The following is a 55,560-nucleotide window of genomic DNA, read 5'->3' as shown; positions in this document are numbered from 1 at the left end:
GCATCGCCCTGCTCGACGGGGCGCCCGTCGCCGGAATCGGTGTACTCGACACCGCCTTGCAGGCCCCTGTCACCTGGACGCCCTACTTCGCCGTCTCCAGCGTGGACGAGACCGCGAGCCGAATCCGGGAGCGAAGCGCCACCGTCGCCGTGGGGCCTCTGCGGTTCGCCACCGGCCGCGGAGCCATCGCGGCGGACCGGGACGGCGCCGTCTTCGGCATCTGGGAAGGAGAGCTCTTCTCCGACTGGCACGTGTGGCGCAAGAACGCACCCGTCTGGCTCCGCCTGCGGACCCGGAACGCGTTCGACGCGGCGATCTTCTACGGACAAGTCCTCGAATGGGCGAGCGGTCGCCCCGGCTGCTGCGAGGTCGAGTACCAGGAGGACGAAGTCGTACTGCTCCAGGACGGGCACATCCTGGCGCGGCTGAGTTCCGGTGCGGTCGACACGGCGCCCGATCCGCTGATCCAGCCCCGGTGGCACGCCCACTTCCCCGTTCCCGACGTGGAGGCCACCGTGCGGGCGGCGCTGCGGCACGGCGGCTCCGTCCTCGGGCACGGCCCCACCCCCTATGGCACGGAAACGACGCTGCGCGATCCGAACGGTGCGCTCTTCACCGTCACCAGCGCAGCGCCCGGATAACCGGACAAGGCGACGAGGAAGGTGCACCCGTGCGCGGTTACTCACAAGACGCCTCTCCGCCCGGTGACCGGACCGGGCCGACCGGTCTGGAGCCGGCCGCTCTGGGACTGACCACGGGAGGCCCTGTGAACAGCGGTCGCGCCGGGGCGCACGACGGCACCTGGCCGTACGGCGATGCCCGGCCCCTGCCGCCGGACCGCAGCCAGGCCATTCTGGAGGCCACCAAGCACGTGGCAGCCAGGCTCAAGGGCGGTGGGTACCCGTTCGCGCTGGTCGGGAGCGTCGCCGCCTACGCGCACGGCGTGCCGGTCAGCCTCCAGCACGACGCCGACTTCTGCATCCTGCGTGAGGACGCGGAAGCCGTGACCGTGTCACTCCAGGCCGCCGGGATCGAGGTGCGTGTCCCGCCGGAGGACTGGCTGGTCAAAGCACGGAGTCACGGCGAGGAGATCGACTTGATCTTCGAACTGGCTCAGCAACCGGTGACCAGAGAGCTGCTGAGCCGGGCGCAGACCCTTCCGGTGGACTCGGTGCACATGCCGGTGCTGTCGCCCACCGATCTCATGGGCAGCCTGCTCGATGCCTTCTCGGAGCACCACTGCGACTTCGGGGCCGTACTCCCCATCGCGCGGACACTGCGGGAGAAGATCGACTGGAGCCGCCTGCGCCGCGAGCATCAGGACTCGCCGATGCCGGACGCGTTTCTCTACCTTCTCGAACGTCTGGACGTCATCGAACCACGGGAGGCAGCACCGTGAACGACACATGCGCCGCCGAGTACCGCATCGCCCATCTGCGGGAGCATCTGGCAGGCGGTGATTTCGCCGAAATGGGCGTACGGATCGAGCTGCGCGGAAACAGTGTCCTGATCACCGGCACCGTCTCCAGTGCCGCCTGCCGGGACGAGATCCTCCGCATGGCCGAGGACGAGCTGGCCGGACTTCCGCTGCACGAGGACCTGGTCGTGGTCTCCGCCACCGCCCCCGACCGTCCGGAGGAGCTCGCGTGATCCGGATCGCGGCCGTCGGCGACATCCATCTGGGGCCGGACAGTGCGGGGGTGCTCCGGCCCGCTTTCGAAACCGTGAGCGACCACGCGGACCTTCTGCTGCTCGCCGGAGACCTGACGCGGCACGGCACGGCCGAGGAGGCGGCCGTGGTCGCCCGGGAAGTGGCCGGACTCGGTGTGCCGGTGGTGGCCGTCCTGGGCAACCACGACTACCACAGTGACCAGGAGGCCGAGGTGGCCGCGGTGCTCGGTGAGGCGGGCGTGACCGTGCTGGAGGGCCGGGGCACCGTGCTGGACATCGGCGGGGTGCCGGTCGGCGTCGCCGGAACCAAGGGCTTCGGCGGCGGATTCGCGGGCCGCAGCGGTGGCGAGTTCGGCGAACCGGAGATGAAGGAGTTCATCCGGTACACCCGGCGGTGTGCGGAGGGTCTGCGCCGCTCCCTGGACGAGCTGAAGGAGCGCGGTTGCGCCGTACGCATCGCGTTGACGCACTTCGCTCCCGTCCCGGACACCCTGGCGGGCGAACCCCCGGAGATCTTTCCCTTTCTGGGCAGCTATCTGCTGGCCGAGGCGATGGACGAGTCGGGGGCCGACCTCGCGGTCCACGGCCACGCGCACCTGGGCACCGAACACGGGATGACCAGCGGCGGGGTGCGTGTGCGCAATGTCGCCCAGCCGGTGATCGGCCGCGCCTTCGCCGTCTACCACCTGCCGGTCCGCGCCGCGACGGACCGGGCGACGAACAGCGTTCCTGTCGCGGCCGAATGACCCTGCTCCCGGGGCTCCGGAAAAGGCGCCCCGCGGCTCGCGCGGCTCGGCGGCCCGCGCGTCCGGCGCCTGGCCACCCGCGCCGGGACGAGCCCTCCGCGAGGAGCCGGGGCGCCTCGCGGACACGGGCCTGCCCGTACATGCCCTGGGGAGCGGCGGAGGCTGGTGGTGCGGCCCCGGCCGCGCGTGCGAGGACGAGCGCCGCGCTCTCGTCGAGGTGACGGCCAAAGGCACCTGCGGCTGGATCCTGCCGGGCACCGGGGACCTGGACACCGCTTTCGAGAAGGTGCGGGCCGGTGACGCCGACGTCGCCCAGGAACCGGCTGAGCAGCCGTACGGCATCCGCGACTGCGCCTTCCGCGACCCCGCGGGCGACCTGACCCGGGAACCCCGGCCGGCAGTTCCGGCCGGCGTACGGCGAGTCGCCGTACACGCACCTGACGAAGCGTCATATCGAGCGTACGACGGCGCTGCCGCGGCGTGACGACCTCGGCGTCACCGGGGCCTGCTTCGCGGTCGGCTGCTCATCGCCGGGAGGCTTCCAATTCCGCAGCGGCTGCCGCGCCTTCGGTGCCCCGGGCGAAGAACCGCACCGGACGCTCCTTCGCCCGGTCCCAGGACTCCGAGACCATCGGTCCGCGACCACTGTCGTCGCCCCCGACGCAGCCGTCGTGGCCGACACCGCCGACGCCGAGGTCCCCGGCGCCCGGCGACCAGGTCGAGTGGGCTGGTTCCCCTCCCCGGCTGGCCCCGGAAACGATCGAGGGCCGGTTCCAGATTCCTCTGAAACCGACCCTGACCTGCGACTCTTTCGAGTCGGGACGACAGGATTTGAACCTGCGACCCCTTGACCCCCAGTCAAGTGCGCTACCAAGCTGCGCCACGTCCCGGTGCCCGTCTGGCCTGGGGTTTCCCCTGGCTGAACGCGCTTGAGAACAATACCGCACTTCGGCCGGTGATCACGAACCCCATTTCGCGCCCCGGGCGGGAAGCGACGCGAAGCGCACGTCAGACGTGCTGGTCGAGCCAGGCGGTCAGGTCGTCCTGGACCTCGTCCCGGTTGGTCTCGTTGAGGATCTCGTGGCGGGCGCCCTCGTACCCCTTCCAGGTGAGGTCCTCGGTGCCGAGATAGCGGAAGTCCTCCAGGAGCTCGTACACGAGGGTCATCTTCTGGTTGCAGGGGTCCTCCGTGCCCACGGCGATGTGGACGGGCAGATCGGCGGGGACGCGGGCGAGGTTGCGCGGGTCGCTGATCTTGCGGACCGCGCGCAACCAGTCCAGGGCGAGGCCCGCGCTGAAGGCGAAGCCGCAGCGCTCGTCCGCCACGTACGCGTCGACCTCGGCCTCGTCGCGCGAGAGCCACTCGAAGCCCGTGCGGCGCGGATACGCGTCGTTGAAGGAGGAGAAGAGGGTGGGGATGTACGAGGAGAGGGCCGTGCGGCCGCGTTCCGCGACCTCCGCCTCCAGGCCGGCGATCGACTCCTGGAGTTCGGCCCCCGGGAGCGTGCGGAAAGTGCCGGACAGGATGATGCCGGCCAGGCCGTCCGGGTACTCCTGGGCGTAGTCGCGGGCCAGCATCGAACCGAGGCTGTGGCCGAGCAGTGCGACGGGCAGGCCCGGGTGCAGCGCCCTGGCCTGGTCGCCGACCGCCTTGAGATCGGCGACCATCGCGCGCCAGCCGTTCTCTCCCGCCACTCCGTAGCCGCCGGTGGCGGCGGCGGTCGCGCCGTGGCCGCGGTGGTCGGAGGCGATCACGCCGTAGCCGTGGGAGACCAGGTGCTGGGCGAACCGGTCGTAGCGCAGGGCGTGCTCGGCCGCGCCGTGCGCGATCTGGACGAGGGCACGGGGCCGGCCGCTGTCCGGCAGCCAGGTGTACGCGGCGATCTGTGCGCCGTCGGCGGCGGTCGCCGTTCCCGTGCGGTACGGAGTGCTCATCGGGGCACGCCTCCTGGTGTCTGTGGTCCGGGTGGTGAGTGTGCTGAGGCTGACTCTCCCCAGGGCCGAACGCCTCACACCGGGCCTCCGCCGGCCCATTGACCCCTTTGTGGGCGGGAACCTACTCTGAGCGACGCACTCCGGAAAGCGCTTTCTAGCCCCGTTAGCCGCCTCACCAGCACCGGGAGCGCCCATGAGTCATCCCGCGCGAAGATTCCTTCTGCCCTTCACCGCCGTCGGAGCCCTGCTGGCGCTGATGCTCGGACTCGGGGTGGCCTCGCCTCCCCGCGCCGAGGCAGCGCCTTTCCGCGTTCTGGTCTTCTCCAAGGTCACGAACTTCGCTCACGACTCGATTCCGGCGGGGATCGAAGCGGTCGAAAAGCTCGGCCGTGAGAACGGTTTCGAGGTCGAGGCCACCGAGGACGCCGCCGCCTTCACCGACACCAACCTCGCCCGCTTCCAGGCGATCGTCTTCAACAACACCAACTCCACTCCGGAGAAGGGCGACCTGCTGAACGCCGGGCAGCGGGCCGCCCTGCAGAAGTTCGTACGCTCCGGTGGCGGCTGGGTCGGTCTGCACGCCGCGTCGGCCAGTGAGCGCGACTGGGGCTGGTACGAGGGCCTGGTCGGCGCGATCTTCGACAAACACCCCGCCGTACAGACCGGACGGGTGAAGGTCCTGGACCGGGCGCACCCGTCCACCGAGGGGCTGCCGGAACTCTGGGAGCGCACGGAGGAGTGGTACAACTGGCGCACCAATCCGACCGGGAAGGTGCACACCCTCGCGCAGATCAAGGTGCGCGACGGCATCACCGGCCTGGACGAAGGCGTCGACCACCCGTGGTCCTGGTGCCAGAACTACGACGGCGGGCGGTCCTGGTTCACCGCGGGCGGACATGACAAGTCGGCGTTCCAGGAGGAGGACTTCCTCCAGCACGTCCTCGGCGGCATCCAGTGGGCCGCGGGCAACAAGCCGGGTGACTGCACGGCGACGAAGACCGGCTCCTTCCAGCGCACCGCGCTGGCGACGAACGATCTCGCCGACCCGTTCGAGCTGGCCGTCGCGCCCGACCGGCGGGTCTTCTTCATCCAGCGCACCGGCAAGCTGAAGGTCGTCGACCAGACGACGCTCAAGGTCTCGACCGCCCTGGACTTCGCGTACACGCCGGAGATGACGAGCCAGTCCGACGGTCTGCTCGGACTCGCCCTCGACCCGGGATTCGAGAAGAACAAGTGGCTGTATCTGCTGCACTCCGACAAGACCGAGAAACGGCTCAACCTGTCCCGCTTCACCGTGAGCGGTACGGGGGGCGGCACCACGGTCGACCCCGCCTCCGAGAAGCGGCTGCTGACCGTCCCCACGCTGCGCGGCGAGGGACGGGCCAACTCCCACATGGCCGGGTCGATCGCCTTCGACACGTCGGGCAGCCTGTACGTCGCCACCGGTGACAACACCGACCCGTTCGCGTCCGACGGCTTCACGCCGATCGACGAGCGCGCGGGGCGCCGCGCCTGGGACGCGCAGGGCACCTCGGGCAACACGAACGACCTGCGCGGCAAAGTGCTGCGCATCACCCCGCAGGACGACGGCACGTACACCGTCCCGGCCGGGAACCTCTTCTCGCCGGGGACGGAGAAGACACGGCCCGAGATCTACGCGATGGGCATGCGCAATCCGTTCCGGATCACCACCGATCCGCGCAGCGGCGCGCTGATGGTCGCCGACTACGGGCCGGACGCCCGCCAGGCGAAGGCCGACCGCGGGCCCGAGGGGACCGTGGAATACACCCGCATCACGAAGGCGGGAAACTTCGGCTGGCCGTACTGCATCGGCGACAACACCCCCTTCAACGACTACGACTTCGCCACGAAGACCTCGGGCGGGAAGTTCGACTGCGGGTCGCTGGTCAACGACTCGCCGAACAACACCGGACTGCGTGAGCTGCCGCCGGCCCAGCCCGCCTCGGTCTGGTACGCGTATTCGGCGTCGCCCGAGTTCCCCGAGGTCGGCACCGGGGGCGGCGGGCCGATGAGCGGGCCGGTCTACGACTACGACGAGGCCAACCCGTATCCGACGAAGTTCCCCGAGTACTTCGAGGGGAAGTGGTTCAACTACGAGCTGACCCGGCAGTGGTTCAAGGCCTTCTCCGTGCAGGAGAAGGACCAGGCGTTCGCCGATCCGCGGTTCCCGCCGGCCAGGGCGGGCGACATCCGGTCGATCAACGGCGTGTTCGGCGACATGAAGTGGAACCAGCCCTTCGACGCCGACTTCGGGCCCGACGGGGCGATGTACGTCATCGACTTCGGCCTCGGCAGCGGCACGGGACGCGGCGGCAGCAACGACGGCGCGGGCATCTACCGCATCGACTACGTCGCCGACGGGCAGCTGCCCGCCGCCAGGGCGACCGCGAGCCCGGACAGCGGTCCGGCGCCGCTGACCGTGGAGTTCTCCAGCGCGGGGTCCGGGCTGCCGGACGGCAGGCCGGTGACGTACGCCTGGGACTTCGACGGGAACGGCACGACGGATTCGACGGAGGCGAACCCCACCCATACGTACCGGACCGCGGGGCGCTTCCCCGCCCGCCTCACGGTCGGTGCGCCCAAGGGGCTGACGGGACTCGCGGTACAGGAGATCACCGTGGGGAACAGCCGGCCGGAGGTGACGATCCAGCAGCCTCCGGACGGCGGGATGTTCAGCTTCGGCGACACCGTCCCCTTCACCGTCAAGGTCAAGGACCGGGAGGACGGGCGGCCGGTCGACTGCTCGCGGGTGGTCGTCCAGTCGCAGCTCGGGCACGACAGTCATCTGCATCCGCTGGACAACCACACCGGGTGTACGGGTGAGATCGTGACCGATGCCGGGGACAGCCACGGCCCCGGCCAGAATCTGTACTACGGGATCACCGCGCAGTACGAGGACAAGGGCGGCCCCGGTGGTGTCCCGGCGCTGACCGGCTCCGCGGCGCTGACGCTGCGGCCGGCGCTGCGCGAGGCCGAGCACTTCACGACGACGGGCGGCGCTCACGACGGCGCCGTGGTCGCGAGCCGTGCGGATGCCTCGGGCGGGAAACGGCTGACCGAGATCGAGGACGGCGACTGGATCTCCTTCGATCCGGTGCACCTCAAGGGCATCGACTCGGTGACGGTCGGCGCGGCCTCCGGGGGCATCGGCGGCGACATCGAGTTCCGCACGGGGTCGCCGGCCGGCCCGCTGCTCGGCAAGGTGAGCGTGGCGAACACGGGCGGCTGGGGCAACGTCGTCTCGCCGACCGTCGAACTGCCTGCCGTCGACGGGACCGTGAAGCTGTACGCCGTGTTCACCAATCCGCAGTGGTCGGCGGACAGGCCGGACCTCTTCGCCGTCGACTGGCTGCACTTCAACGGCCGCGGCGTCGAGAAGAAGCCGGGCACGAAGGTCTCCGTGGCCGCGGCCCCGGCCGGGGGCGGCGCCGCACCGCTCACGGTGAAGCTGACCGGCGAGGCGAAGCCGTTGCCCGGCCGCACCATCGCCTCGTACCACTGGGACTTCGGCGACAACGTGAAGCCCGGGCCGGGTGCGGAGGGCCCCTCCGCGGAGCACACGTACGCCAGGAAGGGGACGTACACCGCGCATCTGACCGTCACCGACGACAAGGGTGACACGACTTCCGGAGCAGTCCGGATCGACGTGGGTTGAGGTGGTCCGCACATGAACAGGAGCACACGGCGCTCGTTCCTCGGTACGGCCGTGGGGATCGCCGCGGCGGCCGGGACGACGGGCGGTACGGCGCAGGCGGCGGAGGCGGTGGCCGTCGGCTCGCGGCGGCGCATCCCGCCGTCCGGCATCGGGATGCACCTCTACACCATGCGCACTGCCCTGGCGAAGGACTTCAGGGGGACGCTCACCCGCCTCGCGGAGATGGGTTACGCGACGGTCGGGGTCAGCGGCAGACACGGGAACAGCGCGGCGGACATCCGGCGGATGCTCGACGAGACCCGGCTCAGGGCGGTGCTCGAACACGTCGCGTACACCGTCGTCTCGGGCAGCGGGCTGGCGCAGGCCCTCGACGACGTCGTCACGCTCGGCGGGAAGTGGATCGTCGTGCCGAGCCTGCCGGGTCCGATGCACAGCCCGGCCGGCTTCCGGGAGGCAGCACGGCAGTTCAACAGGGTGGGGCTCGCGGCCCGCGAGAAGGGCCTGAAGGTGCTCTTCCACAACCACGGCAGCGACCATGTGGTCAGCGGTGGCGAGAACCTCTACGACATCCTGCTCACCGAGACCGATCCGGAGCTGGTGGGTTTCGAGCTGGATGTGTACTGGGCTGCCAGGGGCGGCGCCGACCCGGCGCGGCTCTTCGTCGAACACCCTCGGCGCTTCCCCGTCCTGCACGTCAAGGACATGGCGCCGGACGGGGACATCGCGGACGTGGGCTCCGGGGTGCTCGACTTCCCGGCGATGTTCGACGTGGCGCGGCGGGGCGGTGTGAAGCAGTGGCTGGTGGAGCACGACGCGCCGGCCGATCCCTTCGCGACCGCGTCGAACAGCTACGGGTATCTGTCCCGGCTGCGGTACTGAGGCCGGGGGCGCGGGGCTGCTGAGGACGGGTGTCGGCCTCGGACGCCCAGGTGCGTCCGGGGGCGGCGGCGAGCGCGGTCCGCATTCGTCGTCCGCCGTCCGCCGTCCGCCGCTCGCGCCTTCAGCGCCCGGCGAGCAGCTCGCGGTACCAGGCGATGGTCGCGTCGAGAGCGGCGGCGAGCGGGACCGGAGCCAGGCCGTATGCCTTTTCGATGGCTGTCGAGTCGACGATCTGCGCTTCGGTGTACTGGTAGAACATCTCGGCGTACGCGTCCATGAACACCGCGTCGAACGGACCGAACGGGCGCGGCTCGTCGACGGTTACGACGTTCAGCGGCCTGCCGACCCGTTCCTCGATCATCGTGAAGATCTCGCGGGTCGTCAGGGCGGGCGCGGTCGGCAGGTGCCAGACGCGGCCGTCCCCGTCCGGGTGTTCGCCGAGCGTGGCGAGGCCGGTCGCCACATCGCCTATGTACGTGTAGCTGTGCGGGAGGCCGATGTCGCCGAAGCCGGGCACCTCTCCCCCGGTGAGCGCGCCGGGGAAGACGGCGCCGCCCAGTGAGGAGTTGAGGACGCCGGGCCCGACGAAGTCGGCCGACCTGCCCAGTGCGACACGGACACGGCCCTCGCGGTGGGCGGCCAGGTACCGGGCGTCGAGGTCGGCGCGCATGCGGCCCTTGGCGGACGTGGCGTTCCAGGGCGTGTCCTCGGTCATGACGCGGCCGTGGGTCTCGCCGTACGGGTACAGGGTGTCGAGGACGACCAGGCGCGCCCCGACGGCCCCGACGGCGTCAAGGACGGCCGTCGCGATCCGGGGCATGACCTCGACCTGGAGGTGAAGGTCGACGTTCACGCAGTGGTAGACCACCGCGGCGCCCTCGGTGGCGGCGCGTGCGCCTTCCGGGGCCGTGATGTCGGCGGCACGCCGCTCGACTCCTTCGAGTGCGGGACCTTCGCCCTTGCGGTTCACGAGACGGACGGGGCGGCCGCGGCGCGCCAGTTCTCGGGCGAGCGCCGTGCCGGCCGGGCCGGACCCGAGCACCACCTGGAGACCACCTGTGTTCGTCATGATTCATCCCTTCCGTCGCTACTGACCCTCGCTCTTGTTATGGACTGTAACTGTCGCGACGGTGCATAGCAAGAGGTGAGTGTTAGGGTCCGTAACCCATGTGATCCTCGCTAACGAAAGGAGCCCCTCATGGCCGCCGAAGCCCCGCAAGGGCCCCGGGCCCGCTACCGGGAGCAGACACGCGCGGAGATCAAGGAGGCCGCTCTCCGGCAGCTCGCCGAAGGCGGCGCGGCGGCGCTCGCACTCACCCGGATCGCCAAGGAGATGGGGCTGTCCGGCCCGGCGCTCTACCGCTACTTCGCGAGCCGCGACGATCTGCTGAACGCTCTGATCAGGGACGCGTACGACGATGCGGCCGCAGCCGTGGGAGCGGCCTCCGCCGACGCCGCGGCCGGGTCCCCCCGCGAGCAGTTGCACGTACTCGCGCGCGGTTACCGCGCCTGGGCGGTCGCGCAGCCGCACCGCTATCTGCTGATCCAGGGTGCGCCGCTTCCCGGGTACGTCGCCCCGGCCGACACGCTCGACCGGGCGCGGGCCGTCCTCGGTCCGTTCCTGCGCGTGTTCGCCGGAGCGACGGCTGGTGCGTCCGCGGTGCCGGTCGTACGGCAGATGGCCGCCTGGGCGGAGTCGGACGCGACCGTCGGCGGCTGGGTGGCCGAGTACGTCGAGTACCCCGAGGGCGCCGAGGACGCGGACGCCGGACCGGTGCTGGCCGGGGCCGTGCTCGCGTGGGCACAGGTGCACGGCGCGGTCGGTCTGGAAGTCGCGGGCCAGTTCGCGGGCATGGGGCATGACGGTGCGACGCTTCTCGCCGCCCAGATGGACACGCTGGCGGACGCCTTCGCACTGGTGTGAGCGCCGGTTCCGGCCGGTGCGTCAGTCGCCCGCGGCAGCCGTTCCCAGGAGCCCCCGGACGTGCGTCGTGGCGTCCCGGAACTCGGGCCGCCCCATGGTCTGCGCGTAGTCCCGCTCCGCGCCCATCCCGACCTCGACGATCTCCGTGATCGTGCCGGGCCGGGGGCTCATCACCACCACCCGGTCCGCGAGGTAGACGGCTTCCGAGATGGAGTGGGTGACGAGCAGGACGGTGGTGCCGGTCTCGCGCCAGATGCGGTTGAGCTCCATGTTCATCTGCTCGCGGGTGAGCGCGTCCAGCGCGCCGAACGGCTCGTCCATGAGCAGGACGGGCGGCTCGTGCAGCAGCGCGCGGCACAGCGCGACCCGCTGCTGCATGCCGCCGGACAGCTCGTGCGGGTAGGCGTCCTCGAATCCGCCGAGACCGGTCATCGCGATCAGTTCGGCGGCGCGCTCGCGGGCCCGCGCGGCCGGCATCCTGCGCATCTCGGCCTGGAGGAGGATGTTGCGCCGGGCCGAGCGCCACTCCAGGAGTGCGGCGCGCTGGAAGACGTAACCGATGTCGTGGCGCGGCCCCTTCACCTGCTCGTCGCGGAGCCGGACCTGGCCCGAGGACGGCTTCAGCAGACCGGCGACCAGCTTGAGGAGCGTCGACTTGCCGCAGCCCGAAGGGCCGACGATCGCCACGAATTCGCCCATCGCGACGTCCAGGGAGACATCGCGCAGTGCGGTGACGTCCCTGTTCTTCGTACGGAAGCGGACGGCCACGTCGTCGATGCCGACCGCCGCGGACGTCGCAGCGCGGAGCGTTGCGTCCCTGGCCATCGTCATCCCCTCAGCGCCGTACCGGCGTCCCAGTACTCCGACACGTCCTTCGGACTCCTGACCATTCCGGCCTCGGTGAAGACACCGATGGTCCGCTCCCAGTCGGCCTCGGTGTTGACGCCGGGCGCCCTGCCTTCGGTCGCGTCGGTGTGCAGCAGCGTCAGCGTCGTCCTGAACTGCTCCGACAGCACCTCCTCGGGCGGGAGTTGCTCCGAGGCCCCGTCCATCGAGGCGATCGCGGGTCCGGGCGCCTTCTCGGCCTCCGCCCAGGATTCGCTGACGGCCTCGACCATGCGCTTGGCGACATCCGCCCTGGGGCCGGCCAGGCTCTTCGGCCCGGCGATCAGGCCGTTGGAGTAGAAGTTCAGACCGTGCTCGGAGAAGCGCAGATGACCGACGTCCTTGTCCGCCTTGTTCTGCATGGTCGGGCCCTGGTCGCTCGCATAGCCGAGCAGCGCGTCGGTCTTGCCGGAGATCACCGCGGCGATCTTGCCCGCCGGGTCGGTGTTCTGGACCTGTACGTCGGACTCCTTCAGCCCGTTCTTCTCGAGGAAGATCGGGAAGGTCTTGGAGAGCGCGTCACCCGCCGTGCCCGCGATCGTCCTGCCCCTGAGGTCGGCGGGCGTCTCGATGCCCTGCGCGTCGAAGAACTGCACGGACGCGGGCGTGGTCTGGAGGAAGACGCCGAGGCTCTTGACCTTCACACCCTGGTCGACCCCGGCGAGCAGGGCGGGGGTGTCGGCCCAGCCGAAGTCGGTCTGACCGGCGGCCGTCGCCTGGACGGTCTTCTGTGACCCCTGTCCGGCCCTGATCGTCAGATCGATGCCGTGCTTCTCGAAGATCTTCTTCTGCTTGCCGTAGTAGAAGGGGGCGTGTTCGCCGTACGGATACCAGTTGAGCGTCAACGTGACCTTGTCGAGCTTCTCGCCCGAGTCGCTCGTGCTGGTGGCGGAGCCGTCGTCGCCGCAGGCCGCCGTGGCGACCAACGTCAGCGGTACGAGTCCGATCAGAAGTCTGCGCGCATGCATGGGGCCGGCCCTCTCGGAATCAGTACGCGATGAGTAGGCGGTCAGTACGTGGTGGTGACGGACGCGTCCCGGCGGCTCGCGTGCCACGGGAGCAGCAGCTTCTCGGCGATCTCGACAAGGACGAAGAGAACGACGCCGATCAGTGACATGACGAGCAGCCCCGCGAAGAGCATCGGGGTGTCGAGGTTCCCGTTGGCCTGGAGGATCACATAGCCGAGCCCCTCGTTGGCGCCGACGAACTCACCGACGACGGCGCCGGTCACGGCGAGTGTGACGGCCACCTTGAGCCCGGAGAAGAGGTGTGGGAGGGAGGCGGGGAAGCGGATCTTGACGAAGGTCTGCCAGGGGCTCGCCCCCATGGTCGCCGACAGTTGCAGCATTTCGGGATCGACCGCCTTGAGGCCGGTCACCATCGAGATCACGACGGGGAAGAAGGCGATCAGCACGGCGATGAGGATCTTCGGCGCGATGCCGAATCCGAGCCAGACGACGAACAGCGGCGCGATGGCGATCTTCGGTACGACCTGGGCGAAGAGCAGGATCGGGTAGAGCGTCTTCTCGACCGTCGACGAGTAGACCATCACCACCGCCGCGAACACGCCGGCCACGACCGCGATCAGGAAGCCGAGCAGCGTCTCGTAGGTGGTCACCCAGCTGTGCTGCGTGAGGTAACCCGTCTTCCGTGTCAGTACGTCGAGCGTCGCGCCGGGCGAGGGGACGAGGTACGCCTCGACCAGCTCGGCCGCGGCGACCGTCCACCAGGCGGCGAGCAGGGCCACCAGGAGGACGACGGGACGCCAGCTCTTCTCCGCCGCGCCGAGGAGCCGTTCACGGGTGCCCGGCTTCTCCCGTACGGCGACTCCGGCGGCCGGGGCCGCTCCGGCCGCCGTTTTCCCGGCCGCCGTCGCCGGCGCCGCCGCCGGCGTTTCCGGTGCTCCCGGCATGACGTGCTGGCTCACGGTGAACTCCTCAGGAACGCGGAGGCAGTTGCGAAGAGCTGTGCGGCTGGGGACCGGGAACGCTCTCAGAAAGCGCTTTCCGATAAGGTGTCGCCACGCTAATGACTGGCTGTACGCACGGTCAATAGGCCGTCCTGAAGTTTCGGGACCCTGCCGCCACCGCTCCCCACGGGGGTCGAGTCGAGTGCATGGGAGTCACCGGCCCATGTGACGCTGGAGGCGGTCGCCCGCCGTGTGGAGGTCTTCCCGGCCACGGCGTCCCGAGCGCTCAACGGCACCCCACGGGTCCACGAAGACCTGCGGACCCGCGTACGCGCCGCCGCGCTCGGTCACCCCCGCCACGACGGCATCGTGCGCCTCGTCAACCACGGCAGCGACCACAATCCACTCACCGGCGACGCCGAGGACGATCCGCACTATGCGAAGTTCGGCTACTCCACGGTGCCGACGCCGCCGCGCACGCCTGGACGCGCGCCGTCGACAACCATCTCGCGCTCCTCGCGCCCGACGGCACCCCTTCACGCCGCCGCCGGATCAACCCCGGCGACTGCGCGGGGCGTACCGCCTCCTCCTGCACGTCGCACACCTTCCCGGCGACGAGCGGGAGTTCCGTATCGACACGGCCGGCGTGCTGTACGGGCCGTGGGAGGTACGCGCCCACCGGGTGGAGGCCCCGGAAGGGGCGGGCGTACGCGAGGGCGGCCACGCGGTGGCGGGGTCCGTGCGCCCCCGGGCGGAAACGGGCCCCGGCTGGGCCCTGGCCCGTACGGCCGACGGCCTGACCAGTGCGGTCGTGGCGCTGTACGGCTGGGACGGGGAGGAGGCCGCGGTCTGGCGCGACGTACAGGCCAACGCGTACGTGTCCGCACTCCGCGACACCGTATCTGCGGCTCGGCGCCCATCCGGGCGAGCACAGCGTCCAGGTGTCCCTGATCGCGCTGTCCCGGGACACGGTCCACCCCCAGGCGCTGCGCGAGGCCGTCACGGTCGAGGTCGTGGCCGGATCGGTCCGGCTGGGCTTCCCCGACGGATCGGCCGCGAACGTATGACGTCACCGCGCGGCGTGTGCGCTGTGCCGTGTGCTGTGCACTGTGTGCGGTGTGCGGACCTCCGTCAGAGCCAGATCCCGCCGTCCTCCCGGCGCCGGATCAGTTCGGCCAGCTCCGCGGCCATCGCCTTGATCGTCTCCAGTCCCGCCCGCCCCCACTGGCGCGGCTCGGTGTCGACGACACAGACGGTGCCGAGCAGGATGTCCGTACGGTCGATGACGGGCGCGCCCATGTACGACCGGATACCGATCTCGTCGACGACCGGGTTGCCCGCGAACCGCGGGTAGTCGCAGACGTCCTCCAGGACGAGCGCCTTGCGCCGCGCGACGACATGCGGGCAGTAGCCGTGGTCGCGGGCGAGGAACCGGCCGATGAGGCTCGTCGCGGCCACCGTGCCCAGGTCGGTACCGCTGTGCGTGCCGGCCGGGGTGTGCAGTCCGGCGAAGAACTGCCGGTTCTCGTCGATGAAGTTGACCATGGAGTACGGCGCGCCGGTCACCTCCGCGAGCCGGTCGGCGAACGCGTCGAACGCGGGCACGGCCCGGTCGCCCAGCCCGAGCTGGTGGAGCCGCTGGACACGGGCGGGCGCCTGGGGGTCGGCGGGGGGAAGCAGCAGGGGGCCGATCCTGTGGTGGGTCATGTGGGTGCTCCGTAACTCGGCAGGGCCGGGGTGAGGGTGAGGAGGTGCCGGACGAGGGTGACCAGCGCGTTGATCCCCGAGGCGGCGACACGGGCGTCGCACAGCACGACGGGGATCTCGTGGCCGAGGTCGAGCGCGGCCCGCACTTCCTCCGGTGCGTAGCGGTGGGCGCCGTCGAACTCGTTGACGGCCACGACGAACTCGATGCCGCGCCGCTCGAAGAAGTCGAGGGCCGCGAAGCAGTCCTGGAGGCGGCGGGTGTCGGCGAGCACCACGGCGCCGAGAGCGCCCTTGGAGAGTTCGTCCCACATGAACCAGAAGCGCTCCTGTCCGGGGGTGCCGAAGAGGTACAGCACGTGCCGGTCGTCGAGAGTCATCCGGCCGAAGTCCATGGCGACGGTCGTCGTGGACTTGTCCTCGACACCTTCCAGCCGGTCGGTCCCGACGCTCAGCTGGGTGAGCAGTTCTTCCGTGCTCAGCGGTGCGATCTCGCTGACCGCTCCCACAAAGGTCGTCTTGCCGACGCCGAACCCGCCCGCGACGAGGATCTTGAGTGCGGTGGGAAACAGATCAGAGCCGTCGTCGTAGGCCATCGAGCACTGCCTCCAGCAGGGATAGGTCGGTGGGCTGGTCGTCGAAGCGGGGGGCATGGGTGGTGAGCGCTCCGCAGCCGACCAGGTCGGACAGCAGCACCTTGGTGACGGCCACGGGGAGCCGCAGGTACGCCGCGATCTCCGCCACCGAGGTGGGACGTGCGCACAGCCCGAGTGCCTGGGCGTGCTCGGGCCCGAGGTGCATCAGCGGCTCCACTCCGGTGGCCCGCACCATGGACAGCAGGTCGAGGGCGGTGGTGGGACGGGTGCGGCCGTCGCTCACCGCGTACGGGCGGACGAGCCGGCCGGCCGCGTCGTCGAGCCACGGCACGTCCTGCGAGGGCGGCACCCTCAGAATCCCGTGGCGCTCGGTGCGCCCGCCCTCTGCCTGGCCGGTGTCGCCAGGTACGGCCGTACGCTCTTGACGAGCATCGCCATCTCGTAGCCCAGCACCGCCGCGTCCGCATCGCGGCCCGCGAGTACCGCGAGACAGGTGCCGGAGCCCGCGGTGGAGACGAAGAGGAGGGTGGAGTCGAGCTCCACGACGATCTGGCGGACCTCGCCTGCGTCACCGAAACGGGCGCCCGCGCTGCGGCCGAGCGAGTACAGGCCGGAGGCGAGGGCGGCCATGTGGTCGGCGCTGTCGTTGTCGAGACCGTGGACCGACTTCACCAGGCCGTCGGCGGAGAGCAGAACCGCGTGGCGCGTGAAGGGAACACGCTGGACCAGGCCGCTCAACAGCCAGTCGAGGTCGGACACTCGGCCGGTCGGCGCATCACTCGCCATGGTGCATCTACTCCTTGGGGTACCGCGGGACGGAAGGACGGGGAGGACGAGGGGTGCGGTCAGCCCGCACCCTCCCCTCGCGGGTGGTACGGCTGCGGCTGCTGGGGGGCCGGTGCCCAGTCCGGTGCCGGTGCCCAGTCCGGGGCCGGGTCCGGCTGTGGGAAGAGGTGCGGGTCCGGCTGTGCCTCCGCCAGGCCGATGCCTCGCTGGAAGGCCGCCATCAGACCCGGGTCGTGGAGGGCGGGGTGGTCGTCCTCCTGGCGTGCGGCGGGGGCCTCTCTCAGCTCGGGCACCAGGTTTTCCTGGCTGCGGCGCCTGGGCAGCCGGGGGCGGCCGCTCACCGTGCCGCTCCCGTATCCGTCCGCGGGCGGCTGCGACTGCGGCTGCGCGGGGACAGGTTCGAGGGGGAACGCGGGCGCGGTGGAACGGTTGACGCCCGGGTGGGCGGCGGCCGGGGTCGGCCGGTCCTCCCGGTCGCCGCGCACCGGGAGCGGTGCGTTGCCGTGGGCTCCGGTCAGGTGAGCGGGGGCCTGGGGGGCGGCGGGCGCGGGTGCGGGGGCGCCCGGCGCCGGTGCGGGAGCCGGAGTCTCCTGCCGCGTCCCGGCGGTCGCCACCCGCGCGAGACCGTCCTGGTCGTCCCCGCCCAACAGCCCCTGGGGCAGGACGAGTACGGCCTGGACACCGCCGTAGATGTTGGCCTGGAGGCGGACGGTGATGCCGTGTCTGCGAGCCAGCGCGGACACCACGAAGAGGCCGATGCGCCCGTCCTGGAGAAGGTGGCCGACGTCGACGTTGTCCGGGTCGTGGAGCAGGGCGTTCATCTTGTTCTGCTCGGTGACGGGCATGCCCAGGCCCCGGTCCTCGACCTCGATGGCCAGGCCCGCCGTGACGTGCTGGGCGCGGAGCAGCACGGTGGTGTGCGGGGCGGAGAACACCGTGGCGTTCTCGACGAGTTCGGCGAGGAGGTGGATGACGTCGGCGACGGCGTGGCCGCGCAGGGTGCCGTCGATCGGCGGCACCAGCTTGACCCGTGAGTACTGCTCGACTTCGGCGATCGAGGAGCGCAGTACCTCCGTCATGGTCACCGGGTTGCTCCACTGGCGCCGGGAGACCGCGCCGCCGAGAACGGCGAGGTTCTCCGCGTGCCTGCGGATGCGGGTGGCCAGGTGGTCGACATGGAAGAGGCCCTTGAGCAGGTCGGGGTCCTCGACGTCGTTCTCGAGCTCGTCGAGCAGCTGGATCTCGCGGTGCACGAGCGACTGGAGACGGCGGGCCAGATTGACGAAGACCTCGACCTTCTGGTCCGCGTCGGCGCTGCTGGACAACTGGGCGACCTGCACGACGGCGCCCACGGCGGCCTCGTGCGCCCGCCCGAGCTCCAGTTCCAGCAGGCCGAACTCGTCGCCGCCCTGCGCGCCGGGCGGCGGTGTGCGCCGGACGGGCGGCTCCTCGCCGCGCCGCAGCTGCTCGACGAGCGCGCGCAGGTCGGCCTGCCCGCGGGCGCTGGACCTGCGCAGTGCGTCGCAGCGGTCGGACACGGTCTTCGCGGCCCGGTCGGCGCCCACGACGGCCGCCGCCAGCGCGACGACGACGAGGGCCGCGGCCCCGGCGAGCGCGACCCATAAGTCGCGCGTCGGCCCGGTGGCAGCGGAGCGGAGGGTGAACAGCACGGCGGCGGCACCGCTGAGGGTGACCACGACGGCCGGAAGCACGGCGGCACGCAGGAGCTGAGGGCGCAGATGGGCATCGGGCATCGGCTGCGCGGGGTGGGGGCGTGCGCCCGGCCGTCCGTGCCGCCCGCCCTCACGGCGGTCTGCGCGCCCGGCGGGTGCGCGGAGTTGAGACATCAGTGTCCTTGGTACGTGGGTCCCAGGGATCGACGCACTACGTCTGTTCGACTGTTCGACCACTGCCGGTCTGGGCTGCTCAACCTGGGCGATGTGGCCCCATGTCGATCACCGGACACACACAGTAGTCGGCAACCTTTCATGATCGACGGGAGTTGCCGAACCTGCCCACACAGCTCCCCACTCTGGTATGGCACCTCGCACGCCAGACCGAAAACCCACGACCCCAGCGGCCCCGGCCGTCCGGACTTCCGGCCGGGGCCGCTCCGGGACGGCACGCGGGGCCGGTCGGGGGGCGGACGGGGGAAATTCATTCAGCGCCCCCGGAATGGAAACAGGCACACAACAGCAGGCGGCATAAAGCCCGGCAGGGAAGACCACCGGTTTGCCACCGGCGGAGTCCCAGAACGCCGCCGTACGGCTAATGACGCTCCGCTCTTTTTACGAGCAACCATGACACCAGTGACCGCCTGGATTCACCTTCCGGAGAGCAAGACCGTCCCATTTGGGCATTACATCCCGCTTGAGTGGCGGGCAGTCCGTAACTTCGGGCAAGGCATCAGGTGACTGGCTCTCGCCACGGCGAGTAGGCTATTTTCCACAAACAGGAAAGGGACTACTTCGATGGTTCAGCGCACCGTAACGATCTATACCGACGATCTCACCGGAACCGAGGGCGAGGACATCGCCACTCACGCCTTCAGCGTGGACGGTGTCAACTACGAGATCGACCTGGGACCGGACAACTACCAGAAACTACTGGATGTCCTGGGGCCTTTTATGGGTGCGGGCCGCAAGGTCAACGGCGGTGGTGCCCGCCGGATCGTCAAGCGCGCGCAGTCCGGCGGTACAGATGCGGCCAAGGTCCGCGAGTGGGCCCAGAGCCAGGGCATTGAGGTGAACAGCCGCGGCCGTATCCCGGCCGACTTGATGGAGAAGTACCAGGCGGCGCATTGACGTATTCACCCTTGGAGGAAGCAAAGTCCCCAACCGCGCGAGCGGCGGGGGACTTCGTGTTTTCCACCGGTGCTCCGGCCGCTGACCGCAGCCGGTTTTCGCGTACGCCGGGGAAACACCGGAACACGGTGCCCGGGGCCTCCACCGCCGAGCCGGTGCCGTCGTATGGGAATGGCGCCCTTCCGGCCGTCACCCCGGAAGTGTTCCAGCCGGGCTCGCAGACCGGCCGCCGCGGATCACCGGGACTTGTGGCCCGCGGCACTCAGTCGGCCGCGAGGTCCAACTGGGCCGACTCCACCGGCGGCCAGACAGGCCAGCCGCCCTCGACGGGTCCGGCCACCGACCGCCACCACGGAGTCACCGCCGGCCTGTCGGCCGGCTGGAACGGCTCCCCCGGCCGGGGCGCGGCAGTGGCCACACCGGCCTCGTGCGCGGCGAACATGGTCCGTTCGGCCGGCTCCGCCCACGGATGGAAAGCCAGGTTGAACGTGCCCCAGTGGATCGGCAGCATCACCCCGAGCGGCTGCCCGCCCTGCAAGTCGAGATGGGTGCGGATCCCCTGCTCAGGGGTCATGTGGATGTCCGGCCAGTACTCACTGTAAGCACCGATCTGGATCATGGTCGCGTCGAACGGGCCGTGCTCGGCGCCGATGTCCCTGAAGCCTTCGAAGTAACCGGTGTCGCCGCTGTGGTAGATCCGGTGCTCCGGCCCCGCGACGGCCCAGGAGGCCCAGAGGGTGTGCTGCTGGTTGCGCAGGCCGCGGCCGCAGAAGTGGCGGGCGGGGGTGGCGGTCAGGCCGAGTCCGGCGATCTTCGCCGTCTCGTTCCAGTCGAGCTCGCGCATCCGGTCGGCGGGCACGCCCCAGCGTTCCAGGTGGGCGCCGACGCCGAGCGGCACCACGAAGACCGTGCCGGTGCCCGCGAGGGCACGGATGGTGGGCATGTCCAGGTGGTCGTAGTGGTCGTGGGAGATCACCACGGCGTCGACGGGACCGAGGGAGGCCAACGGCACGGGAACGGGATGCAGCCGCTTGGGCCCCGCGAAGGCGAAGGGGGAGCAGCGCTGCCCCCACACCGGATCGAAGAGCACGCGCCGCCCGTCGATTTCGGCGAGCACGCTCGAATGACCCATCCAGGTGAGACGCAGCCCCGTGGCCGGAGGCTGGGCCAGATCGGCGAGGGTCGTGGCGTGGAGAGGCACTGGCCCGACAGGAGACCTACGGCGCCGCTCCTCCTTGCGGAAGTAGAGCTTCGCGAATTCCAGAGTCGTCGCGGAGGCCCTCGGCCCGGCACTCACCGGGTTCTGGAAGACCCCGTCGGCGAAGTGGGGCGAGCGGCGGATGCGCTCCATCCGCTCTCCCGCCGGATCCGCGCCGAAAGCGGCGGTCCGCAGTGCACGCAGCCGGGATCGCAGCGGCGGCAGGGCGTCAGCACCGGTCACAGGACCTCCAGGGGCTCAGTTCTCTTTTCCATTATGTGCGCCGGGTCCGACAGTGCGGGACGAGATTGTCGCGGGAGCGAGTGCGGAACAGGTCGCGGAAGCGCGCGCGGAACAGGTCGCACAGCCTGGCTTGAACTGATCGATGGTTCAGTGACGGATCTCGTCGACCGGGGCCCGCCCGGCTCCAGACACTGACTGATGGTTCAGTCAACCTGCCGTGGAGACACCGTCGTCGTGCCTGGAGGCGCCCATGCTCGGCCTCCCCACCGATCCCGTTCCGCTCAGCGCGGAGCAGCGCGACATGGTCGAACTCACCCGCACCTTCGCGCGTGAGGAGATCAGGCCCCGGGGACGCGCCGTGGGCGAGGCGGACACCGAGACGTCCTGGGACCTGTGGCGCAGGGCCGCCGAGGTCGGCATCAGCCGACCGGCATGCTGCACGAGATGCGCGGCCAGAAGGAGGCGCTGCGCGGGGTCGTCGCCTTCAGCCACCGGGTGTCGGCGGTCGAGGAGATCGGTGCGGCGGTGGCGCGGGCCTTCACCCTCTTCCGCACCGAGCGGCCCCGGCCCGTGCACGTCGAAGTACCGCTGGGCCTCCTGGAGGCCGCGGAACGGGTGGACGGCGTACGGCCGGCTCCGCCGCCCGGTGAACGGCGGCCCGGTGCCGCTCCCGTCCGGGAGGCCGTGGTGGCTCTGCTGACGACGGACCGCGGCAGCCGCGGCCGCCGCGCGGTAGTACCTGGGGGCGCTTTCCCCCGACCCGCCCCTTGCCGAACGGGGAGCACAGCACGCCCCTGGCCCCCGGACGCCCTCCGGGGTGTCCTCGAAACCCCGTACGGGCTGGATTTCCCGGTGAGGGCCGCGCCATGTCACCGCGGGAAGGGGCGGGCAGGGGAACAGCCCCGCAGGACCCGGCAGCGGTTCGTCAGACGGTGGTCCTCGCGGTCACCAGCCGGTGTCCGCCCAGCACCCCGGAGAGTTCCGTCAGGAACGGCTCGGCCGGCGGCGGCCAGTTCCACAGCACCAGCCCCAGGTGCGCGACCGCGACCGGCGGATCCATCCGCCACGCGAGGAAGTCGGCCCGCTCACCGCAGCGCACACAGGTCCCGCTGCCCGGGCCCGTACCGCCGAACCAGGCGTACAGGTCGTCGAACAGCGGGGCCCATGAGGGCGTCCACATGTCGGGGCCGCTGTCCGCGTGCTCTGTCTTGGCACCGCAGTGCGGGCAGGTGGCGGTCCAGAGGCCCGCGCCCGTGTACACCCGGCGCTCGATCTCCATGACCACGCCGCACGCCGCGCCCGTCGGCACCGCGTCCTCGGTGACGGCGTGCGCGGCGTGCGGTCCCGGTGGCCTGCCGAGTCCGTCGCCGGGCAGGCAGCTCGTCAGCTCGCCCCGGACGATGCCCCGGTGCTCCAGCCAGTCCACGACCCGGCCGGCGAGCACGGCGGCTTCCTCCGGCCGGGCGTCCAGATCGGCCACCCACACGTACGCATCACCCATGCCGCGCACGCTATCCCGTAACCGGATCGCTCATCCCTTGGAGCGCCGCGTCTTCGCGCCCCGCGCGTAGAAGACCGGTCCGATCGCCAGGAACAGCGGCAGCGGCACGACGACGCGTGCCGCGCCCCGGATGAATTACTCCAGTTCGTACACCGCGGTGACGGTGACCTCTTCCTGGACCTCACCGGATGCCACCGGCACTCTGCCCTCGCTGAACGCCGCGGTGGGCACGTCCAGCGGGCGGTGCGCCCCGCCTCCCGTCTCCGCCAGTGAGACGAGCCGTCCCAGCCTGTGGCCGCTGAGCCGCGCGTACTGCTCGGCCTTCGACCGCGCTTCGGCGTGTGCGGCCTGGCGGGCCCTGGCGCGCAGGGCGGACGGGTCGGCCACGTCGAAGGCGACGCCGTTGATCCGGCCCGCGTCACCCGTCGCGTCGGTCACGGCTTCCATGACCGCGCCGGTCCTGCCGATGTCCCGGATCGTGATGGAGAAGGACTGGCCCGCCTGGTAGCCGGTCGGCTTCGAGGCCCCCCGGTCGGTGTGCTGGTGGACGGCGTTCAGGGAGAGGCTCTCGGTCCGTACGTCGCTGTCGTCGATGCCCTGCTCGCGCACGGCGGCGAGCAGCGCGTCGGCGGCCGCGGACTGGGCGGCCAACGCCCGCTTCGCGGTGGGTTCCGTCGTCTCGACCCCGGCGGTGAGGACAGCGATGTCGGGGGCGGCCGAGGCTCTGCCGTCGCCGCTCACGGAGACGGTGGCGGCAGCAGCGGCAGGGGCAGCGGGCGCGGCTGCCGGGAGGACGGTCGCGGGGGCGGACGGTGGCGCCGCCATGGCGGGTGCGGCGCCGCCGATCACCAGCAGTCCGCCGGTGAGTACGACGGCGGTGAGGGCTCGGGACGCGACCGGCGAGAGGAACGACGAGGGGAAGATGGCGGACGCGGCAGACGTGGCGGGCGTGGACGCCGCCGATGCCGCCGATGCCGTACGTACGGACATGGAGTTGGTCCTTCCGGAGTCAGGAGGCCATCCCAGCACCGGTCGCCACCGGACCGATCGCACCACTCCAGCGCTGTCACCGCTCCAGCCCTGCCACCTCTCCCCACCAGCCATATCGCGCCCAGCGGAACCGGAAGGGGATGCGGTGCCGGAACAGCGGTCCGAACGCGCGAGGTGCTACGTCCTGGTGGTCGGCGGCAGCGGGGTGGACACGGTCGTACGAGTCGACTCGCTGCCCGTACCGCTCACCGACTCGATCGGCGTGCCACCCGTCCGCGAGTGGCCGGGCCACACCGGAGGCAATGTCGCGCTGGGCTGCCGGGCTCTTGGGCTCGAAGTGAAGTTCATCGACTTCCTCGGTGACGACCGGGCCGGCGGGCAGGTCGGAGAGCGGCTCGCCAAGGGCGGTGTCGATTTCGAACCGCTGGTCTCGCCCGCGGGCACCCGCCGGGCGGTGAACCTCGTCGGCAGCTCGACGGGCCGCCGGATGTCCTTCTACGACGCCCGCGATCCCGACGGTCTGCGGATGCCCCGCGACTTCTGCCTCCCCCGCCTGCGGCGGACCGGGCATGTCCATCTGTCCGTCATGAACTTCGCCCGGCGCCTGCTCGACGACATCCATGAGCTCGGCGTCCCGCTCTCGACCGATCTGCACGACTGGGACGGACTCACCGGCCACCACAAGGAGTTCACCCTCCGCTGCGACCTGGTGTTCCTCAGTGCGGCGGGCGCCGGCGAACGGATCGCCTCCGGGACGCGGGACATCCTGCGCGAGGGCCGCGCCCGGGCCCTGGTGGCCACGGCCGGCTCGTACCTGCTGACGCGGGACGGCAGCCGCACCCCGCACCCGGTCCCCGCGACCGTGCCGCCCGGCCCGGTGGTGGACTCCAACGGCGCCGGGGACGCGTACGTCAGCGGGCTCCTGCACGGGCGCCTCACCGACCGGGAACTGGAGGAGTGCGCCCGCCCGGGCGCGCGGGCGGACGCCCACGCCTGCACGACGGAGGGCAGCACGGACCCTTGATCGGACCAGGCGGCCTCCTCTCCTCCCAGAGAGCCCCTGAAGCTCCTTGGGGCACCTGGCGCCGCTGTCCCTCCCTGGAGCCCGCGCAGGCTTTTCTCAGGTCTGACGCACCGGTTCGTACGCCTCCTGGCCGAGACCGAACGTCCAGGCCACCCCTTCCTTCGCCGTCCTCGTCCCGGGCGGCACGCGCAGCCAGTACGTACGGTGTGTGCCGTCCGGCTCGGGCGTGGAGTTGACCACCTCGACCATCACCACGTCCTCGTCACCCCGCAGGGCTATGCGCCAGAGGACGCCGGTATCGTCGCGGTGGACGGGCTGGGCGTCCGATTCGGCGAGGTAGCGGTCGTAGCCGTAGTGCTCCAGCATCACGCGCCGCAGCTCGGCGTTCTCCTCGGCCCGGATGCGCGCGGGCGTCAACGACGTCAACTCGTCGAGGAACGCCGCCGGTACGGGCATACCGCGCCAGGCGTACAGCGCGAACCCGTCGGCGAAGGCCAGGGCGGGGCCGTCGCCCCGGTCGAGCCGTCCGGCCTCGTCACGGTGCAGCTCCACCGGCCGCTCGCTGATCACCACGGCGTTCTCGTACGGCCACCACCAGCCCGCGTGTCTGGCCACCTGCGCCAGCCCCGCGAGCCGCTCCCCCCGGCCGTCGAACGCCGCGAGCCAGGCGGCGTCGTGCTGGCCGAGCACCGCGTCGAGCAGGACCAGCCGTACGTCGGACTCGTCCTCCGGCCGCTCCATGAGCCCGGCGACGACTCCGGTCCGTATCCGCTCTGCCAGTTCCCTGGTGGTGTCCCACAGCTGGGCCCCGGTGGCGGACCACAGGTCGGCCCAGCCCGCCGGCCCCAACTCGTCGTGCAGACGGCGCCGTTCCTCGGCCCACGGCCCGGTGCGCACCTCGTCGCGCACCGAGCGTCCCGCACCGGTGAGCCGTTCGACGGCCTCGACCGCCGCCTTGGGCGAGGCGGCCCAGACGATCCGCTCCGGCTCCGCCAGTCCCGCCGTGCGGTAGGCGAGCCGCACGCCCTCCTCCGCGGCCGCGCGGTCCGCCGCACCGGTCGCCGCCGCGACGGCCCGCCAAGTGTTCACATGCTGCATCGAATTCCCTGTCCCCTGATCCCTGATCCCTGGCCCGTGGTTTCGTGCCCGTGGTCCCGCGTCCCTGGTTCCGCGTCCTCAGTCCGCGACGATGCGGACCGATCCCGGTACGTACTCGCGCTGGCGCACCACCCGGTACCAGCCCTTGGGCAGCGGTATCGCCGCGTGCTCCTCGTGCACGACCCGTCCGCCCTCGGGCAGATGGAGCAGCATCGGATCGAGGGGACCCGCCTCCCGCAGCAGCCTGCCGGGTCCCTGCACCGCGTGCGCGTGCCCGGTGACTTCGCCCAGCGCGAGCACCAGCCGGCCTCGCGCGTCGCGCCGTTCACCTGAGGCGTCCGCCAGATGCGCCGGCACCGCCGATCCGTCCAACGGCACGATCAGTACGTCCCCTTGCCGGTACATGGCTGTCTCCCCTCCCGGGCCGCACACCCTGTGCCGACCACGTGGAAAACGCTACGGCCCGGGTCTGACAATCGCGCCTGACCTGCGGAAAAGAACCCGCTCACGGGATTGTCAGTGCCGCTTGATAAACCTTTCGCACGTCAGTCGCTCGCACAGTGTCAACAGCGTCAGGAGACCAGGGTCATGTCCGGTGTGGACCATCTGCAGGAACTGCTCGGCCTCCCGGCCGTCGACTTCCGTCCCGGCCTCCCGGCGTCGTTGCCCGCCGCGGGCGCGGCGGCGTGGCGCATCTGCGTGGATCCGTTCGAGGACGAGGACGGACCCTGGGAGGAAAGGTTCGACGCGTTCCTGAGGACCGTCGATCCCACGGGGGTACGCGCGCTGATCATCGGCCAGTGGGGCGAGACGTACGAGAAGGATTCGAGCTACCCCGTCAACCTGGTCATCGCCGCGGCCGACCGGCTGACCTCCCTGGAGGCCGTCTTCATCGGTGACCTGTCCCAGGAGGAGGCCGAGATCTCCTGGATCGAGCATTCCGACGTCACGGGCCTGCTCAGCGCCTTCCCCCGTCTGCTGGAGCTCGGTGTGCGCGGCGGCCCGGGCCTGCGTTTCCCGCCGGTGCGGCACGAGCGGCTGCGCTCGCTCGTCTTCGAGTCGGGCGGCCTGCCGGCACAGGTCGTGCGCGGCGTCACCGAGAGCGAACTGCCCTCGCTGGACCACCTGGACCTGTGGCTCGGCGTCTCCGAGTACGGCGGCGACACCGAGACCGCCGACCTCGCGCCGTTGCTCTCCGGCACCCTCTTCCCCGGGCTGCGCCACCTGGGGCTGCGCAACAGTGAGATCCAGAACGAGATCGCCGCGGCCGTGGCGTCGGCCCCCGTCGTCGCCCGGCTGGACACCCTCGACCTGTCGAACGGAACCCTCGGCGACGAGGGCGCCGCCGCGCTGCTCGAAGGCCAGCCGCTCACCCACCTCGAACACCTCGATCTGCATCACCACTTCCTCTCCGAGGAAATGGGGCAGCGGGTGGCCGACGCCCTGGAGCCCCACGGCGTGGGTGTCGACCTGTCGGACCGTCTGGAGCCGTGGGACAACCGCGGCGCCGAAGGCCGCTACACCGCCGTGGCGGAGTGATCCGGCCATGACCGACATCGAGCACCCCGGGATTTTCCACGGGCTTCCCGTCCTCACCCTGCCCGAGCCAGGCGACCCGCACGCGCCGCCCCTTCCGCCCGCGGACTCCGTGGCCTGGCGCCTGGACTGCCTGTGGGACGAGGAGAACACGTTCACCGAGCTGTGGCGCCGCTTCCTCGGCTCCGTGGACTGCGCGCGGGTCCGTGCGCTGGTGATCGGCCCGTGGTGGCAGGACGAGTACGAGCCCCTGCGCCCCGCCCTGGACCTGGTCCTCGCGGCCGCGGACCGCTTCCCGGCGCTCCGCGGCCTCTTCCTCGCCGACGTCATCAGCGAAGAGTGCGAGGTGTCCTGGCTGGAACTGACCGACGTCACTCCGTGTCTTGAGGCATTCCCGCGGCTCGAGGAACTGACGGTGCGCGGCTGCGGCGAGTCGCTCTCCGACACGGACATGCTGGCTCTGCGGCCGGTCCGCCACGACGCCCTGAGGGTGCTGCGTTTCGAATCCGGCGGCCTGCCCGGCTCCGTCGTCCGGGCCGTCGGCGCCTCCCGCCTGCCCGCCCTGGAGCGCCTGGAGCTGTGGCTGGGGGTCACGCATCACGGCGGCGACGCGACGGTGGCCGACCTCGCGCCCCTGCTGTCCGGCGGCGCCCTTCCGCGCCTGCGCCACCTGGGGGTGCAGAACAGCGAGATCCAGGACGAGATCGCGGCAGCGGTGGCCGCCGCGCCCGTCGTCGCCCGACTGGACTCACTGGCCCTGTCGATGGGCACCCTCGGCGACACCGGCGCGCAGGCCCTGCTCGACGGCCAGCCGCTCACGCACCTGAGCGAGCTGGACCTGCACCACCACTACATCACCGAGCCCCTCCAGCAGCGCCTGCGCAAGGCACTCGAACCGCACGGCGTGCGGCTGGACCTCGACGGGCCCGACTACTGGGATCCCGAGGAAGACGAACCCCGCTATGTCGCCGTCGACGAGTGACGCCAAGCACCCGGGGCCGCGCTTCGCGGTCGTCGGCAACCCCGCCAACCGCCGCGTCGCGCTCTTCCAGGAGGCCGTGGCCGCCGCCGGGCTCCCCGCCGCGCGCGTCGTCCCCTGGCTCGACGTGCTCGGCGGCCGGGCCTCGTTCCGGCCGGGCGAGACCGTACGGATCGACTCGCCCGGCGAGGACCCCGAGGTCGAGCGGCTGCTGCGGGGCGTCGGCGACGGCACCCGGGTGGAGGGATCGGCGCGCTGGTACGAGCGGTTCACCGAGGCCGTACGGGAAGTGGGCCGGGCGGCGGCGGGCCGCACCCTGCTCGACGACCCCGACGAGCTGGCGGTGCTGTTCGACAAGCGGCTGTGCCATGCCGTGCTGCACGACGCGGGCGTACCCGTGCCGCCTTCGCCCACCTCCGGGGCCACGGCCCCGGAGGTGGGCGGCTGGCCGGACGTACGTGAACTGCTGCGCGCGCACCGGATGCCGCGTGCCTTCGTCAAGCTCGCGCACGGCTCGTCGGCCTCCGGCGTGCTGGCCGTCGAAACGGCGGGCCCCGGCCGGGTACGGGCCACCACCTCCGTGGAGCGCGATCCGCGGGGACGGCTCTTCAACTCCCTGCGGGTACGCCGCTGTACGGACGAAGGCGAGATCGCGGCGATCGTGGACGCGCTCGCACCGGACGGCCTCCACATCGAACGCTGGCTGCCCAAGGCCGCCCAGCGGGGCCGGGCCGCCGACCTGCGGGTCGTCGTGGTCGGCGGCAGGGCCACGCACGCCGTCGTACGGACCAGCCGCTCCCCCATGACCAACCTCCATCTCGGCGGTGCGCGCGGGGACCTCGACGAGGCCCGCGCCGCCATGGCCGCGGCCGGTGGCGGCTGGGAGGAGGCCGTGGAGGTGTGCGAGCGGGCAGCGGCCTGCTTCCCGCGCACCCTCTGTGTCGGTGTCGATCTGCTGCCCGCCGTCGGCTGGCGCCGCTTCGCCGTCGGCGAGGTCAACGCGTTCGGCGATCTGCTGCCGCGCCTCACCGGGCTGCCCGGCAGCGGCGCCGAGGGCCTGGACACCTACGCGGCGCAGGTCGCCGCCGTACAACGCGCTCCCCAGAGCGCCGTGCAACGCGCCGTACCTCCCCTCGTGCGGCGCCCGACAAGGAACCACCATGCGATCACCTGACATGAACGAGATCGTCGGCAGCCACGACCTGCTGCTCGTCACCCTCGACACCCTCCGCCACGACGTCGCCGCCGAGCTCGCCGCCGCCGGCCGCATACCGCACCTGGCCGCCCGCCTGCCCGGCGGCGCGTGGGAGAAGCGGCACGCGCCCGGCAGCTTCACCTACGCCTCGCACCAGGCGATCTTCGCGGGCTTCCTGCCCACGCCCGCCACGCCGGGGCCCCACCCCCGGCTGTTCGCCGCGCGCTTCGCGGGCAGCGAGACCACCGCGGAGCGCACCTTCGTCTTCGACACCCCCGACCTCGTCTCCGGCCTCGCGGGCGCCGGCTACCGCACCGTGTGCATCGGCGGTGTCGGCTTCTTCAACCGGCAGGGCCCACTCGGCTCGGTGCTGCCGGGGATGTTCCAGGAGAGCCACTGGGAGCCGGAGTTCGGCGTGGCCTCGCCCACGTCCTTCGAGGAACAGGTCGCCCGGGCCGAGCAGGTCGTCGCCGGGCTCCCGGCGGACCAGCGGCTGTTCCTGTTCGTCAACGTCTCCGCGCTGCACCAGCCGAACTGGTTCCACCTGCCCGGCGCCACCCGCGAGGCCGGCGACTCGCGCGCCACCCACGCGGCGGCTCTGGAGTACGTCGACCGGCACATCGGCCGCCTGTTCGCCGCCGCGAGCAATCGCCGCCCCTGCTTCGCCATCGTCTGTTCCGACCACGGCACGGCGTACGGCGACGACGGCTACACCGGCCACCGCCTCGGCCACGAGGCCGTCTGGACCGTCCCCTACGCCCACTTCACCCTCGACCAAGGGGCCACCCGATGAGCACCACGACGCCCCGCCCCTACCAGAGTTACGTCTACGCCTACCCGCACAAGACGGCGTACCGCCAGCTGGAGAACCGTCCCTCCCTCCGCGGCCTCTGGGCGGACGAGCCCAAGAACGCCCTCTCCCTCTACCTCCACATACCGTTCTGCGAGGTCCGCTGCGGCTTCTGCAACCTCTTCACCCGGATCGGCGCCCCCGGCGAACTGACCGGCCGCTACCTCGACGCGCTCGACCGGCAGGCGACCGCCGTCCGCGACGCCCTGGGCCACGGCGAACCCCGTTTCGCCGCCGCCGCGTTCGGCGGCGGCACCCCCACCTTCCTCGACCCCGGCGAGCTCGAACGGCTCTGCGACATAGCGGAGAAGCGGATGGGCGCGGACCTGAGCTCCGTGCCCCTGTCCGTCGAGGCGTCTCCGGCCACCGCGACCCCCGGCCGTCTCGCCGTGCTCGCCGACCGCGGCACGACCCGCCTCAGCCTCGGCGTCCAGAGTTTCGTCGAGTCCGAGGCCCGCGCGGCCGTGCGCCCCCAGCGCCGCGCGGACGTCGAGACGGCCCTCGCCGCCGTCCGCGACGCCCGCATCCCGGTGCTCAACATCGACCTGATCTACGGCATCGAGGGCCAGAACACCGACACCTGGCGCTTCTCGCTCGACGCGGCGCTCGCCTGGCGGCCCGAGGAGCTCTACCTCTACCCCCTGTACGTACGACCGCTCACCGGCCTCGGCCGCCTCGGCGCCGAGGCCGACGCCGCCTGGGACGCCCAGCGCCTGCGCCTCTACCGCCAGGGCCGGGACCACCTCCTCGCCCACGGCTACGAGCAGGTCTCGATGCGCATGTTCCGCCGGGCGGACGCCCCGAAGCAGGCGGCCGACGACTACGCCTGCCAGACCGACGGCATGATCGGCCTCGGCTGCGGAGCCCGTTCGTACACCTCGGCGCTCCACTACTCCTTCGACTACGCCGTCGACATGCGCGAGATCCGCCAGATCATCGACGACTACACCGCCACGGAGGACTTCTCCCGCGCGGAGGTGGGCCGGCACGTCGACGCCGACGAGGCCCGCCGCCGCCACCTCCTCCAGTCGCTCCTCCAGGCCGAGGGCATGGCACTGGCCGGCTACCGCGCACGGTTCGGTACGGACCCGGCCGCCGACTTCCCCGTCGAGCTCGATCGCTTCGCGCACCGCGGCTGGCTGGACGACAGCGCGCCCGAGGGCCTGCTGCGCCTGTCCCCCGAGGGCCTCGCCCACTCCGACGCGCTGGGTCCCGAGCTGTTCTCCCCCGCCGTACGGGCCGCCATGGCCGCGTACGCACTGAAGTGAGCCCCGCCATGGACCTCACGATCCTCTACCGCGGCCCCCTCGCCTCCTGCGACTACGACTGTCCGTACTGCCCGTTCGCCAAGCGACGCGACAGCCGTGAGCAGTTGCGCGCCGACCGCGCCGCGCTGGAGCGCTTCACCGGGTGGGCCGCCGCCCAGACGGACGGCGACCGCCTCTCGGTGCTCTTCACGCCGTGGGGCGAGGGCCTGGTCCGCTCCTGGTACCGCCGCGCCCTCACCGAGCTGTCCCGCATGCCGCACATCCGGCGCGTCGCCATCCAGACCAACCTCAGCTGCCGCACCGACTGGCTCACCGGGGGCGAAGACGGCGCCGACCTCGGCACGCTCGCGCTGTGGTGCACGTACCACCCGGGGCAGACACCGTACGGCCGTTTCCTCGCCAAGTGCCGCGAACTGAGCGCCCGCGGCGTACGTTTCAGCGTCGGCGTGGTCGGCTTCCCCGAACACCTCGAAGAGGCGCGCAGGCTGCGCGCCGCGCTCCCCTCCGAGGTCTACCTCTGGGTCAACGCGGCCGAGGGCCGCACCTACACGGACGAGGAGGCCGGACGCTGGACGGCCCTGGACCCCCTCTTCCCGTACAGCCGCCATCCGCACCGCTCCGCCGGTCTCCCCTGCCGGACCGGCGAATCGGTGATCTCGGTGGACGGGGAGGGCACGGTGCGCCGCTGCCACTTCGTGCGCGCCGAGCTCGGCAACCTCTACGACGGCTCGTACCGGCGGGCACTGCGTCCGCGCGCCTGCCCCCTCGCCGTCTGCGACTGCCACATCGGCTACGTCCACCTGGAGACGCTGCCGCTGTACGACGTGTTCGCGGGCGGCGTCCTGGAACGCGTCCCCCGCGCACCCGCCTCCCTCTCACAGGGGCAGCAGATCGGGCCGCTTCGCCTCGACGTGGTCACCTGAGGACTCCCCGCGCAGCCGGCGCCCGATCCACGGCACCAGGTGCTCCCGCGCCCACTGGATGTTGTCCCTGCGCGCCTCCAGCGAGCCGCGCGGCGCCAGCGGCGGCCACACCTGGTCCGGGTCGGCCGGGACGTCGAGTCCGAGCACCTGCGCGGCGCGCAGCGCGACCCGGGTGTGTCCCTCGGGCGAGAGGTGCAGCCGGTCGACGTCCCAGGCGCGCCGGTCCTGGATGGACTTGAGCGACCACAGGTCGAGCACCGGGCAGTCGTACCGGTCGGCCACCGCCCGCACGTGGGCCGTGTACGTCGCGATCTTGCCGCGCAGATGGCGCAGCACGGGCATGGTGCGCGTGTCGAAGCCGGTGGTCACCATGACGGTGCCGACGGCGCCGGTGAGGTCCGCGACGGCCCGCTCGAAGCGCTCGGCGACGTCGTCGGGGTCGCTGCCGGGCCGGAGGATGTCGTTGCCGCCGGCGCAGAAGCTCACCAGGTCTGGTGCGAGCGCCTTCGCGCGCGGGACCTGCTCCGCCACGACCTGGTCGAGGAGACGGCCGCGTACGGCGAGGTTGGCGTAGCGGAACGTGTGCTCGGGTACGCGGTCGTGGAGGAGTACGGCGAGCCGGTCGGCCCAGCCGATGAACGCACCGTCGGGTCCGGGATCTCCGACGCCTTCGGTGAAGCTGTCGCCGAGCGCCGCGTACGACCCGATGGTGCCTGCCCTGAATGATCTCGAATCGTCTGCCACGTCGGCACATCCTTCACTGGAACAAGTGACCTACGCCACCGTAGGGAGGGGTTGACGGAGGGTGATATATGACACCGGTCAAGTTTTGTCCAACCCGGAATAGCCCGAAAACACACGTACGCCCCCTTCTGCCGCCCGGTGTGGGCAGCGGAAGGGGGCGTACGTGTGTTTTCGGGCCGGCCCTGGACGGGTCAGACGGTGACGCCGTGGCCGCGCAGGTAGGCCAGCGGGTCGACGTCCGAGCCGTAGCTCGGGCCGGTGCGGATCTCGAAGTGCAGGTGCGGGCCGGTCGAGTTGCCCGTGGAACCGGAGAGGCCTATCTGCGTGCCGCCGCCGACGCTCTGGCCGGAGGAGACGGACAGCGAGGAAAGGTGGGCGTACTGCGAGTACCGGCCGTCGTCGTGCTTGATGACGACCTCGTTGCCGTACGAGCCGCTCCAGCCCGCGGAGACGACGGTGCCGGCACCGACGGCCTTGACCGGGGTACCGCTGGCCGCGGCGAAGTCGACGCCCGTGTGGTAACCGCTGGACCAGCTGCCGCCGGCGGCGCGGTACGGGGTGGTGACGCCCGCGGAGACCGGGGCGGTGAAGCCGGAGCCGGTGCTCTGCGCGGCGGAGGCGGAGTTCACGGAAGTGGACTCCGCGGCCTCGGCCTTGGGAGCAGCCTTGGGGGCGGCGGCCTCGGCCTCGGCCCGGGGGGCGGCCTTGGGCGCGGCGGGCGCCTCGGCCGCCGGCTTCGCCTGCTTCGCCGGGGCCTGCTGCGCGGGCGCCGACGCCTTGGCGCCGATCGTCAGCTTCATGCCCGGCAGGATCAGCGAGGGGTTGCCGCCGACGACCTCGCGGTTGTCCTCGTACAGCTCCTGCCAGCCACCGCGCACGTTCTGCTCTTCGGCGATCTTCGACAGGTAGTCGCCGGAGACCACGGAGTAGACCTTGGCGTCGGCCTTCTTCTGCGGCGTCGCCTTCTCGGTCACCGCGGAGGCGGCCGCGGCGGCCGGCACTGCGGCCTTCTCCGCGGCGTTCGCACCGGTGGCGGTGATCAGGGGAAGCGCGAGTACGGCTCCGCCCGCTCCCGCGGCGACGATTCCGCGAGTGATCGAGCTGGACCTCGGGCGGCGGTGCTTACCCTTTGCGGGCATGGAACATTCCTCTCCGGCGCCTACGAGGTGAGCTGTCGGGTTCGGGCTGGAGATGCCCGGCCGCGCTGCTGCGCGACTTCACCCCAAGCCGGTCCGGACGCATGGGGCGTCCGGATCACCGGCGTACTTACCTGGGTCCCCCGCTCCTGCCAACGCGTGAGTGAGTGAGTGCGGATTCCGGGAGGTGGCAGGATTCGGCGGTCCACCCGGATTGCGGTGACCGTAAGCCGACGGGGCTCCCCCGTACAAGCCAGTCCATTCGCACGGCCGTTGCCTGACGGGAATTCACCACGGAATTCCCGTCACCCTCCGTGGATTACGGATCTTTGCGCACCGCCCGCGAACTGGCATGCGCACCCGGCACTCCGCCACGCACTGTCACGAATATGATCCTGCTCACCAGCAGTCCCACCATTTACCGCTCCCCCAAGCGGAGTTGCACCACAATAGCCCGTTTCGCACCAAGTGCCGCTTATCTTCCTCGCTGCGGACCGCGAGGGGTCAGACCCTCCTCAGCCGGAAGACCGCGGCGTCGAGATCACCGCGCAGCGCGGTGCGCAGTCCCCGGTGGAGCAGTACGGAACCCCGGTGCACGGCCGAGGTGTCGAGGCAGGCGTACGCCGCGCCCGGGTCGAGCCCGCGCAGGCGCAGCGGCGGCTGCTGCTCGCCGTAGTGCTGGGCCTGGAGCCAGGCGAGGACGACGGTGTCGTCCCCGCGCACGTACTGGACCGCGCTGAGCCCGCCCTCGGGCGCCCGCAGCCGGTACAGCTCGCCGTGCTGCACGACCGGCCGGATCTCCTTGTACAGGTCCACCCACTCGCGCGCCTCGGCGATCTCGTCCTCGCTCCACCCGGCCAGGTCGCCGCCGATGCCGAGCACCCCCGCCATCGCGCTCACGAAGCGGAAGCGCAGCGAGCTGACCCGCCCGTTGAGCTGCGTATTGGGGCTGTCGGTGACCCAGGCGGCCATCGCCCGCGCCGGATGCAGCTGGCTGAAGCCGTGCTGGATGGCGAGCCGGTCCAGCGGATCGGTGTTGTCGGACGTCCACACCTGGTCGGTACGGGACAGGATCCCGAGGTCGATCCGCCCGCCGCCGCCCGAGCACGACTCGAAGGCGACGTCCGGATGCGCGGCCCGCAGCCGGTCGAGGAGCGCGTACAGGGCGTGCACGTGCTCGGTCCACAGCTTCTGGGGGTACGGTTCGCCCGGCCAGCCCGCGTCGGTGAAGCAACGGTTGAAGTCCCACTTCACATAGTCGACGGGCGCGCTCGACAGCAGCCCGTGGAGCTGGTCCCAGAGGTACGCCTGGACGTCGCCGCGCGCCAGGTTGAGGACGAGCTGGTGGCGGAACTCCGTGCGGGTGCGGCCGGGATGGTGCTGCACCCAGTCCGGATGCGCCCGGTACAGATCGCTGTCCGCGTTCACCATCTCCGGCTCGACCCAGATCCCGAACCGCATCCCCAGGCCGTGCACTTCGTCGGCGAGCGGCCCCAGCCCGCCGGGGAAGCGGTCCGGATTGGGCGTCCAGTCGCCGAGCCCGGCGCGCTCGCCGGTCCGGGCGCCGAACCAGGCGTCGTCCACGACGAACAGCTCCACGCCGAGGTCGGCGGCCCGCCGTGCCAGCACGCGCTGCTGTTCCTCGGAGATGTCGAAGCCGGTCGCCTCCCAGGAGTTGTACAGAACGGGCCGTGCCCGCTCCGCGCCGGGGATGACGTGTGCGAGCTGCCAGGCGTGCCAGGCCCGGCTCGCGCCGCCGAACCCGCCCTCGCTCCACAGCCCCGCGAAGACGGGTGTGGTGTACGTTCCGCCGGGCGCCAGCCGCAGCAGACCCGAGTCGTCGTGCCCGGCCCCGCCGGTGATCTGCACGGTGCCGTCGGGCAGTTGCTGTACGGCGATGCGCCACGACCCGGACCAGCCGAGCGCGCAGCCGTACACCTCGCCGCTCTCCTCCGTGGCGCCCTCCGCGTCGAGCGCGACCCACGGCAGGTGCTGGTGCCCGGTGTGGCCGCGGCGGCTGCCCAGGATCTTCTCGCCGGGGGTGAGAGCGGAACGTACGAGCCGGGACTCGGCCGCCCACCGGCCGTGCAGCTGGCTCAGCCGCCAGCGCTCGCGCCGGGGCAGTGTCCAGGCGGCGGCGTCGGCCCGCAGCAGCTCCAGGGCGGGAGCGTCGGCCGGCCCCTCGTGCGCGACGGTGGCCCACCGCTCGACGACGTCGGAGTCCTCGCGCATCCGGTAGTGCAGGGTGAGCCCGAGGTGGTGCACGGGGTCGGTGAAGCGCAGCCGCAGTTCGCCGCCCGCCGCGGTGGAACCGTCGCAGCGCCACTCGGTGCCGCGCACCTCGGGCGTACGCACGGACAGGGCGGGGCGTACGAAGCGGGGCCCGCCCTCGACGGGGTACTCCTCGCGCCCGTCGAGCTGCGACTCGAACGGCCAGTAGGGCGGCGGGGGCTCGGCGGCGAGGGACTCGGCGTCGGCGAGGGAGATCCGTGGCCCCCAGTGCAGGTGGACCAGCTCGTCCCGGTCCGTGAGGTGCAGTGCGTAGCTGCCGGCCGTTCCGGAGAGCAGCCAGGTACGGCCGTTGCCGCCGGTCTCGATCATCCAGTCCCCTCGGATCGGCACAGGTGCGATCATCTTGGCCGTTCCGCCGCCCCGGGGCAACGCCCGCACGGCGACGGTCGAGATGCTTGCCCCAGGTACCCATGTCGTATCGTCGAAACGCGCCGAAGTCGGCGAGCAGCGCCGACGGCAGACTTCAGGAGCCCCCGTGACACAGCAGCTGCCGCAGGTCCCGTCGACAGAGCCCGAACCGGAGCCCGCGCTTGCCGCGGTGCGCAACTTCCGTGACGTGGGCGGCCTGCCGACCGTGGACGGGCGGCGGGTCCGGCACGGAGTCCTCTTCCGCAGCGGCCACCTGGCGCACGCCACCGCCGCCGACGCGGCGTTCCTCGGTTCGCTGAACCTCCACACGGTCTTCGACTTCCGCAACGAGGCGGACCAGAAGCTGGAGGGACCGGACATCGAGCTGCCGGGTGTGCGCAATGTGAACCTGCCGCTGACGGACCCGGCCGACGGCGCCGTGTTCTGGAAGATGGTCCGCGACGGGAACCTCGACGAGCTGCGCGAGATCCTCTCGGACGGCAGGGCCGCGGACCGGATGGCGGCGACGTACCGCATGATCATCAAGGAGCGTACGGCCGAGCACAGCCAGGTCCTGCACGCTCTCGCCGAGGACAGCGTCCCCGCGCTGATGCACTGCGCGGCGGGCAAGGACCGCGCGGGCCTGTCCATAGCCGTGACCCTGCTCGCGGTCGGCGTCGAGCGCGAGGCCGTCGAGGCCGACTACCTGAAGTCGAACGACCCGCGCCGCCGCTACAAGGTGCACCGCAGCGACAGCTCGTCGGCCGGGATGTCCCCCGAGGTGATGGAGCTGCTCAACCCGCTCTTCGAGGCCCGCGCGGAGTACCTGGCCGCGGCCTTCGAGACGATCGAGGAGACCTGGGGCACCACCGACCGCTACCTCGCGGAGGGGCTGAACGTCACCCCCGAGACCCGCGAGCGGCTGCGGATGCGCCTGCTCGACGAGAGCTGAGCACGGCCGGCTCAGCGTGAGCCGCCGAGCGTGAAGAGCAGGTAGACGAAGGCCGCGAAGAGGTGGCCCGCGACGACGTACACGAAGACGCGGATCGCCAGGCCACGGGGGATCCCGTCCTCCACGAAACGGCGCGCGGCGGTCTTGTCCTCCGGCATCTCAGGTCTCCTGGGGAAGGCACAGCCCGGCGGTGGCGCTCTGCAGCAAGGTGTGGACGAACAGCAGGTCGGCCCCGTCCGGGGAGGCGGCCGCGATGCGGTGCGGGGTCAGCGAGTCGAAGTGGGCGCTGTCCCCGGCGTCGAGCCGGTGGACGCTCTCGCCGAGCACCAGCCGCAGGGGCCCCGACAGCACGTACAGCCACTCCTCGCCGGGGTGGACCCGCACCAGGTCCCCCTGCGCGCCGTACGGCACGTGCACCCGCAGCGCCTGCATGGCCCGCCCCGAGCCGCCGGCCCGGTGGTACGTCCAGCCGTCGGCCTCCCGCGGCCGTGCGTCGTCCGCGCGCAGTACGGCGTCCCGCTCGCCCGGCGTCTCGCCGAGGAGCGCGGACACCGTCGTGCCGTAGACACGGGCCAGTGTGAGCAGCACCGGCAGCGAGGGCCGGCGCTGCCCCGTCTCCAGACGCGACAGGTGCGCGGGTGAGAGCGCGGCGCGGCGCGCGGCCGCCTCCAGGGTGAGGCCGCTGCGGCGGCGCAGATCGCGCAGTTGCGGTGCGACCGAAGGCAGTCCTTCGGCCGTCTCTTCGGGCCGGGGGGTCATGCCTCCATTGGGCCAGAGCCATTGCCCGTGAGGCAAGCGTCTTGCCTCCGAGGCAAAATCACCGGTTGGCCACCGCCTGCTTCACGAGCGTCCTGCCGAAGTCCCACATCAGGCCGCCGCCGCTGTGGGCGTCGTCCATCACCGCGGTGAACGCGCCGACGAAGCGGTCCACCTCCTTCTCCCCCACGATCAGCGGCGGGATCAGCTTGATCACTTCGAGGTGGTCGCCGGAGACCTGGGTGAGGATGCGGTGCTTGTGGAGCAGCGGTACGACGACCATCTGCGCGAAGAGTCCTTTGCGGGCGGCCTGGAGCACGGCCCAGCGGCTGCGCAGTTTCAGCGAGGCGGGCCTGCCGAACTCGATGCCGATCATGAGGCCGCGCCCGCGCACGTCGTGCAGCAGCTCGTAGCGGCCGGTGAGCGCGGTCAGCCGCTCGCGCAGCAGGTCGCCCGAGCGCCGGGCGTTCGCGACGATCTCCTCGTCCTCCATCACCGTGAGGACGGCCAGGCCCGCCGCCATGGCCTGCGCGTTCGAGCCGAAGCTGGCCGAGTGCACCAGCACCCGGTCCATCGACGAGTAGACGCGTTGGAAGATCCAGTCCTTGCCGAGGGTCGCGCCGACCGGTACGTAGCCGCCCGAGAGCGCCTTGGCGACGCACAGCAGATCCGGTTCCACGCCCTCTTCGTGCTGGTACGCGTAGAAGTCGCCGGTCCGGCCCAGGCCCGTCTGCACCTCGTCGGCGATCAGCAGCGCCTTGTGGCGGTGGAGCAGCTCCTGGGCGGCGCGCAGGAACCCCGGCGGGGACTCGTGCACGCCCTTTCCCTGGATCGGCTCGACGACGAAGCCGGCCACGTCGCCCTTCTTCAGCTCCCGCTCCAGCGCGTCCAGGTCCCCGAGCGCGATTTCGGTGTCCGGCAGCAGCGGTGCGAACCCGTCCCGGAAGCCCGCCTCGCCGTTCACCGACAGCGAGCCCGTGGTCAGGCCGTGGAAGGCGTGGGCGCAGTACAGGACCCTGGGCCTGCCCGTCGCGTACCGGGCGAACTTCAGCGCGGTCTCGACGGCCTCCGTGCCGCTGTTGCCGAAGAACACCCGGTCCAGGTGCGGGCTGTGGGCGAGCAGCTTCTCCGCGAGCAGTCCGGGGAGCGGCTGGCAGTCGAAGCGCGTCAGGTCGGCGAGCGAGGCGTCGAGGACGTCGTGCAGCGCCTCGCGTACGACGGGGTGATGCCGGCCGAGGCCCATCACGCCGAAGCCCGCGAGCATGTCGAGGTAGTCGTTGCCTTCCGCGTCCCAGAAGTAGGCACCCTCGGCGCGCTCGTAGACCTTGTCGAAGCCGATCGTGCGCAGCATGCGCGGCAGCTGGTGGTTCAGGTGCCTGGCGTGCAGCTCGTAGCGCTCGGCCCCGCGTTCGGCGAGGAGTCCCGCCAGGTCGAACCCCTTCGGCCCGCCGTCCGTCATCGCGCGCTCTCCTCAGTGCTCGCCGGCGGGGCCGGGCTTCCCCGGCTGCCCGTGGCGTCCCGAGACGGTCTCGCGGGCCGCGCGCAGCGACTCCTTGAGCGACCCCATGGTGGCGAGCACGGCCGTCGGCTCGTAGCCGCAGTGCGCCATGCAGTTGGCACACCTGGGGTCCTTGCCCCGTCCGTACTTGCTCCAGTCGGTGTCCTCGATGAGTTCCCGGTACGTCGGGACGTACCCGTCGCTCATCAGGTAGCAGGGCCGCTGCCACCCGAAGAGCGAGTAGTTGGGGATCGCCCACGCCGTGCACGGGAAGTCCGCCTTGCCCTCCAGGAAGTCCAGGAAGAGCGGCGAGTGGTTCAGCCGCCAGCGCCGCCGGTTGCCGCCGGAGAACGCCTTCCGGAACAGTTCCCTGGTCTGCTCGACGCCGAGGAAGTGCTCCTGGTCGGGAGCCTTCTCGTACGCGTAGGCGGGCGAGATCATCATCTCGTCCACCTTCAGGTCGTCATTGAGGTAGTCGAGCACCTCGACGATCGTCTGCGGGGTGTCGGTGTTGAAGAAGGTGGAGTTGGTGGTGACCCGGAAGCCGCGCTTCTTGGCCTCCTTGATCGCCGCCACCGCTTCGTCGAACACGCCTTCCTTCGCCACCGACGCGTCGTGCCGCTCGCGCAGCCCGTCGATGTGCACGGCGAAGGCGAAGTACGGCGAAGGCGTGAACTTCTCGATCTTCTTGCGCAGCAGCATCGCGTTGGTGCAGAGGAACACGTACTTCCTCTTCGCCACCAGCTGCCGCACGATCTCGTCGATCTGGGGGTGCATCAGCGGCTCGCCGCCCGCGATGGAGACCATCGGAGCGCCCGACTCCAGTACCGCGCCCACGGCCTGGGCCACGGGCATGCGCTGCTTCAGGACCCCGGCCGGGTGCTGGATCTTGCCACAGCCCTCGCATGCGAGGTTGCAGGCGTAGAGGGGTTCCAGCTCGACGATGAGCGGGAACTTCTCGCGCTTGCGGAGCTTCTGTTCTACGAGGTACGTCCCGACCCTGATGGTCTGACGGAGTGGCATGGCCATCTAGCTCACCTCCTGGGGAGCAGCAAAGAACGGTGCCATTCGAAGAAAGCCGGAAGGACTGCGCGGAGAACACGGAAGGCCGATATCCCGCCCCGGACCGTCCCCATGCGCACGAGCTCGTGTTCCGGAGCGTCCACGACCACGCGTACGGCCGCGACCGGACGCGGACCCGCCCGCAGCGCGCTCCGGAGCGTGGCGGCGGACTCCATGTCCACCGCCACGGCCCCGGTGGCCCGCAGCCCGGCCCGCTCGTGTCCGCGTACGACATGGTCGGAGCCGGCCAGCGGACCGGTGTGGACGGTGCGCCCGGGCACCGCCCTGGCCAGCGCCCCGGCCAGCAGCTCCACACCCGTGCAGGCCGTGCTGGAGCGGGGGTCGCGGGTCTCGTCGGCGACGACCAGGTCCCCGGGGCGCATGCCGGGGACGAGCCCGGCGCAGAAGCCGGACGCGATGACGGCGGCGTCCCCGGCCGGGCGGCCGGGCCCGAGCACCCTGCCGACGGCCGCCTCGGCCGCCCCGGGACCCATGCCCGTACGCAGTACGGTCACGGGCCCCGGGGCCCCCTTGCGGTCACCGCCGCGCAGCGCGAACCGCTCGATGCCGAGCGCGCAGGCGATCAGCAGCGGCACGGGCCCCGGGAACGCCGGGGACCGGCCCATCAGGTCCCCTGCCGGAGGCCCGGGAAGGCGGGCTCCCCGTGGGCGTACCGCCCGAGGGCGGTGAGCGGGAAGACCTGACGGTAGAGGTGGTAGTTGATGGAGAAGTCCCAGGGGAACCCGGTGCCCGTGAAGTACGGCTCGTCCCAGGAGCCGTCCTCCCGCTGGGTCCCGGCGAGCCAGGCGACCCCCCGCTCGACGGACGTGCGCTCCCGCTCCCCCGCCGCGAGCAGGGCCAGCAGCGCCCAGGCGGTCTGCGACGGGGTCGAGGCACCGTGTCCGGCCCATCGGGCCTCCCGGTACGAGCGCAGGTCCTCGCCCCAGCCGCCGTCGTCGTTCTGGACGGACTCGAGCCAGTCGACGGCGCGGCGGATGGCGGGGTGCGTGGCGGGCAGTCCGGCCGCGGTCAGCGCGGGCACCACCGATCCCGTTCCGTACACGTAGTTGACGCCCCAGCGGCCGAACCAGGCCCCGCTGGGTTCCTGCTCGGCCAGCAGCCACTCGATGCCGCGCCGGGTCCGCGGGTCGTACGCCTTGCCCTCGACCGCCAGCATCTCCACCATGTGCGCGGTGACGTCGGCGGACGGCGGGTCGATGACCTCACCGAAGTCGCAGAAGGGCAGCCGGTTGGGGAAGGGGCTGGTGTTGTCGGCGTCGAACGCCGCCCAGGCACCGTTCTTCGACTGCATTCCGAGGCTCCAGCGGACGGCGCGCCGGACGGTCGCTTCCATGCGCCCGCGGTCCGGGTGCGCGACGCGGCGGAGCGCCAGGACGACCTCGGCGGTGTCGTCGATGTCGGGGTAGTTGTCGTTGTGGAACTCGAACGCCCAGCCTCCGGGCTCCAGTCCGGGCCGGCGTACGGCCCAGTCGCCCGGCCGTACGATCTGCTCGCTCATCATCCAGTCGGCCGCCTTGACGAGCGCCGGGTGGTCGGGGCGCACCCCCGCGTCGGCCAGTGCGATGGTGGCGAGGCAGGTGTCCCAGACCGGCGACTGGCAGGCCTCGATCATGCGGGAGCCGTCCTCGCGCCACACCGTGAACCGGTCGAGCGATGCGAGCCCGGCGCGCATCACCGGATGGTCCAGGTCGTATCCGAGCAGGTGGAGCGCGATCAGGGAGTACACGGCGGGCGGCTGGATGCCGCCCCAGCAGCCGTCGTTCTCCTGCCGTTCGACGATCCAGCGCGCAGCGCTCCTCAACGCGGCGCCGCGCAGTCTGGCGGGCGCGACCTTGCGGTAGGCGTGCAGGGCCTTGTCGAGCAGTTGGAAAGCGCCCTCCCAGCCGGTCGGCGCGGCAAGCCCCCTGGGCGGGTTCGGCACCCGAGGGTCGGTGTGCAGCTCGTCGAGCGCGAACGGCGCGGGGCGCACGGGCCGCTTCGCCGAGACCACGGTCAGCGGCACGATGGTCTGCCGGGCCCAGCAGCCGAAGTCGTAGATGTTGAGCGGGAACCACGAGGGGAGGAAGATCAGTTCGGGTGGGAGCTCGGGCAGGTCGTCCCATTTCCACCAGCCGAAGAGCGCGAGCCAGATGCGGGTGAAGACGCGGCTCGCGGCGATGCCGCCGTGCTCCCTGATCCAGGCCGCGGCGCGGGCCATGTGCGGGTCGCCCGGCAGGTCGCCGGCGAGCCGCAGGGCGACGTACGCCTCGATGGTGGTGGAGAGGTCGCCGGGTCCGCCGTAGAAGGTGGCCCAGGTGCCGTCGCCGCGCTGCTCGCCGCGGATGAAGAGCGCGGCGGCCCGCAGGGTCCTGTCGTCCCCGGTGCCCAGGAAGTGACGGAGCAGCAGGTCCTCGGCGTCCATGGTCACATTGGTCTCGAGGTCGCCCTTCCACCAGCCCTGGGGGTCCTGCTGGGCGAGCAGATGCTCGACCGCGCGGTCGGTGGCCCGCCGCGCCGCGTCCAGGACGCCGGGCGGGGCCGGCCCGGTGGCGGTGGCGGTGGCGGTGGCGGTGGCGGTGGCGGTGGCGGTGGCGGTACCGATACCGGCGGTGTTGTCGGTGAGTTCGCTGGCCGCGGCTGCGCGGGGCTCCAGGGCCCCGGGGCTTCCGTCGGTCGTCGCTGTCATGGTTTCCCCTTCGTGCAGTGGGTTTCTCTGCTGTGCTGGGGTCCGACGTCGGCCGGCGCCCGGTTTCCCTGGCACCGGCCGGCGACTGCGAGTCATATGAGGCGGATACTGATCATCTCTTCCGTACGACGACGAAGTCGGCGAGCGCGGTGAGCTGCGCACGCACCTGCGGGGGCATGTCGACGCCGTCCAGCGCCTCGATGGCGACGGCGTGCTGCCTGCGGGCTTCCCGAGCCGTCCACTCGCGGCCGCCCGCCTCCTCGATCAGAGCCGCCCTGGTGGCGAACTCCTCCTCGGAGAAGCTGTCGAAGTCGTTGCTCTTGGCGTCGGCGGAGAGCAGTTCGCCGAGCCGCTCGGAGGCGGTGCCGCCGGCCGCCAGCGCCGCGACGACGGGCAGGGACTTCTTGCGCTGGCGCAAGTCGCTCCAGGTCTGCTTGCCGGTGGCGTCCGGGTCGCCCCAGATGCCGAGCAGGTCGTCGACGGCCTGGAAGGCGAGACCAAGGTGGTGGCCGTACGCCTCCAGCGTGTCGGCCGTACGGTCGTCCGCCCCGCCGAGCACCGCGCCGATGGAGACGGCGCAGGCGAGCAGCGCGCCCGTCTTGTTGCCCTCCATCTCCAGGCACTCCTCGACGGTGACCCGCTCGCGGTGTTCGAAGGAGATGTCCTGCGCCTGGCCGTCGATGAGCTTGCGGCTCGCGGTGGTGAGCCGGCGCGCGGCGCGCCCCGCCTCGACGGTGCCGAGTTCCAGCAGCACCTCGTTGGCGAGCGCGAAGAGCGCGTCGCCGACGAGGATCGCCTGCGCGGGGCCGTGCACCTTCCACACCGTGTCGCGGTGGCGGCGCTGCTCGTCGCCGTCCATCAGGTCGTCGTGGAGCAGGGAGAAGTTGTGTACGAGTTCCACGGCGACTGCGCCGGGGACACCGGTCTCGGGCGATGCGCCCGCCGCCTCGGCGGACAGCAGCGCGAGCGCAGGGCGCACGGCCTTGCCGCCGTCGCCGTCGGCGGGCCGTCCCTGTGCGTCGATCCACCCGAAGTGGTAGGCCGCGACGGTGTCCATGGGGGGCGCGAGCCGGTCCACGGCGGCCCTCAGCACCGGCGTGGACAGGGTGCGGCCGCGCTCCAGAAGCGCGGCGATGTCCACCGTGGTGTCGTCCACCGGATTCACCGGGGTCACAGGCTCTCCTCTTGTGTCAATGCCAGTGCTCATAGCGCCTCCTGCAACGGATGTTCATGGGCGCGGCCGAGTTCGCGGAGCGCCGCGCCGGCGGCGGTGATGCCGCTGCGCACGGCGCCCTCCATGGTCGCGGGCCATCCCGTGGCGGTCCACGCCCCGGCCAGGTACAGGCCGGGCGCGTACGTACGGGCGCCGGGGCGCAGCCGTCCGACGCCGGGGGTGGGGGCGAACGTCGCTGTCCGCTCCCGGGTGACGAAGAAGTCGCGCACGCCCGCGCCGCGCGCGGCGGGCAACAGCCGCTCCAGCTCGGGGAGGTAGCGCGCGCGCAGCTCGGCCACGGGCGCGTCGATCTCGTCCTGGCAGGCCGACTGGGAGACGGCGAGGTACTGTCCGCCGCCCTTCAGTCCGGAGGACTCCGTACGGTCGAAGACCCACTGGACGGGGGTGCCGAGCGCCGCGAAGAAGGGCCGGCGCAGCACCTTGCGGTCGTACACGACATGGACGTTGAGGATCGGCGCGGTTCCGATGTCCAGCAGCCGGTCGGGGTCGTCGACGGCGCCTTCGGGCAGCAGCGCGTGCGTCTCGCCCTGGGGCACGGCGAGCACGACGGTGTCGGCCTCGATCCGCTCCCCCGCCGTGCCGACCTCCCAGCCGCCGCCCGCCGCACGGGAGAGGGAGGTGACCTTGGTCCGCAGCTCCGTCCGCACACCCGCCGAGTCGAGCGCCTCGCGGGCGAGCGTGTCGTGCAGATCACCGAGCGGTACGTGCGCCCAGCCGATGTCGGCCGCGCCGGGATCGGAGAGCAGCCCGGTCTTGAAGACCATCGCGGCGAGGCCCAGCGAGGCGTGGGACGCGGTCGCGTTGAGCGTCGCGACGCCGACGAGGTCCCACAGCGCCTCGACGGTGCGCGCGGACTGCCCGTGGCGGCCCAGCCAGGTCGCGAAGTCCACGCCGTCCAGGGCGGGATCGGCCGGGTCGAGCTTCTTGAGGGCGAGCGCCGCCCGGCCGACGCTCGCGCGCTCGGCGAGGGAGAGGTGCGGGTAGGCCGCCAGACCGGCCGCGAGGTGCAGCGGTACGGGCAGCCCGGTGCGGCGCAGTCGTCCGAGCCGGGGCCCGGCGCCGCGGCCGACGTCGAGCACGGGTACGTCGAGGCGGCTCTGCAGCGGCGCGAGTCCGGCGCCCTCCACCCGGTCGAGGAACCACCGGTAGGCGGTGCAGCAGCGCAGGTAGACGTGCTGGCCGTTGTCGACGGTGAGGTCGCCGCGGCGGAACGAGAACGCGAGGCCGCCCAGGCGCGGGCGCCCTTCGAGCAGCGTCACCCGCGTCCCGGCGTCGGCCAGCCGGAGCGCGGCCGTGACGCCGGCCAGTCCTCCTCCGACGACGACCGCGTGCGCGGACGGCCCCGCCGGCGCGGGGGACGCGGGGCCCGGCGTGCCGCGTGTCATGCGCCCTCCCCGCGGGCCTCGCCGACGGGGTACGGACTGCGGGCCGCCACGGTCGGGGGCCCGTCGGCCCGCCGGGGGGCCGCGCCTTCCTCGCGCGCGTTCGTCCCGCCGGCCGCGACGGGCCGCATCAGGCACGCCCCCTGGTGTGGAACCGGGACACGGTACGGGCGTCGAGCCCCGAGAGGCCGCGGACGGCGACGTACGCCTTCTCGTGGCCGGGCAGCGAGACGCGGCCGCGCAGCACGGCCCCGGGGTCGCGCTCGATGCGGTCGAGGAGCCGCCGGTAGATGCCGGCCATGGCGGCGACGCAGGCGCCGGAACGCCGGTCGAGCAGGGGGAGCAGCCGGTAGCCCTCGGTGAACAGGGCGCGGGCGCGGCGCACTTCGTAGTGGACGAGGCCCGTGAAGTCGGACCCGTCGGGCGGGGTCGCGCCGTGGAAACCGGCCGAGCAGCCGAACTTGGCGAGGTCGTCGGAGGGCAGGTACGTACGGCCGTTCCCGGCGTCCTCGCGGACGTCGCGGAGGATGTTCGTGAGCTGGAGGGCGAGGCCCAGCGTATCGGCGTACTCGCAGGCGCGTTCCGTGGAGAGCGCGCCGGCCTGGGTGCCGAACACGCCCAGGGAGAGCCGTCCGATGGCGCCCGCGACACGTCGGCAGTAGACCTTGAGGTCGTCCCAGGTCTCGTAGGTCTCGCCGCGCACGTCCATGAGGACGCCGTCGATGAGTTCGTCGAGACCTTCGAGCGGGATCGGGAAGCGGCGCGCCGTGTCCGCGAGCGCCACGGCGACCGGGTCGGTGTCGTCGTCGTCCACGGTCCCCGTCCGGACGCGATCGAGCAGCGCGCGGGTCTCCTCGAGCCGCGCCTCCTTGACCTCGGGCGCGAGCACTCCGTCGCCGATGTCGTCCACGCGCCGCGAGAACGCGTACAGCGCGGACATGGCGTTGCGCTTGTCGGTCGGCAGCAGTCTGATCCCGTACGCGAAGTTGCGGGCCTGCGCTCCGGTCACTGCCTCGCAGTAGCTGTACGCGGCGAGTACCGGTGCGGACATCTGCGTGAGTCCCTCCACGGGCCGGCTCACCCCTCTCTTCGGTCTCGTCGCAAGACAGCTCCCACTGCGCGCAGCAGACTCAGCTTGGTGGGTCGGGGTGGTCCGGGGAGTACGTCGTAGCCGGCGGCCGCGACCGCCGTGAGGGCGGCGCGTCCGCCGCCGACGAAACCGGCGAGCAGCAGTTTGAGCCTGCCGTGGACGCTGCCCACCAGCGGGATGCCTTCATCCAGCAGGTGCCCGGCGCGTTCCGCTTCGTACGCGACCAGCGCGCGCACCGACGCGTTCGCGGACGGCGCCGCCAGATCGGCCTCCCCGACGTGGAAGCGCGCCATGTCGTCGGCGGGCAGGTAGATCCGGTCGCGTCCGAGGTCCTCGCCGACGTCCTGGAGGTGTTCGACGATCTGCAGGGCGGTGCAGACCGCGTCCGAGCGGCGGATCCGCTCGGGACTGGCGGTGCCGGTGATCTCCAGGACCAGCCGGCCGACGGGGTTGGCGGACAGCTCGCAGTACGCGAGGAGGTCGTCGTACGTCTTGTAGCGCCGTACGAGCTGGTCCTGCCGGTTGGCCTCGACGAGCCCGAGGAAGGGCTCGGGGGTGAGCGAGCAACGGCGCACGGTGGGTGCCAGGGCCCGCAGGATCGGGTGGCGCGGGCCGTCCCCCGAGGCGTCGAAGACGCGGCGCAGGTCGGCCTCGAAGGCGTCGAGCACGGCGAGGCGGTCGTCGGCCAGGGCCGGGTCGAGGCCGAGGAGGCGGGCGTCGGCGCCGCCGGGGGCGAGGTCGCCGTCGCCGATGTCGTCGACGAGACGGGCGTAGCCGTAGACGGCCATCAGGTCGTCCCGCCAGGCGCGCGGCAGAAAGAAGGGAGCCACCGGGAAGTTCTCGTCGGCGGCCTTGTCGAGGGTGGTGCGCGTGTGTGCGTCGGGGCGCACGCGCGGGGCGCCGGTCATCGCGGGCTGCCCGGCGCGTGGACGGCGGAAGCGTCTCGGAGCTGGAGAGTTCCCGTAGCCATTGCCGTCACGTCTTCCGTTCTACACTGCTGACCCAATACATCCCATTTCGGACACGCCGCCGGTCCGCCGGAGCGATGGACCGTCCACGGGCGGAATGCCGAGGCGTTATCGCCCCACTTGCCGTGAATCAGCACCGGTACAGCTTACGTCGTACAACGCCCGGCACTGCGCCGGGGTGTGACGCGCATGGCGGCAACGCGGCACTTCGCACCGACTTCCCCGCAGATGACGGGAGTTGGCGATTACGACGTGTTCGCGGAGTGCCGCCGCGCCGGGGCGCGTCGCCCCTCCCCCGGTGCGCCCGCGCATGCAGAGCCCCCGCCGGATGCGGCCGACGGGGGCTCCGCATGCGCGGGGAACAGGCAGGCGGCCTAGCGGCCGGTCTCCTTCTCGTACGCCTTGAGGACCTCGTCCGTGGGGCCGTCCATCAGCAGCTCGCCCTTCTCCAGCCACAGGACGCGGTCGCAGGTGTCCCTGATCGACTTGTTGCTGTGGCTGACCAGGAAGACCGTGCCGGCCTCCTTGCGCAGCTCACGGATGCGCTGCTCCGAGCGGATCTGAAACTTCCGGTCGCCGGTGGCGAGCGCCTCGTCGATCATGAGTACGTCGTGGTCCTTGGCGGCGGCGATGGAGAAGCGCAGCCGGGCCGCCATGCCGGAGGAGTACGTGCGCATCGGCAGCGTGATGAAGTCGCCCTTCTCGTTGATGCCCGAGAAGTCGACGATCTGCTGGTAGCGCTCGCGGATCTCCTCGCGCGTCATGCCCATCGCCAGGCCGCCGAGGATGACGTTGCGCTCACCGGTCAGGTCGTTCATCAGCGCGGCGTTCACGCCCAGGAGCGAGGGCTGGCCGTCCGTGTAGACCTTGCCCTGCTCGGTCGGCAGGAGGCCGGCGATGGCCCGGAGCAGGGTCGACTTGCCCGAGCCGTTCGTACCGATCAGGCCGATCGCCTCGCCCCGGTAGGACGTGAAGGAGACGCCCTTCACGGCGTGCACCTTGCGTACGCCGGGCGAGTCGCCCTTGCCGCGCCTCATGATGCGGCTCAGTGCGGCGGTGGCACTGCCGCGCCCGCCCGCGCCCGCGTTGACGCGGTACACGATGTGCACGTCGTCGGCGATGACCGTGGGGACGCGCCCCTTGTTCTTGTCCTCAGCCACGGCCGTAGCGCTCCTCAGCCTTCCAGAAGTACACGAAGCCCGCGCCGCCGATCAGCAGCGCCCAGCCGAGGCCGACCGCCCAGACGTGCGGGGGCAGGTTCTCGTTGCCGTACCCGTCGATCAGGGCGAAGCGGACGAGGTCCATGTAGACGGCGGCCGGGTTCCACTGGAGCACGTCCGTGACCCAGAGCGGCAGGTCCTTGTCCTTCAGCATCTCCGGGATGGAGAACATCACGCCGGAGGCGTACATCCACGTACGCATCACGAAGGGCATCAGCTGGGCGAGGTCGGGCGTCCTGCTGCCGAGCCGGGCCATGATCAGCGCGAGGCCGATGTTGAAGACGAACTGGAGGACCAGCGCGGGGAGGACCAGGAGCCAGGAGAGCGCGGGGTAGCTGCCGAAGGCCATCGCGATGATGACCAGCACGATCATCGAGAACATCAGCTGCTGGAGCTGCTGGAGCGCGAAGGAGATCGGCAGCGAGGCGCGCGGGAAGTGCAGCGCTCTCACCAGGCCCAGGTTGCCGGAGATGGACCGGACGCCGGCCATCACCGAGCTCTGGGTGAAGGTGAAGACGAACACGCCCGTGACCAGGAACGGGACGTATTCGTCCCGCTCCATGCCCCGGTCGGCCTCCAGGATCAGGCCGAAGATGAGGAAGTACACGAGCGCGTTCAGCAGCGGAGTCGCCACCTGCCACAGCTGGCCGAGCTTGGCCTGGCTGTACTGGGCGGTCAGCTTCGCCTGCGAGAACGCGAGGATGAAGTGGCGCCGGCCCCACAGCTGCCGGACGTACTCGATCAGCCCCGGCCGGGCACCGCTCACCGACAGGCCGTACTTGGCGGCGAGCTCCGCCGGGGTAAGTCCGTCGTCGGGAGATGGCGGGGCGCTCGTCGCGACCGCACCCTCATGGGTTGTGTCACTCACAAGTCGAAACTTTCGTGTTCAAGATGCGCAGGCAGTAAGGCGCAGGATCGGGCTCAGGTCCCGCGTGCACCCGATGCTTTCAGACCCGAGCTTGTCAGATGACAGGAGGTCGGCCCAGCCGGGTCAGGCGCCAGACGGTACGCCATCTCATGGGACGGCGCGCACCGGCGGAGGTCGTCCACCCCTCCTTGAAGCCGCCGAACCACGCCTTGAGCGCGGGTACGGAGGGGCGCCGCGCCAGCGTGAGCAGCAGCCACACACCGAGGTAGACGGGTACCAGGGGGGCCGGCAGATTGCGGCGTGCCAGCCACACCCGGTTCCTGGCCACCATGCGGTGGTAGACGGCATGCCGGGAAGGAGCGGTCGTCGGGTGGTGGAGGACCATGTCCGAGCGGTAGTCGATCATCCAGCCGGCGTCGAGCGCCCGCCACGCCAGATCGGTCTCCTCGTGGGCGTAGAAGAACTCGTCGGGCAACCCGCCGACCTCGGCGAAGACCTTGGTGCGTACGGCGTTGGCGCCGCCGAGGAAGGTCGTCACGCGCGAGGAGCGCATCGGATCGGCGGCGCGCAGCCGCGGGACGTGGCGGCGCGCGGTCTCGCCCGTCTCGGGGTCCGCGATCCGGAAGCTGATGATGCCGAGCTCCGGATCGGCGGCGAAGGCCCGGCGGCACAGTTCGGCCGTGTCGTGGTGGGCCAGCAGACCGTCGTCGTCGAGGAAGAGCAGGATGTCCATCTCGGCGCCGCCGGGGCCGAACGCCTCGATGCCGGCGTTGCGGCCCCCCGGGATGCCGAGGTTCTCGGGCAGCTCGACGGTCCGTACGCCCTCGGGGATGCCGGTGACCGGGGAGCCGTTGCCGACGACCACCACCTCGACCCGGTCGCCGTCCTGCTTGGCGACCGAGTCGAGGAGGGCGCGCAGCTCGTCCGGGCGGTTGCCCATCGTGATGATGACGGCCCCCACCTTCATGCCCGCGCCCGGTGCCGCGCCCGTCACTTCAGCCTGCTCGAAGCGAGGATGGACACGAGGTGCAGGAACGTCTGGAGGATCGCGATCCCGGCCAGTACGGCGATCCCGAGGCGGCTGAAGAACAGGTCGCCCTGGACGCGGTCGACGACCGCCACGACCAGGATGAACAGGCTCGCCTCGATGCCGCCGACCAGGCGGTGGAACTTCAGCGCGGCGGCCGCCCGGCGCGCCAGTGCCAGACCGGAGGAGCGCGGCACGGATGCCTCGTCCTTCACGGCGGGCAGACCGCTGCGCGCACGGGCCACGTCGACCAGGTCGGTCTCCGCCTTGATCAGGATCGCCCCGAGCGCGGCGAGCGTTCCGAGGAACGCCCACAGCCACTCGGGCCGCCCGGCGCCGAACAGGTCCGCGCCGCGCAGCCCGAAGCCCACCAGCAGGGCCGCCTCGCACAGGTAGTGCCCGACGCGGTCCAGGTAGACACCGGTGATCGAGGTCTGCCCCCGCCAGCGGGCGACCTCGCCGTCGACGCAGTCGAGCAGCAGGTAGACCTGGAACAGGATCACCGCGAGGATCGCACCGGTCAGCCCGGGGATCAGCAGGGCCGCACCGCCCAGGACGCCCACGACGACCATGAGGTACGTGAGCTGGTTGGGCGTGATCCTGGTGTTCACCAGGTACGGGTCGATGTGCAGCGAGATCTCCCGCATGTACATCCGCCCGGCCCAGTGCTCACCGCTGCGCCGGTCCTTCACCCCGTCGGGGTGAACGACCGGACGGAGTTCAGCTACTGATGGTCTTGACATAGTCGGCGTAAGCGTCCCTGATCTGGTCTGCGGACAGGTCGAGGTGCTCCAGGATCGTGAAGCGTCCCGGTCGGGTCTGTGGTGCGTACGTGACGGCCTCGACGAACTCGTCCACGCTGAAGCCGATCTCGCCGGGGAGCACCGGCAGGCCGTGCCTGCGCAGCACCTCGGCGAAGAGACCGGCGTCCTCGGTCGCCCCGCGCAGGTGCATCGCGAAGGCGGCGCCGAGGCCGACCTGCTCGCCGTGGAGCGCGGAGCGCTTGGGGTAGAGCAGGTCGAAGGCGTGGCTGATCTCGTGGCAGGCACCGGACGAGGGCCGGGTGTCGCCGCTGATCGACATGGCGATGCCGGACAGGACGAGGGCCTCGGAGAGGACCGTGAGGAACTCGTCGGTGCCGACGCCGCCGGGGTGGCGCAGTACGGACTCTCCCGCCGTGCGGGCCATGGCGGCGGCGAGGCCGTCGACCTGCTCGCCGTTGACCCGGTGGGACAGCTCCCAGTCCGCGATCGCCGAGATGTTGGAGATCACGTCACCGATGCCGGACCGGACGAAGCGCACCGGGGCGTCGCGGATCACATCGAGGTCGATGACCATGGCGATGGGAGTCGGCACGCCGTAGGACCCGCGGCCGTTGTCGTTGTCCAGGATGGACACCGGTGAGCAGATGCCGTCGTGCGAGAGGTTCGTCGCGACGGCGACCATCGGCAGGCCGACCCGCGCCGCCGCGTACTTCGCGACGTCGATGATCTTGCCACCGCCGAGGCCGACCACGGCGTCGTACCGCTTGCCCTTGATGCCGTCCGCCAGCCGGACCGCCGAATCTATGGTCCCGTCGGCGACGGCGTACCAGTCGGCGCCCGGGAGGACCGGCGCGAGCTTGTCGCGCAGGGCCAGTCCCGAACCGCCACTGGTCGCTATGGCGAGCTTGCCGGAGGCGGAGATCCGCTGGTCGGCCAGGAGACCGGCCAGATCGCCCATGGCGCCGCGGCTGATGTCGACGACGACCGGGGACGGGATGAGACGTGTCAGTACTGGCACGCGATCTCACGGCCCTTCGCGAGGTCGTCGTGGTTGTCGATCTCGACCCACGTCACTTCCCCGATGGGAGCCACGTCGACGGTGAAGCCGCGGTTGACGAGCTCCTGGTAGCCGTCCTCGTAGTAGAGGTCGGGGTCGCGCTCGAAGGTCGCCTTCAGCGCGTCGGCGAGCTCCTCGGCGGCCTCGGGCTCGATGAGCGTGACACCGATGTACTCGCCGGTGGCCGTCGACGGGTCCATCAGCTTGGTGATCCGCTGGACGCCCTTGCCGTCCTGCGTGATGACCTTCATCTCCTCGTCGGCGAGGTTCTTCACCGTGTCGAGGGCGAGGATTATCTTCTGGCCCTTGCCGCGGGCGTCGAGCAGGGTCTTCTCGACGGAGACCGGGTGGACGGTGTCGCCGTTGGCGAGGATCACACCCTGCTTGAGGACCTCACGCGCGCACCACAGGGAGTAGGCGTTGTTCCACTCCTCGGCCTTGTCGTTGTCGACGAGCGTGATCTTGAGGCCGTACTTCGCCTCAAGAGCCTCCTTGCGCGCGTAGACGGCCTCCTTGCGGTAGCCGACGACGATCGCGACCTCGGTCAGGCCGATCTCGGCGAAGTTGCCGAGCGTCAGGTCCAGGATGGTGGTCTCGCCGTCCACGGGCACGAGGGCCTTGGGGAGGGTGTCTGTGTAGGGACGCAGACGCCGTCCGGCGCCGGCTGCCAGTACGAGGCCGATCATGCGGGTTCTCCTTCGTCATGTACTGCGGGTGCTCCGGAGGACACCCAGAAGCGGATGGACTCCACGAGCACCACGAGCGCCACGGCCACAGCGAAGGCCGTGAGCGCCAAGGTGAGGTCTGTGTGCTGCGTCGAGGCCGACAGGAGGGTGGTGACTGCCGCCACCACCAGCGTCCGGCCTTCGTGCCCGCCGATCGTCCGCACCAGCCACTGGGGCGGCGCGCCTGTGCCGCCGCGGATGCGGTACACCGTGTCGTAGTGATGGTAGGCGACCGCTCCGACCAGCCCGAAGGCGGCGGGGAGGGCACCGCTCGCGTCGGAGCGGGCGGCGAGGATCAGGATCGTGCCGTACTCGGCCGCCCGGAAGAAGGGGGGCACGAGCCAGTCGAGGGAGCCCTTGAGGGGGCGGCCGACCGCGAGGCCCGAGGCAACGGCGTACAGCAGGGCCGCGGCCACGGGCCACGGGCCGCCATAGGGCGCGAAGGCGGCGGTGGCGAGGACGGCCGCGCCGCCGAGCAGGGCTGTCACCGGCGGTGCGAACCGCGGGAGGCGGCGTACGGCGTTCCCGGTCGCCGCGGCCACGGCCCGGGCGAGCGGTCCGCTGTCGGCGAGGTCGGCGAGGGCCCGGGCCGCCCGGTCGGTGCGCCGTGCCGTGCGGGTCAGCGAGCGCAGGACACGCCCCGCGGTGGTGTAGAGGGCGGCGAGCGCGCAGCCGACGAGCAGGGCGTAGAAGACGATCCGCGGGGTGGTGACGGCGGTCAGGACCGCGATCATCGCCCACCGCTCACCGATCGGCAGGACGATCATCCGCCGCGCCCAGACCGTCCAGCCGACGCTGTCGAGCTTGTCGGAGAGGGCGGCGGTGGGGCTCGTGTTGGACTCGGCGTCGTGGTTCGCCTCGTTGAAGGAGAAGTCCACGACGTGGCGGCAGGTCTGGAGGACCATCGCGCCGAGCGCCAGCGCCCAGACGTCGTCACCGCCGCGGGCGGCGCCGAGGGCGAGGCCCGCGTAGTAGGCGTACTCCTTGGCCCGGTCGAAGGTGGCGTCCAGCCAGGCGCCCATCGTCGAGTACTGCAACGAGTAGCGGGCCAGCTGCCCGTCGGCGCAGTCCAGGACGAAGGAGAAGAGCAGCAGCCCGCCGGCCGCGACGTAACCGCCGCGGGTGCCGGTCGCCGCGCAGCCGGCCGCGATCAGCGCGGTGATCAGCGAGGCGGTGGTGACCTGGTTGGGGGTGAGGCCGCGGCGGGCGCACCAGCGCGCGAGGTGGCGCGAGTACGGGCTGATGAAGAAGGTGGTGAAGAAACCGTCGCGGGACTTCACGGCCGTACGCAGCCGCACGGCCTCCTCGTCGACGGAGGCGACGGCGGAGCGGGCGTGCGCGCGCTCGGCCTCGTCCGTGGCGACGACGGCGACCAGCGAGCCGAGCTCGGGCCGCTGCACGGCGGTGCCGCCCGCGTCGAGCGCGGCGGCG

General features: G+C 71.6%; 53 protein-coding genes, 1 tRNA gene, 3 pseudogenes and 1 riboswitch (1 of these 58 only partly in view). Of the genes and pseudogenes, 20 read left to right on the top strand and 37 right to left on the bottom strand.

The window, feature by feature from the left end; all coding sequences use genetic code 11:
* The 5 genes and pseudogenes from ABD374_RS29795 to ABD374_RS29775 all read left to right on the top strand — a co-directional run.
* A protein-coding gene (locus ABD374_RS29795; RefSeq protein ID WP_344499415.1) for a VOC family protein crosses the window boundary here: on the top strand, nt 1-641 show its 3' portion. Its footprint begins 163 nt before the window's first position; the window shows 641 of its 804 coding nt (coding positions 164-804); its start codon lies off the left edge, out of view; it ends in the stop codon at nt 639-641.
* A 125-nt stretch (nt 642-766) separates the two neighbouring features.
* Complete coding sequence (locus ABD374_RS29790) at nt 767-1,399, top strand: nucleotidyltransferase family protein (RefSeq protein ID WP_344499413.1); 633 nt, start codon at nt 767-769, stop codon at nt 1,397-1,399.
* The gene (locus tag ABD374_RS29785; RefSeq protein WP_344499411.1) at nt 1,396-1,650 is read left to right on the top strand and encodes a hypothetical protein; all 255 of its coding nucleotides are present in this window, start codon (nt 1,396-1,398) and stop codon (nt 1,648-1,650) included. The genes ABD374_RS29790 and ABD374_RS29785 overlap by 4 nt, the downstream gene beginning before the upstream one ends.
* Nucleotides 1,647-2,417: a metallophosphoesterase family protein gene (locus tag ABD374_RS29780; RefSeq protein WP_344499409.1), complete on the top strand. Its 771-nt coding sequence runs from the start codon at nt 1,647-1,649 to the stop codon at nt 2,415-2,417. Before ABD374_RS29785 ends, ABD374_RS29780 begins: the two co-directional genes overlap by 4 nt.
* Nucleotides 2,401-2,802, top strand: a pseudogene (locus ABD374_RS29775) (VOC family protein); the annotation flags it as partial. The gene ABD374_RS29780 and the pseudogene ABD374_RS29775, both read left to right, overlap by 17 nt.
* 431 nt (nt 2,803-3,233) lie before the next feature.
* Here ABD374_RS29775 and ABD374_RS29765 read toward each other — a convergent pair.
* Together ABD374_RS29765 and ABD374_RS29760 are read right to left on the bottom strand one after the other, a co-directional pair.
* Nucleotides 3,234-3,307: transfer RNA gene (locus ABD374_RS29765), tRNA-Pro, on the bottom strand.
* Between the two features lie 118 nt (nt 3,308-3,425).
* Complete coding sequence (locus tag ABD374_RS29760) at nt 3,426-4,352, bottom strand: alpha/beta fold hydrolase (RefSeq protein ID WP_344499407.1); 927 nt, start codon at nt 4,350-4,352, stop codon at nt 3,426-3,428.
* A 193-nt stretch (nt 4,353-4,545) separates the two neighbouring features.
* Here ABD374_RS29760 and ABD374_RS29755 point away from each other — a divergent pair, with 193 nt between their 5' ends.
* Both ABD374_RS29755 and ABD374_RS29750 read left to right on the top strand, forming a co-directional pair.
* Entirely contained in the window at nt 4,546-8,028 is a 3,483-nt protein-coding gene (locus tag ABD374_RS29755; protein WP_344499405.1) for a ThuA domain-containing protein, read from the top strand.
* Between the two features lie 12 nt (nt 8,029-8,040).
* The gene (locus ABD374_RS29750) at nt 8,041-8,907 is read left to right on the top strand and encodes a sugar phosphate isomerase/epimerase family protein (protein ID WP_344499403.1); all 867 of its coding nucleotides are present in this window, start codon (nt 8,041-8,043) and stop codon (nt 8,905-8,907) included.
* A gap of 121 nt (nt 8,908-9,028) precedes the next feature.
* On the opposite strand, the gene ABD374_RS29745 is transcribed toward ABD374_RS29750, so the two are convergent.
* Nucleotides 9,029-9,976 carry an NAD-dependent epimerase/dehydratase family protein gene (locus tag ABD374_RS29745; RefSeq protein WP_344499401.1) on the bottom strand — a complete coding sequence of 316 codons (948 nt, stop codon included), beginning with the start codon at nt 9,974-9,976 and terminating at the stop codon, nt 9,029-9,031.
* Between the two features lie 129 nt (nt 9,977-10,105).
* Between ABD374_RS29745 and ABD374_RS29740 the strand changes: the two genes are divergently transcribed.
* Entirely contained in the window at nt 10,106-10,831 is a 726-nt protein-coding gene (locus ABD374_RS29740) for a TetR/AcrR family transcriptional regulator (protein WP_344499399.1), read from the top strand.
* A 21-nt stretch (nt 10,832-10,852) separates the two neighbouring features.
* On the opposite strand, the gene ABD374_RS29735 is transcribed toward ABD374_RS29740, so the two are convergent.
* The 3 genes from ABD374_RS29735 to ABD374_RS29725 are packed head-to-tail and all read right to left on the bottom strand — an operon-like array spanning nt 10,853 to nt 13,628.
* Nucleotides 10,853-11,656, bottom strand: a complete 804-nt coding sequence (locus ABD374_RS29735; RefSeq protein WP_344499397.1) for an ABC transporter ATP-binding protein — start codon at nt 11,654-11,656, stop codon at nt 10,853-10,855.
* Nucleotides 11,657-11,658: 2 nt separating this feature from the next.
* The gene (locus tag ABD374_RS29730; protein ID WP_344499395.1) at nt 11,659-12,684 is read right to left on the bottom strand and encodes an ABC transporter substrate-binding protein; all 1,026 of its coding nucleotides are present in this window, start codon (nt 12,682-12,684) and stop codon (nt 11,659-11,661) included.
* A gap of 41 nt (nt 12,685-12,725) precedes the next feature.
* Nucleotides 12,726-13,628 carry an ABC transporter permease gene (locus ABD374_RS29725; protein WP_344499431.1) on the bottom strand — a complete coding sequence of 301 codons (903 nt, stop codon included), beginning with the start codon at nt 13,626-13,628 and terminating at the stop codon, nt 12,726-12,728.
* Nucleotides 13,629-13,850: 222 nt separating this feature from the next.
* Between ABD374_RS29725 and ABD374_RS29720 the strand changes: the two genes are divergently transcribed.
* Both ABD374_RS29720 and ABD374_RS29715 read left to right on the top strand, forming a co-directional pair.
* Nucleotides 13,851-14,576: a LacI family DNA-binding transcriptional regulator gene (locus ABD374_RS29720; protein ID WP_344499393.1), complete on the top strand. Its 726-nt coding sequence runs from the start codon at nt 13,851-13,853 to the stop codon at nt 14,574-14,576.
* Nucleotides 14,567-14,692 (top strand): hypothetical protein, encoded by a 126-nt coding sequence (locus ABD374_RS29715; RefSeq protein WP_344499391.1) that lies wholly within the window; start codon nt 14,567-14,569, stop codon nt 14,690-14,692. The genes ABD374_RS29720 and ABD374_RS29715 overlap by 10 nt, the downstream gene beginning before the upstream one ends.
* A 64-nt stretch (nt 14,693-14,756) precedes the next feature.
* On the opposite strand, the gene ABD374_RS29710 is transcribed toward ABD374_RS29715, so the two are convergent.
* Genes ABD374_RS29710 through ABD374_RS29690 form a run of 5 tightly spaced genes read right to left on the bottom strand, consistent with a single transcriptional unit; the run spans nt 14,757 to nt 18,558 of the window.
* Nucleotides 14,757-15,332, bottom strand: a complete 576-nt coding sequence (locus ABD374_RS29710) for a GAF domain-containing protein (RefSeq protein WP_344499389.1) — start codon at nt 15,330-15,332, stop codon at nt 14,757-14,759.
* Entirely contained in the window at nt 15,329-15,925 is a 597-nt protein-coding gene (locus ABD374_RS29705; protein ID WP_344499387.1) for a GTP-binding protein, read from the bottom strand. Before ABD374_RS29705 ends, ABD374_RS29710 begins: the two co-directional genes overlap by 4 nt.
* Nucleotides 15,903-16,274: a DUF742 domain-containing protein gene (locus ABD374_RS29700; RefSeq protein WP_344499385.1), complete on the bottom strand. Its 372-nt coding sequence runs from the start codon at nt 16,272-16,274 to the stop codon at nt 15,903-15,905. The genes ABD374_RS29705 and ABD374_RS29700 overlap by 23 nt, the downstream gene beginning before the upstream one ends.
* Nucleotides 16,275-16,276: 2 nt before the next feature.
* Nucleotides 16,277-16,711: a roadblock/LC7 domain-containing protein gene (locus tag ABD374_RS29695; protein ID WP_344499383.1), complete on the bottom strand. Its 435-nt coding sequence runs from the start codon at nt 16,709-16,711 to the stop codon at nt 16,277-16,279.
* A 59-nt stretch (nt 16,712-16,770) separates the two neighbouring features.
* Nucleotides 16,771-18,558, bottom strand: coding sequence for a sensor histidine kinase (locus tag ABD374_RS29690; RefSeq protein WP_344499381.1), 1,788 nt, complete (start codon nt 18,556-18,558; stop codon nt 16,771-16,773).
* Nucleotides 18,559-19,182: 624 nt separating this feature from the next.
* On the opposite strand from ABD374_RS29690, the gene ABD374_RS29685 reads away from it, so the two are divergent.
* Nucleotides 19,183-19,515 carry a histone-like nucleoid-structuring protein Lsr2 gene (locus tag ABD374_RS29685; RefSeq protein ID WP_344499379.1) on the top strand — a complete coding sequence of 111 codons (333 nt, stop codon included), beginning with the start codon at nt 19,183-19,185 and terminating at the stop codon, nt 19,513-19,515.
* 262 nt (nt 19,516-19,777) lie between these two features.
* On the opposite strand, the gene ABD374_RS29680 is transcribed toward ABD374_RS29685, so the two are convergent.
* Nucleotides 19,778-20,956 carry an MBL fold metallo-hydrolase gene (locus tag ABD374_RS29680; RefSeq protein ID WP_344499377.1) on the bottom strand — a complete coding sequence of 393 codons (1,179 nt, stop codon included), beginning with the start codon at nt 20,954-20,956 and terminating at the stop codon, nt 19,778-19,780.
* A gap of 250 nt (nt 20,957-21,206) precedes the next feature.
* Here ABD374_RS29680 and ABD374_RS29675 point away from each other — a divergent pair.
* Nucleotides 21,207-21,320: pseudogene (locus ABD374_RS29675) on the top strand (hypothetical protein); the annotation flags it as partial.
* A gap of 55 nt (nt 21,321-21,375) precedes the next feature.
* Here ABD374_RS29675 and ABD374_RS29670 read toward each other — a convergent pair.
* The 3 genes from ABD374_RS29670 to ABD374_RS29660 all read right to left on the bottom strand — a co-directional run bounded on the left by ABD374_RS29670 (nt 21,376) and on the right by ABD374_RS29660 (nt 23,447).
* Nucleotides 21,376-21,510, bottom strand: coding sequence for a hypothetical protein (locus ABD374_RS29670; RefSeq protein WP_344499435.1), 135 nt, complete (start codon nt 21,508-21,510; stop codon nt 21,376-21,378).
* 371 nt (nt 21,511-21,881) lie between these two features.
* Nucleotides 21,882-22,457, bottom strand: coding sequence for a hypothetical protein (locus ABD374_RS29665; RefSeq protein ID WP_344499375.1), 576 nt, complete (start codon nt 22,455-22,457; stop codon nt 21,882-21,884).
* Between the two features lie 135 nt (nt 22,458-22,592).
* Nucleotides 22,593-23,447 carry an SIMPL domain-containing protein gene (locus ABD374_RS29660; RefSeq protein WP_344499373.1) on the bottom strand — a complete coding sequence of 285 codons (855 nt, stop codon included), beginning with the start codon at nt 23,445-23,447 and terminating at the stop codon, nt 22,593-22,595.
* 184 nt (nt 23,448-23,631) lie between these two features.
* Here ABD374_RS29660 and ABD374_RS29655 point away from each other — a divergent pair.
* Nucleotides 23,632-24,497 (top strand): annotated as a pseudogene (locus tag ABD374_RS29655) (carbohydrate kinase family protein); the annotation flags it as partial.
* 70 nt (nt 24,498-24,567) lie between these two features.
* On the opposite strand, the gene ABD374_RS29650 reads toward ABD374_RS29655, so the two are convergent.
* Nucleotides 24,568-25,569, bottom strand: a complete 1,002-nt coding sequence (locus tag ABD374_RS29650; protein WP_344499369.1) for a DUF6745 domain-containing protein — start codon at nt 25,567-25,569, stop codon at nt 24,568-24,570.
* Between the two features lie 78 nt (nt 25,570-25,647).
* A complete protein-coding gene (locus tag ABD374_RS29645) occupies nt 25,648-25,974 on the bottom strand; it encodes a hypothetical protein (protein WP_344499367.1) in 327 nt (108 codons plus the stop codon).
* A 183-nt stretch (nt 25,975-26,157) separates the two neighbouring features.
* Here ABD374_RS29645 and ABD374_RS29640 point away from each other — a divergent pair, with 183 nt between their 5' ends.
* From ABD374_RS29640 to ABD374_RS29615, 6 genes are read left to right on the top strand one after another with little or no spacing between them, the layout of a single operon-like run.
* On the top strand, nt 26,158-27,108 hold the full coding sequence (locus tag ABD374_RS29640; protein WP_344499365.1) for an STM4015 family protein: 951 nt from the start codon (nt 26,158-26,160) through the stop codon (nt 27,106-27,108).
* Between the two features lie 7 nt (nt 27,109-27,115).
* Nucleotides 27,116-28,087 (top strand): STM4015 family protein, encoded by a 972-nt coding sequence (locus ABD374_RS29635; RefSeq protein ID WP_344499363.1) that lies wholly within the window; start codon nt 27,116-27,118, stop codon nt 28,085-28,087.
* Nucleotides 28,068-29,258, top strand: coding sequence for an STM4014 family protein (locus ABD374_RS29630; protein ID WP_344499361.1), 1,191 nt, complete (start codon nt 28,068-28,070; stop codon nt 29,256-29,258). Before ABD374_RS29635 ends, ABD374_RS29630 begins: the two co-directional genes overlap by 20 nt.
* 1 nt (nt 29,259) lies before the next feature.
* The gene (locus ABD374_RS29625; RefSeq protein WP_344499429.1) at nt 29,260-30,072 is read left to right on the top strand and encodes an STM4013/SEN3800 family hydrolase; all 813 of its coding nucleotides are present in this window, start codon (nt 29,260-29,262) and stop codon (nt 30,070-30,072) included.
* Nucleotides 30,069-31,397, top strand: a complete 1,329-nt coding sequence (locus tag ABD374_RS29620; RefSeq protein ID WP_344499359.1) for an STM4012 family radical SAM protein — start codon at nt 30,069-30,071, stop codon at nt 31,395-31,397. The genes ABD374_RS29625 and ABD374_RS29620 overlap by 4 nt, the downstream gene beginning before the upstream one ends.
* Nucleotides 31,398-31,405: 8 nt before the next feature.
* Entirely contained in the window at nt 31,406-32,320 is a 915-nt protein-coding gene (locus ABD374_RS29615; protein ID WP_344499357.1) for an STM4011 family radical SAM protein, read from the top strand.
* Here the strand turns inward: ABD374_RS29615 and ABD374_RS29610 are convergent.
* The 3 genes from ABD374_RS29610 to ABD374_RS29600 form a co-directional block, all read right to left on the bottom strand.
* On the bottom strand, nt 32,273-33,064 hold the full coding sequence (locus ABD374_RS29610) for an SGNH/GDSL hydrolase family protein (RefSeq protein ID WP_344499355.1): 792 nt from the start codon (nt 33,062-33,064) through the stop codon (nt 32,273-32,275). The two genes, ABD374_RS29615 and ABD374_RS29610, sit on opposite strands and share 48 nt — an antisense overlap.
* A 191-nt stretch (nt 33,065-33,255) precedes the next feature.
* Nucleotides 33,256-34,203 (bottom strand): M23 family metallopeptidase, encoded by a 948-nt coding sequence (locus tag ABD374_RS29605; RefSeq protein WP_344499353.1) that lies wholly within the window; start codon nt 34,201-34,203, stop codon nt 33,256-33,258.
* Nucleotides 34,204-34,205: 2 nt separating this feature from the next.
* Nucleotides 34,206-34,380: riboswitch (cyclic di-AMP (ydaO/yuaA leader) on the bottom strand.
* A 324-nt stretch (nt 34,381-34,704) separates the two neighbouring features.
* The gene (locus ABD374_RS29600; RefSeq protein ID WP_344499427.1) at nt 34,705-36,801 is read right to left on the bottom strand and encodes an alpha-galactosidase; all 2,097 of its coding nucleotides are present in this window, start codon (nt 36,799-36,801) and stop codon (nt 34,705-34,707) included.
* Nucleotides 36,802-36,967: 166 nt separating this feature from the next.
* Here ABD374_RS29600 and ABD374_RS29595 point away from each other — a divergent pair, with 166 nt between their 5' ends.
* Nucleotides 36,968-37,792, top strand: coding sequence for a tyrosine-protein phosphatase (locus tag ABD374_RS29595; RefSeq protein ID WP_344499351.1), 825 nt, complete (start codon nt 36,968-36,970; stop codon nt 37,790-37,792).
* A gap of 11 nt (nt 37,793-37,803) precedes the next feature.
* Here ABD374_RS29595 and ABD374_RS29590 read toward each other — a convergent pair whose 3' ends face one another.
* The 17 genes from ABD374_RS29590 to ABD374_RS29510 form a co-directional block, all read right to left on the bottom strand.
* Complete coding sequence (locus ABD374_RS29590) at nt 37,804-37,950, bottom strand: DUF6126 family protein (protein ID WP_344499349.1); 147 nt, start codon at nt 37,948-37,950, stop codon at nt 37,804-37,806.
* A 1-nt stretch (nt 37,951) separates the two neighbouring features.
* Nucleotides 37,952-38,551, bottom strand: a complete 600-nt coding sequence (locus ABD374_RS29585) for a helix-turn-helix domain-containing protein (protein WP_344499347.1) — start codon at nt 38,549-38,551, stop codon at nt 37,952-37,954.
* Nucleotides 38,552-38,609: 58 nt separating this feature from the next.
* Entirely contained in the window at nt 38,610-40,007 is a 1,398-nt protein-coding gene (locus ABD374_RS29580; protein WP_344499345.1) for an aspartate aminotransferase family protein, read from the bottom strand.
* A gap of 12 nt (nt 40,008-40,019) precedes the next feature.
* A complete protein-coding gene (gene hpnH, locus ABD374_RS29575) occupies nt 40,020-41,075 on the bottom strand; it encodes an adenosyl-hopene transferase HpnH (protein ID WP_344499343.1) in 1,056 nt (351 codons plus the stop codon).
* A 5-nt stretch (nt 41,076-41,080) separates the two neighbouring features.
* Nucleotides 41,081-41,734 (bottom strand): phosphorylase family protein, encoded by a 654-nt coding sequence (locus ABD374_RS29570; protein ID WP_344499341.1) that lies wholly within the window; start codon nt 41,732-41,734, stop codon nt 41,081-41,083.
* The gene (gene shc / locus ABD374_RS29565; RefSeq protein ID WP_344499339.1) at nt 41,734-43,794 is read right to left on the bottom strand and encodes a squalene--hopene cyclase; all 2,061 of its coding nucleotides are present in this window, start codon (nt 43,792-43,794) and stop codon (nt 41,734-41,736) included. Before shc ends, ABD374_RS29570 begins: the two co-directional genes overlap by 1 nt.
* Before the next feature lie 112 nt (nt 43,795-43,906).
* Entirely contained in the window at nt 43,907-45,001 is a 1,095-nt protein-coding gene (locus tag ABD374_RS29560) for a polyprenyl synthetase family protein (protein ID WP_425577388.1), read from the bottom strand.
* On the bottom strand, nt 44,998-46,413 hold the full coding sequence (gene hpnE, locus ABD374_RS29555) for a hydroxysqualene dehydroxylase HpnE (RefSeq protein WP_344499335.1): 1,416 nt from the start codon (nt 46,411-46,413) through the stop codon (nt 44,998-45,000). Before hpnE ends, ABD374_RS29560 begins: the two co-directional genes overlap by 4 nt.
* Nucleotides 46,414-46,540: 127 nt before the next feature.
* Nucleotides 46,541-47,461, bottom strand: a complete 921-nt coding sequence (gene hpnD / locus ABD374_RS29550) for a presqualene diphosphate synthase HpnD (RefSeq protein WP_344499333.1) — start codon at nt 47,459-47,461, stop codon at nt 46,541-46,543.
* A 26-nt stretch (nt 47,462-47,487) separates the two neighbouring features.
* Complete coding sequence (gene hpnC / locus ABD374_RS29545; protein WP_344499331.1) at nt 47,488-48,408, bottom strand: squalene synthase HpnC; 921 nt, start codon at nt 48,406-48,408, stop codon at nt 47,488-47,490.
* Nucleotides 48,409-48,842: 434 nt separating this feature from the next.
* Nucleotides 48,843-49,628, bottom strand: coding sequence for an ABC transporter ATP-binding protein (locus tag ABD374_RS29540; RefSeq protein ID WP_344499329.1), 786 nt, complete (start codon nt 49,626-49,628; stop codon nt 48,843-48,845).
* Nucleotides 49,621-50,556 carry an ABC transporter permease gene (locus ABD374_RS29535; RefSeq protein ID WP_344499327.1) on the bottom strand — a complete coding sequence of 312 codons (936 nt, stop codon included), beginning with the start codon at nt 50,554-50,556 and terminating at the stop codon, nt 49,621-49,623. The genes ABD374_RS29540 and ABD374_RS29535 overlap by 8 nt, the downstream gene beginning before the upstream one ends.
* 94 nt (nt 50,557-50,650) lie before the next feature.
* On the bottom strand, nt 50,651-51,523 hold the full coding sequence (locus tag ABD374_RS29530; protein WP_344499425.1) for a glycosyltransferase family 2 protein: 873 nt from the start codon (nt 51,521-51,523) through the stop codon (nt 50,651-50,653).
* Between the two features lie 23 nt (nt 51,524-51,546).
* Complete coding sequence (locus tag ABD374_RS29525; protein WP_344499325.1) at nt 51,547-52,326, bottom strand: CDP-alcohol phosphatidyltransferase family protein; 780 nt, start codon at nt 52,324-52,326, stop codon at nt 51,547-51,549.
* Nucleotides 52,304-53,365, bottom strand: coding sequence for an iron-containing alcohol dehydrogenase family protein (locus tag ABD374_RS29520; protein WP_344499324.1), 1,062 nt, complete (start codon nt 53,363-53,365; stop codon nt 52,304-52,306). The genes ABD374_RS29525 and ABD374_RS29520 overlap by 23 nt, the downstream gene beginning before the upstream one ends.
* Nucleotides 53,353-54,090: a phosphocholine cytidylyltransferase family protein gene (locus ABD374_RS29515; RefSeq protein WP_344499322.1), complete on the bottom strand. Its 738-nt coding sequence runs from the start codon at nt 54,088-54,090 to the stop codon at nt 53,353-53,355. The genes ABD374_RS29520 and ABD374_RS29515 overlap by 13 nt, the downstream gene beginning before the upstream one ends.
* Nucleotides 54,087-55,560 (bottom strand): DUF5941 domain-containing protein (locus tag ABD374_RS29510; RefSeq protein WP_344499320.1); only part of this gene is annotated, 1,474 nt, incomplete at its 5' end. The genes ABD374_RS29515 and ABD374_RS29510, both read right to left, overlap by 4 nt.

The sequence above is a fragment of the Streptomyces enissocaesilis genome, from assembly GCF_039533765.1.
In the GTDB taxonomy this organism is placed as follows: Bacteria; Actinomycetota; Actinomycetes; order Streptomycetales; family Streptomycetaceae; genus Streptomyces; species Streptomyces enissocaesilis.
The sequence above is the reverse complement of the archived record's forward strand: the minus strand, read 5'-3'. Positions and strand labels throughout refer to the sequence as shown.

Coding starts and splice junctions, on each gene's coding strand:
- ABD374_RS29760 (WP_344499407.1), bottom strand. CDS start 4,352: ATGAGCACTCCGTACCGCACGGGAACGGCGACCGCCGCCGACGGCGCA.
- ABD374_RS29755 (WP_344499405.1), top strand. CDS start 4,546: ATGAGTCATCCCGCGCGAAGATTCCTTCTGCCCTTCACCGCCGTCGGA.
- ABD374_RS29750 (WP_344499403.1), top strand. CDS start 8,041: ATGAACAGGAGCACACGGCGCTCGTTCCTCGGTACGGCCGTGGGGATC.
- ABD374_RS29745 (WP_344499401.1), bottom strand. CDS start 9,976: ATGACGAACACAGGTGGTCTCCAGGTGGTGCTCGGGTCCGGCCCGGCC.
- ABD374_RS29740 (WP_344499399.1), top strand. CDS start 10,106: ATGGCCGCCGAAGCCCCGCAAGGGCCCCGGGCCCGCTACCGGGAGCAG.
- ABD374_RS29735 (WP_344499397.1), bottom strand. CDS start 11,656: ATGGCCAGGGACGCAACGCTCCGCGCTGCGACGTCCGCGGCGGTCGGC.
- ABD374_RS29730 (WP_344499395.1), bottom strand. CDS start 12,684: ATGCATGCGCGCAGACTTCTGATCGGACTCGTACCGCTGACGTTGGTC.
- ABD374_RS29725 (WP_344499431.1), bottom strand. CDS start 13,628: ATGCCGGGAGCACCGGAAACGCCGGCGGCGGCGCCGGCGACGGCGGCC.
- ABD374_RS29710 (WP_344499389.1), bottom strand. CDS start 15,332: ATGACCCACCACAGGATCGGCCCCCTGCTGCTTCCCCCCGCCGACCCC.
- ABD374_RS29705 (WP_344499387.1), bottom strand. CDS start 15,925: ATGGCCTACGACGACGGCTCTGATCTGTTTCCCACCGCACTCAAGATC.
- ABD374_RS29695 (WP_344499383.1), bottom strand. CDS start 16,711: ATGGCGAGTGATGCGCCGACCGGCCGAGTGTCCGACCTCGACTGGCTG.
- ABD374_RS29690 (WP_344499381.1), bottom strand. CDS start 18,558: ATGTCTCAACTCCGCGCACCCGCCGGGCGCGCAGACCGCCGTGAGGGC.
- ABD374_RS29685 (WP_344499379.1), top strand. CDS start 19,183: ATGGTTCAGCGCACCGTAACGATCTATACCGACGATCTCACCGGAACC.
- ABD374_RS29665 (WP_344499375.1), bottom strand. CDS start 22,457: ATGGGTGATGCGTACGTGTGGGTGGCCGATCTGGACGCCCGGCCGGAG.
- ABD374_RS29660 (WP_344499373.1), bottom strand. CDS start 23,447: ATGTCCGTACGTACGGCATCGGCGGCATCGGCGGCGTCCACGCCCGCC.
- ABD374_RS29650 (WP_344499369.1), bottom strand. CDS start 25,569: ATGCAGCATGTGAACACTTGGCGGGCCGTCGCGGCGGCGACCGGTGCG.
- ABD374_RS29645 (WP_344499367.1), bottom strand. CDS start 25,974: ATGTACCGGCAAGGGGACGTACTGATCGTGCCGTTGGACGGATCGGCG.
- ABD374_RS29640 (WP_344499365.1), top strand. CDS start 26,158: ATGTCCGGTGTGGACCATCTGCAGGAACTGCTCGGCCTCCCGGCCGTC.
- ABD374_RS29635 (WP_344499363.1), top strand. CDS start 27,116: ATGACCGACATCGAGCACCCCGGGATTTTCCACGGGCTTCCCGTCCTC.
- ABD374_RS29630 (WP_344499361.1), top strand. CDS start 28,068: ATGTCGCCGTCGACGAGTGACGCCAAGCACCCGGGGCCGCGCTTCGCG.
- ABD374_RS29625 (WP_344499429.1), top strand. CDS start 29,260: ATGAACGAGATCGTCGGCAGCCACGACCTGCTGCTCGTCACCCTCGAC.
- ABD374_RS29620 (WP_344499359.1), top strand. CDS start 30,069: ATGAGCACCACGACGCCCCGCCCCTACCAGAGTTACGTCTACGCCTAC.
- ABD374_RS29615 (WP_344499357.1), top strand. CDS start 31,406: ATGGACCTCACGATCCTCTACCGCGGCCCCCTCGCCTCCTGCGACTAC.
- ABD374_RS29605 (WP_344499353.1), bottom strand. CDS start 34,203: ATGCCCGCAAAGGGTAAGCACCGCCGCCCGAGGTCCAGCTCGATCACT.
- ABD374_RS29600 (WP_344499427.1), bottom strand. CDS start 36,801: ATGATCGAGACCGGCGGCAACGGCCGTACCTGGCTGCTCTCCGGAACG.
- ABD374_RS29590 (WP_344499349.1), bottom strand. CDS start 37,950: ATGCCGGAGGACAAGACCGCCGCGCGCCGTTTCGTGGAGGACGGGATC.
- ABD374_RS29585 (WP_344499347.1), bottom strand. CDS start 38,551: ATGACCCCCCGGCCCGAAGAGACGGCCGAAGGACTGCCTTCGGTCGCA.
- ABD374_RS29580 (WP_344499345.1), bottom strand. CDS start 40,007: ATGACGGACGGCGGGCCGAAGGGGTTCGACCTGGCGGGACTCCTCGCC.
- hpnH (WP_344499343.1), bottom strand. CDS start 41,075: ATGGCCATGCCACTCCGTCAGACCATCAGGGTCGGGACGTACCTCGTA.
- ABD374_RS29570 (WP_344499341.1), bottom strand. CDS start 41,734: ATGGGCCGGTCCCCGGCGTTCCCGGGGCCCGTGCCGCTGCTGATCGCC.
- shc (WP_344499339.1), bottom strand. CDS start 43,794: ATGACAGCGACGACCGACGGAAGCCCCGGGGCCCTGGAGCCCCGCGCA.
- ABD374_RS29560 (WP_425577388.1), bottom strand. CDS start 45,001: ATGAGCACTGGCATTGACACAAGAGGAGAGCCTGTGACCCCGGTGAAT.
- hpnE (WP_344499335.1), bottom strand. CDS start 46,413: ATGACACGCGGCACGCCGGGCCCCGCGTCCCCCGCGCCGGCGGGGCCG.
- hpnD (WP_344499333.1), bottom strand. CDS start 47,461: ATGTCCGCACCGGTACTCGCCGCGTACAGCTACTGCGAGGCAGTGACC.
- hpnC (WP_344499331.1), bottom strand. CDS start 48,408: ATGACCGGCGCCCCGCGCGTGCGCCCCGACGCACACACGCGCACCACC.
- ABD374_RS29530 (WP_344499425.1), bottom strand. CDS start 51,523: ATGAAGGTGGGGGCCGTCATCATCACGATGGGCAACCGCCCGGACGAG.
- ABD374_RS29525 (WP_344499325.1), bottom strand. CDS start 52,326: ATGTCAAGACCATCAGTAGCTGAACTCCGTCCGGTCGTTCACCCCGAC.
- ABD374_RS29515 (WP_344499322.1), bottom strand. CDS start 54,090: ATGATCGGCCTCGTACTGGCAGCCGGCGCCGGACGGCGTCTGCGTCCC.